55 protein-coding genes, 4 tRNA genes, 1 pseudogene and 1 riboswitch are annotated in these 57,671 nt (G+C 35.7%); of the genes and pseudogenes, 21 read left to right on the top strand and 39 right to left on the bottom strand.

The window, feature by feature from the left end:
* Positions 1–119: 119 nt before the first annotated feature.
* The 7 genes from HNR52_RS01695 to HNR52_RS01665 all read right to left on the bottom strand — a co-directional run bounded on the left by HNR52_RS01695 (position 120) and on the right by HNR52_RS01665 (position 5,461).
* A tRNA-Glu gene (locus tag HNR52_RS01695) sits at positions 120–194 on the bottom strand.
* Positions 195–254: 60 nt separating this feature from the next.
* On the bottom strand, positions 255–803 hold the full coding sequence (locus tag HNR52_RS01690) for a class I SAM-dependent methyltransferase (RefSeq protein WP_435619509.1): 549 nt from the start codon (positions 801–803) through the stop codon (positions 255–257).
* An 11-nt stretch (positions 804–814) separates the two neighbouring features.
* On the bottom strand, positions 815–1,198 hold the full coding sequence (locus tag HNR52_RS01685; RefSeq protein WP_435619508.1) for a DUF302 domain-containing protein: 384 nt from the start codon (positions 1,196–1,198) through the stop codon (positions 815–817).
* Positions 1,188–1,934, bottom strand: a complete 747-nt coding sequence (locus HNR52_RS01680; protein ID WP_435619507.1) for a DUF5714 domain-containing protein — start codon at positions 1,932–1,934, stop codon at positions 1,188–1,190. Before HNR52_RS01680 ends, HNR52_RS01685 begins: the two co-directional genes overlap by 11 nt.
* Before the next feature lie 37 nt (positions 1,935–1,971).
* Entirely contained in the window at positions 1,972–3,240 is a 1,269-nt protein-coding gene (trxB, locus tag HNR52_RS01675) for a thioredoxin-disulfide reductase (protein WP_013787066.1), read from the bottom strand.
* Positions 3,241–3,262: 22 nt separating this feature from the next.
* On the bottom strand, positions 3,263–4,630 hold the full coding sequence (locus HNR52_RS01670) for a radical SAM protein (RefSeq protein ID WP_435619506.1): 1,368 nt from the start codon (positions 4,628–4,630) through the stop codon (positions 3,263–3,265).
* Between the two features lie 174 nt (positions 4,631–4,804).
* Complete coding sequence (locus tag HNR52_RS01665) at positions 4,805–5,461, bottom strand: methyltransferase domain-containing protein (RefSeq protein ID WP_230197615.1); 657 nt, start codon at positions 5,459–5,461, stop codon at positions 4,805–4,807.
* Between the two features lie 140 nt (positions 5,462–5,601).
* On the opposite strand from HNR52_RS01665, the gene HNR52_RS01660 reads away from it, so the two are divergent.
* From HNR52_RS01660 to HNR52_RS01650, 3 genes are all read left to right on the top strand, one after another.
* A complete protein-coding gene (locus HNR52_RS01660) occupies positions 5,602–5,922 on the top strand; it encodes a hypothetical protein (protein ID WP_013787063.1) in 321 nt (106 codons plus the stop codon).
* A 122-nt stretch (positions 5,923–6,044) separates the two neighbouring features.
* Positions 6,045–6,323: an ACT domain-containing protein gene (locus HNR52_RS01655; RefSeq protein WP_085112773.1), complete on the top strand. Its 279-nt coding sequence runs from the start codon at positions 6,045–6,047 to the stop codon at positions 6,321–6,323.
* Positions 6,324–6,354: 31 nt separating this feature from the next.
* The gene (locus HNR52_RS01650) at positions 6,355–7,719 is read left to right on the top strand and encodes a PFL family protein (RefSeq protein WP_435619544.1); all 1,365 of its coding nucleotides are present in this window, start codon (positions 6,355–6,357) and stop codon (positions 7,717–7,719) included.
* Between the two features lie 120 nt (positions 7,720–7,839).
* On the opposite strand, the gene menA is transcribed toward HNR52_RS01650, so the two are convergent.
* Together menA and HNR52_RS01640 are read right to left on the bottom strand one after the other, a co-directional pair.
* Complete coding sequence (menA, locus tag HNR52_RS01645) at positions 7,840–8,784, bottom strand: 1,4-dihydroxy-2-naphthoate polyprenyltransferase (protein ID WP_435619505.1); 945 nt, start codon at positions 8,782–8,784, stop codon at positions 7,840–7,842.
* Between the two features lie 80 nt (positions 8,785–8,864).
* A complete protein-coding gene (locus HNR52_RS01640; RefSeq protein ID WP_435619504.1) occupies positions 8,865–9,263 on the bottom strand; it encodes a DUF1284 domain-containing protein in 399 nt (132 codons plus the stop codon).
* Between the two features lie 72 nt (positions 9,264–9,335).
* Between HNR52_RS01640 and HNR52_RS01635 the strand changes: the two genes are divergently transcribed.
* On the top strand, positions 9,336–9,497 hold the full coding sequence (locus tag HNR52_RS01635; RefSeq protein ID WP_013787058.1) for a CDIF630_02480 family spore surface protein: 162 nt from the start codon (positions 9,336–9,338) through the stop codon (positions 9,495–9,497).
* 32 nt (positions 9,498–9,529) lie between these two features.
* Here HNR52_RS01635 and nifJ read toward each other — a convergent pair whose 3' ends face one another.
* Positions 9,530–13,048, bottom strand: a complete 3,519-nt coding sequence (nifJ, locus tag HNR52_RS01630; protein ID WP_435619503.1) for a pyruvate:ferredoxin (flavodoxin) oxidoreductase — start codon at positions 13,046–13,048, stop codon at positions 9,530–9,532.
* Positions 13,049–13,165: 117 nt separating this feature from the next.
* Between nifJ and HNR52_RS01625 the strand changes: the two genes are divergently transcribed.
* Positions 13,166–13,336 (top strand): biotin/lipoyl-binding protein, encoded by a 171-nt coding sequence (locus HNR52_RS01625; protein WP_435619502.1) that lies wholly within the window; start codon positions 13,166–13,168, stop codon positions 13,334–13,336.
* Positions 13,337–13,366: 30 nt separating this feature from the next.
* A complete protein-coding gene (locus HNR52_RS01620) occupies positions 13,367–13,906 on the top strand; it encodes an ABC transporter permease (protein ID WP_435619501.1) in 540 nt (179 codons plus the stop codon).
* 182 nt (positions 13,907–14,088) lie between these two features.
* On the opposite strand, the gene HNR52_RS01615 is transcribed toward HNR52_RS01620, so the two are convergent.
* Positions 14,089–15,072, bottom strand: a complete 984-nt coding sequence (locus HNR52_RS01615; RefSeq protein ID WP_435619500.1) for a Rieske 2Fe-2S domain-containing protein — start codon at positions 15,070–15,072, stop codon at positions 14,089–14,091.
* A 395-nt stretch (positions 15,073–15,467) separates the two neighbouring features.
* On the opposite strand from HNR52_RS01615, the gene HNR52_RS01610 reads away from it, so the two are divergent.
* On the top strand, positions 15,468–16,745 hold the full coding sequence (locus HNR52_RS01610; RefSeq protein ID WP_435619499.1) for a solute carrier family 23 protein: 1,278 nt from the start codon (positions 15,468–15,470) through the stop codon (positions 16,743–16,745).
* Between the two features lie 56 nt (positions 16,746–16,801).
* On the opposite strand, the gene HNR52_RS01605 is transcribed toward HNR52_RS01610, so the two are convergent.
* The 5 genes from HNR52_RS01605 to HNR52_RS01585 all read right to left on the bottom strand — a co-directional run bounded on the left by HNR52_RS01605 (position 16,802) and on the right by HNR52_RS01585 (position 21,691).
* Positions 16,802–17,137: a phage holin gene (locus HNR52_RS01605; protein WP_435619498.1), complete on the bottom strand. Its 336-nt coding sequence runs from the start codon at positions 17,135–17,137 to the stop codon at positions 16,802–16,804.
* A gap of 5 nt (positions 17,138–17,142) precedes the next feature.
* Positions 17,143–17,796 carry an N-acetylmuramoyl-L-alanine amidase family protein gene (locus HNR52_RS01600; RefSeq protein ID WP_013787053.1) on the bottom strand — a complete coding sequence of 218 codons (654 nt, stop codon included), beginning with the start codon at positions 17,794–17,796 and terminating at the stop codon, positions 17,143–17,145.
* A 123-nt stretch (positions 17,797–17,919) separates the two neighbouring features.
* Positions 17,920–19,572, bottom strand: a complete 1,653-nt coding sequence (locus HNR52_RS01595) for a cobalamin B12-binding domain-containing protein (protein ID WP_435619497.1) — start codon at positions 19,570–19,572, stop codon at positions 17,920–17,922.
* Entirely contained in the window at positions 19,569–20,669 is a 1,101-nt protein-coding gene (locus HNR52_RS01590) for an NAD/NADP octopine/nopaline dehydrogenase family protein (RefSeq protein ID WP_435619496.1), read from the bottom strand. The genes HNR52_RS01595 and HNR52_RS01590 overlap by 4 nt, the downstream gene beginning before the upstream one ends.
* 108 nt (positions 20,670–20,777) lie before the next feature.
* Positions 20,778–20,901: riboswitch (cyclic di-AMP (ydaO/yuaA leader) on the bottom strand.
* A 271-nt stretch (positions 20,902–21,172) separates the two neighbouring features.
* Entirely contained in the window at positions 21,173–21,691 is a 519-nt protein-coding gene (locus HNR52_RS01585; RefSeq protein WP_435619543.1) for a methyl-accepting chemotaxis protein, read from the bottom strand.
* Between the two features lie 834 nt (positions 21,692–22,525).
* Between HNR52_RS01585 and HNR52_RS01580 the strand changes: the two genes are divergently transcribed.
* The 4 genes from HNR52_RS01580 (at position 22,526) to HNR52_RS01565 (ending at position 23,437) form a co-directional block, all read left to right on the top strand.
* Positions 22,526–22,615 (top strand) — tRNA-Leu (locus tag HNR52_RS01580).
* Positions 22,616–22,629: 14 nt separating this feature from the next.
* Positions 22,630–22,705: transfer RNA gene (locus tag HNR52_RS01575), tRNA-Met, on the top strand.
* A 5-nt stretch (positions 22,706–22,710) separates the two neighbouring features.
* Positions 22,711–22,784 (top strand) — tRNA-Met (locus HNR52_RS01570).
* Between the two features lie 251 nt (positions 22,785–23,035).
* A complete protein-coding gene (locus tag HNR52_RS01565) occupies positions 23,036–23,437 on the top strand; it encodes a hypothetical protein (protein WP_435619495.1) in 402 nt (133 codons plus the stop codon).
* Positions 23,438–23,558: 121 nt separating this feature from the next.
* On the opposite strand, the gene HNR52_RS01560 is transcribed toward HNR52_RS01565, so the two are convergent.
* The 4 genes from HNR52_RS01560 to yabQ all read right to left on the bottom strand — a co-directional run bounded on the left by HNR52_RS01560 (position 23,559) and on the right by yabQ (position 25,889).
* Positions 23,559–24,482, bottom strand: a complete 924-nt coding sequence (locus tag HNR52_RS01560; RefSeq protein ID WP_435619494.1) for a Ppx/GppA phosphatase family protein — start codon at positions 24,480–24,482, stop codon at positions 23,559–23,561.
* A gap of 41 nt (positions 24,483–24,523) precedes the next feature.
* Entirely contained in the window at positions 24,524–24,946 is a 423-nt protein-coding gene (locus tag HNR52_RS01555; RefSeq protein WP_013787048.1) for a S1 domain-containing RNA-binding protein, read from the bottom strand.
* A gap of 95 nt (positions 24,947–25,041) precedes the next feature.
* Entirely contained in the window at positions 25,042–25,341 is a 300-nt protein-coding gene (locus tag HNR52_RS01550) for an FtsB family cell division protein (protein ID WP_013787047.1), read from the bottom strand.
* Positions 25,342–25,412: 71 nt separating this feature from the next.
* Complete coding sequence (yabQ, locus tag HNR52_RS01545; protein ID WP_435619493.1) at positions 25,413–25,889, bottom strand: spore cortex biosynthesis protein YabQ; 477 nt, start codon at positions 25,887–25,889, stop codon at positions 25,413–25,415.
* A gap of 152 nt (positions 25,890–26,041) precedes the next feature.
* Here yabQ and HNR52_RS01540 point away from each other — a divergent pair, with 152 nt between their 5' ends.
* Entirely contained in the window at positions 26,042–27,661 is a 1,620-nt protein-coding gene (locus tag HNR52_RS01540; protein WP_435619492.1) for a putative manganese-dependent inorganic diphosphatase, read from the top strand.
* Here the strand turns inward: HNR52_RS01540 and HNR52_RS01535 are convergent.
* The 6 genes from HNR52_RS01535 to yabN all read right to left on the bottom strand — a co-directional run bounded on the left by HNR52_RS01535 (position 27,653) and on the right by yabN (position 31,901).
* Positions 27,653–28,294, bottom strand: a complete 642-nt coding sequence (locus HNR52_RS01535) for an MtnX-like HAD-IB family phosphatase (RefSeq protein WP_013787044.1) — start codon at positions 28,292–28,294, stop codon at positions 27,653–27,655. The two genes, HNR52_RS01540 and HNR52_RS01535, sit on opposite strands and share 9 nt — an antisense overlap.
* A gap of 69 nt (positions 28,295–28,363) precedes the next feature.
* Complete coding sequence (gene yabP, locus HNR52_RS01530; protein WP_435619491.1) at positions 28,364–28,657, bottom strand: sporulation protein YabP; 294 nt, start codon at positions 28,655–28,657, stop codon at positions 28,364–28,366.
* 78 nt (positions 28,658–28,735) lie between these two features.
* Entirely contained in the window at positions 28,736–29,710 is a 975-nt protein-coding gene (locus tag HNR52_RS01525; protein ID WP_435619490.1) for a SpoIID/LytB domain-containing protein, read from the bottom strand.
* 69 nt (positions 29,711–29,779) lie between these two features.
* Entirely contained in the window at positions 29,780–30,019 is a 240-nt protein-coding gene (locus HNR52_RS01520) for an RNA-binding S4 domain-containing protein (protein ID WP_013787041.1), read from the bottom strand.
* Positions 30,020–30,063: 44 nt separating this feature from the next.
* Positions 30,064–30,339, bottom strand: coding sequence for an HU family DNA-binding protein (locus HNR52_RS01515; RefSeq protein WP_013296814.1), 276 nt, complete (start codon positions 30,337–30,339; stop codon positions 30,064–30,066).
* A gap of 74 nt (positions 30,340–30,413) precedes the next feature.
* The gene (gene yabN / locus HNR52_RS01510) at positions 30,414–31,901 is read right to left on the bottom strand and encodes a bifunctional methyltransferase/pyrophosphohydrolase YabN (RefSeq protein ID WP_435619489.1); all 1,488 of its coding nucleotides are present in this window, start codon (positions 31,899–31,901) and stop codon (positions 30,414–30,416) included.
* A 196-nt stretch (positions 31,902–32,097) separates the two neighbouring features.
* Between yabN and HNR52_RS01505 the strand changes: the two genes are divergently transcribed.
* On the top strand, positions 32,098–33,414 hold the full coding sequence (locus HNR52_RS01505; RefSeq protein ID WP_013787038.1) for a tetratricopeptide repeat protein: 1,317 nt from the start codon (positions 32,098–32,100) through the stop codon (positions 33,412–33,414).
* 12 nt (positions 33,415–33,426) lie between these two features.
* Positions 33,427–34,692 carry an MFS transporter gene (locus HNR52_RS01500; protein ID WP_435619488.1) on the top strand — a complete coding sequence of 422 codons (1,266 nt, stop codon included), beginning with the start codon at positions 33,427–33,429 and terminating at the stop codon, positions 34,690–34,692.
* 14 nt (positions 34,693–34,706) lie between these two features.
* Here HNR52_RS01500 and hydF read toward each other — a convergent pair whose 3' ends face one another.
* Positions 34,707–35,942 carry a [FeFe] hydrogenase H-cluster maturation GTPase HydF gene (gene hydF, locus HNR52_RS01495; RefSeq protein WP_013787036.1) on the bottom strand — a complete coding sequence of 412 codons (1,236 nt, stop codon included), beginning with the start codon at positions 35,940–35,942 and terminating at the stop codon, positions 34,707–34,709.
* Positions 35,939–37,354 (bottom strand): aspartate ammonia-lyase, encoded by a 1,416-nt coding sequence (locus HNR52_RS01490; protein ID WP_435619487.1) that lies wholly within the window; start codon positions 37,352–37,354, stop codon positions 35,939–35,941. The genes hydF and HNR52_RS01490 overlap by 4 nt, the downstream gene beginning before the upstream one ends.
* 191 nt (positions 37,355–37,545) lie before the next feature.
* Here HNR52_RS01490 and HNR52_RS01485 point away from each other — a divergent pair, with 191 nt between their 5' ends.
* Positions 37,546–37,926, top strand: a complete 381-nt coding sequence (locus tag HNR52_RS01485) for a desulfoferrodoxin (RefSeq protein WP_013787034.1) — start codon at positions 37,546–37,548, stop codon at positions 37,924–37,926.
* 71 nt (positions 37,927–37,997) lie between these two features.
* Here the strand turns inward: HNR52_RS01485 and HNR52_RS01480 are convergent, their stop codons facing one another.
* Complete coding sequence (locus HNR52_RS01480; RefSeq protein WP_013787033.1) at positions 37,998–39,287, bottom strand: Nramp family divalent metal transporter; 1,290 nt, start codon at positions 39,285–39,287, stop codon at positions 37,998–38,000.
* Positions 39,288–39,406: 119 nt separating this feature from the next.
* Here HNR52_RS01480 and HNR52_RS01475 point away from each other — a divergent pair, with 119 nt between their 5' ends.
* From HNR52_RS01475 to HNR52_RS01460, 4 genes are all read left to right on the top strand, one after another.
* Entirely contained in the window at positions 39,407–39,877 is a 471-nt protein-coding gene (locus tag HNR52_RS01475; RefSeq protein WP_013787032.1) for a metal-dependent transcriptional regulator, read from the top strand.
* Positions 39,878–39,973: 96 nt separating this feature from the next.
* Positions 39,974–40,603 carry a VTT domain-containing protein gene (locus HNR52_RS01470; RefSeq protein ID WP_435619542.1) on the top strand — a complete coding sequence of 210 codons (630 nt, stop codon included), beginning with the start codon at positions 39,974–39,976 and terminating at the stop codon, positions 40,601–40,603.
* Between the two features lie 152 nt (positions 40,604–40,755).
* Positions 40,756–43,224, top strand: a complete 2,469-nt coding sequence (locus tag HNR52_RS01465; protein WP_435619486.1) for a CoA-disulfide reductase — start codon at positions 40,756–40,758, stop codon at positions 43,222–43,224.
* A gap of 3 nt (positions 43,225–43,227) precedes the next feature.
* Entirely contained in the window at positions 43,228–43,542 is a 315-nt protein-coding gene (locus HNR52_RS01460) for an ArsR/SmtB family transcription factor (RefSeq protein ID WP_013787029.1), read from the top strand.
* Positions 43,543–43,585: 43 nt separating this feature from the next.
* On the opposite strand, the gene argH is transcribed toward HNR52_RS01460, so the two are convergent.
* The 8 genes from argH to argC are packed head-to-tail and all read right to left on the bottom strand — an operon-like array spanning position 43,586 to position 54,784.
* The gene (gene argH, locus HNR52_RS01455; protein WP_435619485.1) at positions 43,586–44,914 is read right to left on the bottom strand and encodes an argininosuccinate lyase; all 1,329 of its coding nucleotides are present in this window, start codon (positions 44,912–44,914) and stop codon (positions 43,586–43,588) included.
* Positions 44,895–46,133 carry an argininosuccinate synthase gene (locus tag HNR52_RS01450; protein WP_013787027.1) on the bottom strand — a complete coding sequence of 413 codons (1,239 nt, stop codon included), beginning with the start codon at positions 46,131–46,133 and terminating at the stop codon, positions 44,895–44,897. The genes argH and HNR52_RS01450 overlap by 20 nt, the downstream gene beginning before the upstream one ends.
* A 23-nt stretch (positions 46,134–46,156) precedes the next feature.
* Complete coding sequence (gene carB / locus HNR52_RS01445) at positions 46,157–49,378, bottom strand: carbamoyl-phosphate synthase (glutamine-hydrolyzing) large subunit (protein WP_435619484.1); 3,222 nt, start codon at positions 49,376–49,378, stop codon at positions 46,157–46,159.
* On the bottom strand, positions 49,365–50,453 hold the full coding sequence (carA, locus tag HNR52_RS01440; RefSeq protein WP_435619483.1) for a glutamine-hydrolyzing carbamoyl-phosphate synthase small subunit: 1,089 nt from the start codon (positions 50,451–50,453) through the stop codon (positions 49,365–49,367). Before carA ends, carB begins: the two co-directional genes overlap by 14 nt.
* The gene (locus tag HNR52_RS01435; protein ID WP_435619482.1) at positions 50,437–51,621 is read right to left on the bottom strand and encodes an acetylornithine transaminase; all 1,185 of its coding nucleotides are present in this window, start codon (positions 51,619–51,621) and stop codon (positions 50,437–50,439) included. The genes carA and HNR52_RS01435 overlap by 17 nt, the downstream gene beginning before the upstream one ends.
* Positions 51,608–52,507 carry an acetylglutamate kinase gene (gene argB, locus HNR52_RS01430; protein WP_435619481.1) on the bottom strand — a complete coding sequence of 300 codons (900 nt, stop codon included), beginning with the start codon at positions 52,505–52,507 and terminating at the stop codon, positions 51,608–51,610. Before argB ends, HNR52_RS01435 begins: the two co-directional genes overlap by 14 nt.
* Entirely contained in the window at positions 52,504–53,724 is a 1,221-nt protein-coding gene (gene argJ / locus HNR52_RS01425) for a bifunctional ornithine acetyltransferase/N-acetylglutamate synthase (protein ID WP_435619480.1), read from the bottom strand. The genes argB and argJ overlap by 4 nt, the downstream gene beginning before the upstream one ends.
* Positions 53,725–53,749: 25 nt before the next feature.
* A complete protein-coding gene (gene argC / locus HNR52_RS01420; protein WP_435619479.1) occupies positions 53,750–54,784 on the bottom strand; it encodes an N-acetyl-gamma-glutamyl-phosphate reductase in 1,035 nt (344 codons plus the stop codon).
* 241 nt (positions 54,785–55,025) lie between these two features.
* Between argC and HNR52_RS01415 the strand changes: the two genes are divergently transcribed.
* Positions 55,026–55,526: a LiaF transmembrane domain-containing protein gene (locus HNR52_RS01415; protein ID WP_435619478.1), complete on the top strand. Its 501-nt coding sequence runs from the start codon at positions 55,026–55,028 to the stop codon at positions 55,524–55,526.
* A 130-nt stretch (positions 55,527–55,656) separates the two neighbouring features.
* Positions 55,657–55,859, top strand: a pseudogene (locus HNR52_RS01410) (ISLre2-like element ISTxy1 family transposase); the annotation flags it as partial.
* Between the two features lie 211 nt (positions 55,860–56,070).
* Here the strand turns inward: HNR52_RS01410 and HNR52_RS01405 are convergent.
* Both HNR52_RS01405 and HNR52_RS01400 read right to left on the bottom strand, forming a co-directional pair.
* Positions 56,071–56,406 carry a hypothetical protein gene (locus HNR52_RS01405; protein WP_435619477.1) on the bottom strand — a complete coding sequence of 112 codons (336 nt, stop codon included), beginning with the start codon at positions 56,404–56,406 and terminating at the stop codon, positions 56,071–56,073.
* A 13-nt stretch (positions 56,407–56,419) separates the two neighbouring features.
* Positions 56,420–57,568 carry a C39 family peptidase gene (locus HNR52_RS01400; protein ID WP_435619476.1) on the bottom strand — a complete coding sequence of 383 codons (1,149 nt, stop codon included), beginning with the start codon at positions 57,566–57,568 and terminating at the stop codon, positions 56,420–56,422.
* Between the last annotated feature and the right edge of the window lie 103 nt (positions 57,569–57,671).

Here is a 57,671-nt window from a genome sequence, read left to right as displayed (position 1 = left end):
TCCAATATAAGGTAAAATTTGTAAATATATGGTGGTAGCTTAAATTTTTTTGACGACATTTTATATAAATAAAATAAAAAAAGCTACAATTTTGTAGCTTCCTTCGTAATATTCAAATTTGGTGACCCCGACGGGATTCGAACCCATGTTACCGCCGTGAAAGGGCGATGTCTTAACCACTTGACCACGGGGCCTAAGACATATCATATTTTATCATATTTTGTAGATTTGTCAACAACCAAATTTATCCTGATTTATTTTACTCCGTAAAATATGTCGATAAATTCTCCTTTAGAAATCTCACCTACAATATTGTGCTTATCTTTAAGGTAATTTACTACATCGTAAATGTCTATCTTTGCTTCATGATGGCTTCCTCTTTGCCTGTGAGATTCGGCAACTCTTTCCTTGCCTACATCGTTAAGCTCTGTTATCAATATCTTGCCGCCTTTTCTCAGTACTCTCACCATCTCGTCAATGGCAATATTATAGTCGCTCATGTGGTGCATTGCATTGTAAGATGCGACAACCTCAAAAGATTCATCAATAAACGGCATACTATGTGCATCACCATGTACAAACAAGATTTTGCCTTCCACATCTTCATTGCTTATGATTTCTTTAGCTTTTTTTAGCGTATCAATATTGTACTCTAATGACACCACATCATAACCGTACCTGGCCAATGCGTAAGCCATACGGGCTCTACCAGTACCTACATCTAATGCAAACACACGTCCTTCACCCAATAGTTCTAAAGCCCGTTTCAAATCTGATTCAATATCAATTGCCAATTGTATCACCTCTATTTATTCTACAGCATATTTATGGCTTTTTTCAACTTATCAGCAACTTCTTCTGCAATTTTAGATAATTTTTCATCATTAGAAGGTAATGCTTTTAAAGGATCAATTGCAGATACCACTACACCGCCATCACTCTTTTCGTACACAATCACATTGCAAGGCAGCAAAAGCCCTACTTCAGGGTCAATGTTTAATACTTCGTAAGCATAAGTGGGATTGCAGGCACCAAGTATGACGTAATTCATCATATCTTTACCTATTTTCTTTTTTATCGTATCTTTCATATCAAGCTCAACTAATATTCCAAATCCTACGCCTTTCAAAACTTCTTTAACCTTTTCCACAGCTTCAGCAAATGAATAAGCCACTTCTTTAGTGATGTCAAGACCCATATTTCACACTCCTTTCTGACTTTTCCAATTTTCTGTACTTGCACATATAATAGCATTCCCTGTTTCTCTTTGAGTAATTACAATCATCTGTCCTTTCAAAAGTTGTAGGAAATTTGACATTCAATTCTTTTTCAAAAAATTCTACTGCTTCTTCTATTGATATCCTTGTACATTTCTTACAACATCTGGCACCACCAGCTTCACCGATGCTTTTAAGGGCACTTGCAACAGCTAAATGTGCCTTAGTCCTTTTAAGAGGTGTAAGAGGTGTAGCTTTGTAAATGACGGAAATAGCAACACCGATTCCAATACCCGCACCACAGGCACCATAATAACCACATGCTCCGCCAGGAATCTCTTTCCCACGGTTTACTGCCTCTAAGATATCGTCGTCAGAAACTTTTCCTGTCAAATTTTTGTAAGCCGTGACTATTGCTGCAGGAACCAATGCATGATGTTCTGGTCCATGCATTGGTATCCTGCTGTCTGACATGATATTTTCCACAATCTCCATAGGGTCTTTAGAATCTGTAGACAGACAATAATCCTTTATGACCTCAATGCCGTCCTTTGCGTGACATTTGTCGCAAACGTAGTGCCCATCCGTACAGTGGGCAAGAGTTAATTCTTCTATACCACAGTATTCGCATCTTTTCAATACTGGCTTTTCTAAATAGATGAGCGGCTTCCCACATATCATGCAATTTTCCATGTACTTTGTCTCGCAGCACTCCATCATTATCTCCTTTCATACTTTTTAAAAGTATGCAAAATCACAGCTCCTGTATATACCTTTCTGCGCTTACAGCAGCAACGGCTCCATCTCCTGCTGCAGTGACAACTTGCCTTATCTTTTTATCTCTTATATCACCAGCAACAAATACGCCTTTCACATTTGTCATTAGATCCTCATCTGCTTTGATGTAGCCATATTGATTTAACTCAAGTATTCCCTTAAATATGTCTGTCTTAGGTGTAAGACCAATGTAGACAAATACGCCATCAACTTCTATATCTTTAAGTTCACCTGTCTTTAAGTTCTTATACGTCAGAGATTTAAGCATTCCATCTCCATTTGCCTTTACAACGTGAGACTCCCAAATAAAGTTTATCTTAGGATTGGTAAAGGCTTTTTCTTGCAGCACATTTGAAGCCTGCAAATTATCGAATTCGTGTATAACCGTTACCTTGTCAGCGATGTTTGCAAGGTACAATGCTTCCTGAATGGCAGAATTGCCTCCACCTATTACAGCCACGTGTTTTCCTTCATACATTGCACCATCGCATATTGCACAATAGTGAATGCCTTTTCCTCTGAATTCAGCTTCTCCTTCTGCAGGAAGCTTTCTTGGCTGCGCTCCCATAGCTATTATAACAGCTTTAGGATAGTATATCTTGTCCTCTGTTCTTACAAATTTCTCATCGTCAGTAAGCTTAATCTCAAATACTTCTTTTAAATCATCAATGATTGCACCAAAGCTTTCTGCCTGTTTTCTCATGTTTTCCGTCAATTTCTTTCCTTCGATCTGACCTTCTGTTCCAGGATAATTTTCTATATAATATGTGTTTGCTGCTTGACCGCCTGTAGTTGCTTCATCTATGACAACCGTCTTCAAGTTTGCCCTTGCTGAGTACAAAGCAGCCGTAAGACCTGCAGGTCCTCCGCCCATTATTAGAACATCGCACTCAACCTTCTCTGGCTCTTTGTCCAAAAGTGAAAAACCTATCACCTTTTCTACTGCCTTGCGAAGATCTGGCTTTGAAATATATCCATTTAATCTCTCACCAGTTTCTTTACCGTCTCTAAAGAACAAAAGTGTAGGGCTTCCTTTTACGCCAAGGCTTAATGCTAAATCTTTATTGCCTTGTCTGTATATTTCAACAAATTCCATGTGATCTTTATATACATCGGCTAATCTATGAAATATCGGTTTTAGTTGGGCACACGGTGGACAATCAGTAGAATAAAAATCTACTACAACTGGCTTTTTAGAATTTAAAACAACCTCTTCAAATTCATTAGCATTGATTTCTCTTACCATAAATACATCCTCCTTAAAATTTTTAATCTTGAATTAATACTTCATCTCTATAATACTCAACACCTAATTCATATAATTTTTTTATGTCTCTACAATCAGGAGATAATATACTGCCATTTCTTTCATTCGCGACGACTCCACAGCCACCGCCGCAAACTAAACTTACAGGGCATTCTTTGCACTGTGGTATATTTAAGACGTTTCTCTCTTTCCACGGCAAAACTTTATCATCAAAAATCCTTCTCTCAGGATAAAAAGTACCTAAGCGATAATCTTTCCTACCGCAGCTTGCAGTACATCCATATATATCGCCGTACAAATCGTAAAGCCATTCTTTTTTGCCAGCAGGACATGTATCAAATGTAGGAGAATACATAGTACCTGAAACAAGCACATTTCTCATGCCTTTAAAATCTGGTTTATGAAATTTTTTAAGTATTGAATACTTTTTAGATAGCTCTACAAATGTAGCCCACTGCTCCACTTGTGACATAAGGCTTTGATGGTTTAAGGAACATTCGAAAAGCTCATAATTCCTGCCTATCTGCGTCTTAAATTTAGTACCATCCAGATCGAGATACCCTTTTTTATCAAGAATTTCTGCCAATTCCGGCAGATAAGAATAATTGTCTTTATCAACCACAACCCTTAAATTCACAGGCATGTCATTCTCGATTAGGCTGTCAATTCCCAATAGAATCTTTTCAAAACTATCTCCACCGCCTAATAGCTTTCTTCGCCTGTTGTGGACTTCCTTAGGCCCATCAAGAGTTACCTGTATTTCTTTCACATTCCCTTTTTTAAGGATGTCTATATACTCTAATACATTGTAACCATTAGTAACTGCAGCTATCTCATAACCGTACAGCTTGCTCTTTTCTACAATGTAATTAATAATGTCTTTTTGAACATCTGTGTCTATAAAAGGCTCTCCACCAAAGAGCGTAATGTACGGCCTTACCTTCTCCAACTTAAACCTATCATTTATATCATCAAAAAAGGCATCTACAGCCTCTTTCGTTATTAAATCTTTCTTTGTTGGTATTCCTCTTTCGTAGCAATAGATGCAAGAAAAATTGCATCCATACGTTGGCACCAGCAATATCTGTGTTGGCGATTCATCCATTATCTCCTTAAATTCTTCATACGCTTCTTTTATCCTTATATCCTCATGCTCTTTTTCTTCATATACATATCCTCTGTCAATGACGTAATCGAGAAAGTCGATGTCGTAAACATCCTTACCTGATTTTATATCATAAAGCTTATCTACCTCATCTTTTGAAGCAATATCTGAACTACCTGATAGCAAATTTAAAATAATAAAGTCATTTTTCTCTTCACTAAAAGGTAGAATCATGTTATACTTACTAAAGTACAATAAAATCACTCCTTAATTTATGCGGTAGAAATTCTACCGCATTTTTTTAGTCATGGCAGCCTACAACAAGCTTCGATGACTTTGAGCAGCATTGTGCAACACTGCTGTTTTGTGTTGTGCAGCAATTTGAATTCTTATTTGTTACAGCTTTCACCTAAATCACCTCCTTTTAATGCAAGATATCTACCTTTTAATACCTTTGATTGTTATACTTGCAACTGGATATCCATTTTTCATGTATTCACGCTTTTTAAGATATTCTATTTCTTTAAAACCTGCATTGTTTATGGCTTTTATATAATCTTCCTCCGGAATAGCTCCGCCGAAGCAGTCAGCCCAAGCTTCAGGGTCATTTACAATCTCATCTGGAAGTCTATCTTTTGACACCACGTCTGAAACAATAAATCTTCCACCAGCTTTAAGAACCCTGTAAATTTCTTTATAAACTCTCTCTTTGTCTTTTGCATGATTTATCACACAATCGCTTATGACAACGTCAAACTTTTCACTTTCAAGTGGTATGCTTTCAACATCTCCTACAACAAACTCAGCATTCTTTATATTAAGCTTCTTTCTGTTTTTTTCAGCTTCTTCGATCATTTTTTCAGTAAGATCGAGACCTACTGCAATTCCTCTTTCACCTATTATCTTTGCAGCATTTAAAACGTCATTTCCTCTGCCACATCCTAAATCAAGCACATTTTCTCCTTCTTTTAAATCTGCCAAAACGATATTCTTGCCGCCACAGCTTAAATTGTCATCTTCTTCAGCTAATTTTTCGTATCTATTTATTATGTTTTCTTTCGCTTCCATCTCGTCACCACCTTTTATTAAATGCATCATATATCCCCTAGATAGGGGGTGGTACTAAATGATAGTATACCACAATAATTTAACAAAGTAAATACAAAACAAAAGAAAGAAAACGCATTTTATAATTAAATCTATTATGTGGAATATTAGAATGTGGAGGTGTTTTTATGAAAATAACGGCCGTATTCCCTACTCAAGGTATGGCAAGCGCATTAGTCGACAGTTTAAAAAAGATGGGTTTCGATCGAAAAGACATGATCATAACAAATATGAAAAAATCTGTGCAGGATATGGATTTTATGGTTGACAATGCTATAGATATAAAGTCAGAAAGAGAAGGCTTAGGTGAAAAAAGACCTTATACGGACTTCTATATTGATGACGCTGACTCCGGAATACTCATTACAGTCGAAGCACCTAAGAAAGAAGTGTCTAAAATAAGAGAGACAATGGAACAATGCGGTGCAACAAACATAATTCAAAAGTGATATAAGGTGGGGATATGCTTCATTTCCCCACTTCATTTCTTTGAGATTTTATTATCATATATGTATTGCACGAAAATTCATCATATAGTATACTATGTACAAATATGGAGGGAGTGTTTATCATGAGTGAACAAAAAGCCATTATATCCGTAATCGGTGTCGACAGAGTAGGAATAATTTATAATGTTTCAAAGTTGTTAGCTGAAAACAACATCAATATCTTAGACATCAGCCAGACGATATTAAAGGACATCTTTACAATGATCATGATAGTTGATATAAAAAATTCTTCAAATGACTTTAACATATTAAAAGAAGAACTTAAAAATTTAGGCGAAAATTTAGGAGTCAAAATCGACATTCAGAAAGAAGACATATTTAGAGCAATGCACAGATTATAGACATGATGTTTTATTGAAAGGAATGATTAAAATGGGCTTTGCTTTTGAAGAAATAGAAGAAACTATAAGGATGGTTCAATCGGAAAAGCTTGATATAAGGACAATAACTATGGGCATAAGTTTAAGAGATTGCTCAGGAGACAATGCAGACACAATTGCTGAAAAGATCTACGATAAAATCACAAAAAAAGCCGAAAATCTCGTAAAGATAGCCGAAGAATTAGAATCTGAATTTGGCATTCCTATTGTCAATAAGCGCATATCTGTGACGCCTATCGCCATCGTTGCAGACAATATTGAAAAAGATGAGTTTATTAAAATAGCTTCGTCACTTGATAGAGCTGCAAAAAATGTAGGGGTAAACTTTATAGGCGGATATTCTGCTTTAGTACATAAAGGATTTACAGATGGAGACCTAAACCTTATAAATTCAATCCCTCAAGTTCTCAGTGAAACAGAAAGAGTTTGTTCATCTGTAAATGTAGCAACGACTAAAGCAGGTATAAACATGGATGCAGTAGCTTTGATGGGAAAAATCATAAAAGATACAGCGTATCGAACAAAAGAAAACGACGGCATAGGTGCTGCAAAGCTTGTAGTATTTTGCAACGCACCAGAAGACAACCCATTCATGGCAGGGGCTTTTCACGGCGTCGGTGAAGGTGAATGCGTCATAAACGTAGGTGTAAGCGGACCAGGTGTGGTATTGGCAGCACTTTCAAAGCTTCCAAAAACCGCCGATTTCGGCCAAATTTCAGAGACAATAAAAAAGACGTCATTTAAGATTACCAGAGCTGGTGAACTCATAGGGCGTCTTGCGGCACAAAGGCTAAACACTTCGTTTGGAATACTCGATCTATCTTTGGCTCCAACGCCAGAAATAGGTGATAGCATAGCAAACATACTTGAATCAATGGGACTTTCAAAATGCGGTTCTCATGGTACAACGGCTGCACTGGCTCTTTTGAACGACGCCGTAAAAAAAGGCGGTGTGATGGCATCATCATACGTTGGAGGTTTAAGTGGTGCATTTATACCTGTAAGTGAAGACGCTGGAATGATAGAAGCTGTTGAAGCAGGCGCCTTATCATTAGAAAAACTTGAAGCCATGACATGTGTATGCTCAGTTGGCCTTGATATGATAGCAATTCCAGGTGACACACCTTATGAGACCATATCAGCCATAATAGCAGACGAAATGGCAATAGGCATGATAAACAAAAAGACAACTGCCGTAAGAATCATCCCAGCACCAGGCAAAAAAGAAGGTGACCATGTAGAATTTGGCGGACTTTTAGGCCATGCACCTGTTATGAAAGTAAACAGCTTTTCACCAAAAGATTTCATAGAAAGAGGCGGAAGAATCCCTGCACCACTTCACAGTTTAAACAATTAGTGATAAGCATGAAATAAATTTTCATCCTTTTTGTGCCACAGTTGTTTATACATTGCCTTTTACATTTGCTTTTTGCTGTATTACGGAGCAAAAAAATTTGAAAAAAGAGATTTGTGATAGTTATAAAATCAATCCCAGCCCTAATGCGATTATCTCAGCTATATTCATCATCAAAAAGTTTTTGACAGACAGTGGAAACGTATCTTTCTTTGTCTGGACTTTGTAAAATTTTCTTATATTTTTATTTACAGGCACAAATGTCAACAATACAATAAGTACCAATAAAGGCAGCACCTTTAAAATCACAAGAGCCACTATGTCGATGTATGAAATATAGTATAAAGCCTTAAATAATTTTAGGGCTTTTTCTTTTCCTATGTATATAGGCAGTGTATAGCGCCTGTTTTCTAAATCGTCCTCAATATCGCATATGTTGTTTGCCAACATGATATTGGCAATCCCCATCACTGCCGGTAACGACATGAAGAAAATTTTTAGTACAACAAGCACATTAAACCATATATTTAAAATGCCATCGCTGTATGTAACATAAGCTATATTTTTGTCGTATACATGGATAAAAACAGATAAAAATACAATTACAAAGCCCATAAAAAATCCCGAAAAAATCTCTCCCAGTGGCATCCTGGATATAGGTATAGGTCCAAATGAATACAAAATACCAACTGCAAATGACATCATGCCGATTAGAAGCACCACTAAGTTTGTACGCAAATACAGTGCAAATCCTGACACAGATGCTACAAGAAGAAGTACAACTATAGTTATTACAACAGTTGTCTCAGATAGATTGTCCCTTACAATTGCATTGTGCTTCTCATAATTATACCCGTAAGTTTTATTTGCCTTTTTATAATCCATATAATTATTAATTGCGGTAGTAACCATGTCAAACGATATTAGGGAAATAAACATAATTAAAAAATTAACAACTTTGATTTCATGAAAAGCATACAATGCATACACAGTCCCCAGCATAAACGGTGTCACGCTGGCAGCCTTCGTCTGTATCTCAACTAATTTTAAAAAGCTCCTTACTGTCATATTATTTCCACTTCCTCCTTTTTCCCTTTTGATTTTATTTTAACATCAAATCACAATTAAAAAAATACCAATATTTCTAATCATCTCAAATTTTTCAATCCATCAACACAATACCCATATCCTTTCCAACTACAATTACGGCATATATCATTCATAATATCTTCAGTCATAAATAACTTTATATTAGTCGCAATCTCGCTATATTTCATGGATTCTCCGGGTCTTATTTGAATGACTTTGAGTACAGCATCATCCATCTCTTTAATGCTATCTCTATGATGTTCATTTTTGCACACGCCAGATAAATTATTGGGACATTTCTCGCAAATGTTATCCACACTATCCACAAGCTTTATCAACACATCATCATCATTTTTAAGCTTTTCAACGACTTTATCCATGTTTTTGATAAATTCCTCATCATATCCCAATCCTTTAAAACCTAACATGCACAAAAGATGATGACCTCTTATAATCATGTAAAAACCCCCTAAAATTTGCATAATAAAATAGTACACAATGATTATACTACATTTTAAGGAGTTGATATTATGATAAGAAAAAGCAAAAAATATTATAAAGAACCTATTGAAAAGCATGAAACAGCCTCATGGGCGAATATTAAAGAAAATGCCAGCAAGGCAAAAGTACCTATCCCAAATGAGATAGAAGTCATAAACGCAAAAGAATGGGTAGATGAAAACGAAAAGTAAAAGTATGGCCTCAGCAACCGAGGCCATACTTTTTAAAGTTGTGAAAGAGACTTGTAGATTTCAAATCTTTCTTTTGCGTCTTTTGAAGACTCATCATACAGCTTTTGCGCCAAATCCGGGAAAAGTGTCTCCAATGATGAATACCTTATTTCGCCTTTTAAGAAGTCTATGTAAGACTCTGTCGGTTCTTTCGAATCCAATGTAAATGGATTTTTCCCTTCGGCTTTAAGCTCCGGATTGTACCTATAAAGGTGCCAATATCCCGCATCAACTGCCTTTTTCTCTTCTTTAATGCTTGTACCCATTCCTGATTTTATACCGTGATTTATACATGGAGAGTAGGCGATTATAAGTGAAGGGCCTTTATACTTTTCAGCTTCAGCAATTGCCCTTATCGTATGATTCATATTTGCACCCAAGGCAATCTGAGCCACATAGACGTATCCATAGCTCATAGCCATCAAACCTAAATCCTTTTTCTTTATTTTTTTGCCGGATGCTGCGAATTTTGCAATAGCCGCTGTAGGTGTAGATTTTGACGACTGACCTCCTGTATTTGAGTAAACTTCAGTATCCAGCACAAGCACATTTACATCTTCTCCAGATGCTAACACATGATCCAGCCCTCCAAAACCTATATCATATGCCCATCCATCACCACCTATTATCCAATGGGACTTCTTGACAAGGTAATCTTTCAGTCTGTATATCTCCTGTACTATTTTATTAGATTTTAAATTTTCACGGCTAATTATATTTATTATTTTGCTTGATGCAAGTTGAGATGCTTCACCATCATCCTTATTGTTTAGCCATTCTACAAAAGCATTTTTCAATTCATCAGGTATCTGTGTTTTAAGCGCTTCAGAGATTAATTCCCCAAGCCTCTGCCTTATCTTATTGTTTGCGAGATATATGCCATATCCGTACTCTGCATTGTCCTCAAAAAGAGAATTTGCCCACGCAGGTCCTTTGCCTAAATCATTAGTTGTATATGGTATTGATGGTGCACTTCCGCCGTATATTGAAGAACACCCTGTAGCATTTGCTATTATCATCCTATCCCCAAACAACTGAGTCAATAGCTTTATGTAAGGAGTCTCTCCGCATCCAGGACACGCTCCATTAAATTCAAAGAGAGGCTTAGAAAACTGGCTGCCTTTCAATGTAGTCTTTTCCATCACATTATCTTTTGGCTTAATCTTTACAGCAAACTCCCAATTGTCAGCTTGATTTTCTATTTCTCCCTCTGCTGGCATCATCACAAGTGCCTTTCCAGGTGCTGGGCACACATCCGCACAGTTGCCACATCCTGTACAGTCTAAGGGACTTACCTGAATGCGATACTGAAACGCTTCAAGCCCTCTACCTACCGCTTTTTTGGTCTCAAAAGTAGGTGGTGCGTTTTTCACCTCTTCATCGTTTAGTAAAAACGGTCTTATAACAGCATGAGGACATACCAATGAACATTGGTTGCACTGTATGCATTTTTCTATCTGCCACTGCGGAATCATTACCGCTATGCCACGTTTCTCGTATGCTGTTGTTCCCAATGGAAATGTACCATCTTCCATGCCTGAAAAAGCACTTACAGGCAGATCATCGCCTTCATTTTTTGCCATAGGTTTTTGTATTTTGGTCAAAAATTCCGGTTCATCCTTGACAAAATCTTCATTTTCGATGGCATTTTCCCATGAAGCAGGAACATTAACTTTTCTTAATGATTCTAAACTTCTGTCAACAGCTTTAATATTCATATCGACTATGTTTTGCCCTTTGCTGCCGTAAGTCTTTTGTATAGATTCTTTTAAGTACCTAATGGCATCTTCAAATGGTATTATATTGATAAGCCTAAAAAACACAGTCTGCATTATCATGTTTATCCTACCGCCTAAGCCTACTTCTCTTGCAATAGATATTGCGTCAATTGTATAGAAATTTATCTTATTTCTTGCAATGTACCTTCTCATAGATGCTGGAAGTTTTTCGTCAAGTTCTGATTCACTCCAAGGGCAGTTTAAGACAAAGGTTCCACCGTTTTTTAGTCCTTTTAAAATGTCGTAGTTGTAAATAAAAGACTTGTTATGGCATGCTATATAATCGGCATGATACACAAGATAGCTGGATTTTATAGGTTTTTGGCCAAATCTCAAATGGGATATGGTAGTTCCTCCAGATTTTTTGCTGTCATACTGAAAATAACCTTGCACATAAAGATTTGTATTATTACCTATTATCTTTATGGCAGATTTATTTGCGCCAACAGTTCCATCTGAGCCCAAGCCATAAAATTTGCAGCTTACAGTTCCCTGCGGCACAGTCTCTATTAATCTACCTGTATCTAAAGATGTCATAGTCACATCATCTTTTATACCTATTGTAAACCTATCTACCGGATTGTATTTTTTAAGGTTCTCATACACTGCTATGATTTGCGACGGCGTCGTATCTTTTGAACCTAAACCGTATCTGCCTCCTACGATTATAGGTTTATCTTGTTTATCAAAAAATGCTTTTACCACATCAAGATATAAAGGCTCACCGATAGAACCAGGCTCTTTTGTCCTGTCTAACACTGCTATTCTTTTGACTGTGCTTGGAATAACATTTAAAAAGTGTTTTTCTGAGAATGGCCTGTAAAGCCTAACTTTTACAAGACCAACTTTCTCGCCTAATCCTGAGAGGTAATCAATCGTTTCCTCAATTGTCTCACATACAGAGCCCATTGCTACTATTACGTATTCAGCATCTTTTGCACCGTAGTAATCAAACAAATGATACTCTCTACCTGTCAGCTCTTTTATTTTTTCCATGTACTCCGCAACTATATCTGGTACCTTTTCATAAAACTTATTTGATGCTTCCCTTCCTTGAAAGTATATATCGGGATTCTGAGCAGTTCCTCTTATCACAGGATGTTCTGAGTTTAACGCTCTATTTCTGAATTCATTTACTGCATTGTAATCTACAAGTTTTTTTAGATCCTCGTAATCAATCACTTCAATCTTTTTTATTTCGTGGGATGTCCTAAAACCGTCAAAGAAGTGCAAAAATGGCACTCTCGACTTAATTGCGCTAAGATGTGCAATACACCCTAAGTCCATCACTTCTTGAACGCTGTTTGATGCAAGAAGAGCAAAACCTGTTTGCCTACATGCCATCACATCCTGATGGTCTCCAAAAATTGATAGAGCGTGTGCGGCAACTGCTCGGGCACTTACGTGAAAAACACCAGGCAAAAGCTCTCCTGCAATTTTGTACATATTTGGTATCATAAGGAGAAGTCCCTGTGATGCTGTGTATGTAGTCGTCAGTGCACCTCCTTGCAGCGATCCATGTACTGCACCTGCAGCACCCGCTTCTGATTGCATCTCTACCACTTTGACAGTATCTCCAAAGATATTTTTTTTGCCATGTGCAGCCCATTCATCTACACTCTCCGCCATTGGAGATGATGGAGTGATGGGATATATAGCGGCAACCTCTGTAAAAGCGTATGATGCGTACGCTGCAGCAGTATTTCCATCCATAGATTTCATTTCGACAGTCATAAATGTTTAATCCTCCTCGTTCAAATAAAATAATATTAAATTTTGCTAAAATTAGTATTTCATAAAAAATGATTATCATACACATTACTCTGGTTTGCTTTTATAGCCACATACACTTTGTCGAATATAGCTTTAAATGAAAATAAATATTCTGGGACAATTGAAATAACAGCAGTAAACGTTCAATCAGAAATTTCTGAACGTATCTTAGATTTATACGTTAGTACAGGTGAACAAGTTAAAAAGGGAGACAAGATAGCTTTGCTTGATGTCAACCAATATGAATAGCAAGCAAAAGAAGCAAAAGCAGCTCTTGATATGGCAAAACTAAATTATGATCAAATCAAAAACGGACCTAAGGAACAAACAGACATTGCAAATCTCAAGGTAGAACAATCTCAAGCAACTTACGATTTGTCTAATCTGATGGTAAAAATAGGATATACAGATTTTATGATGGTTTTTGCCTTAAGCATTTATTGGTTCCGCATACCTGTAAATGGCAGCATTATTTTACTGCTCCTTTTAGGTTTTGACTTCATAATTTGTGCTCTCGCTATAGGTATGCTTATATCGACAGCAGCAAAGACTCAGACACATGCAATGCAAGGAGCTTTTATGTTGCTGTTGCCCACAATAATTTTATCAGGTTTCATATTTTCAAGAGAACAAATGCCTTCTGTCATAAGAGCAATAAGTGACGTCATTCCACTCACATATTTCCTGGACATATTGAGGGGAATAATAATAAAAGGAGTAAGCGCAAACATATTATTAAACCAAATCATAATTATGACATCAATGGGATTTGCGTTGCTTTTAATCGCTGTACTAAGATTCAGAAAGAGGCTTGATTAAGCCTCTTTATCCATTATTTGGTATCAACAAACTTAGATGAAATATCATTCATAACTTCGTATATTTTTGATGCGCTTTCAAGTCTTGAATATTTCAAATTTATAAAGTTTGATTCATTAATAAATATAAATAAGGTTTCATCTCCCACTTATAAAGGATGGGAGACTTCTTTCAAGCCTTCGTTATGATTCTTTTTCTATTTCTTGTTTTTTTAGTTCTTCTCTTTTTCTTCTAAACTCAATTATTGGCAAATCACCAGGGATTAAATTCTCATCCATTTTAAGTTCACTTTTTTTTGGTAGCTGGGTTAAAACAACTCTTCTATCTTGATGTAAAATAATTTTATTAGGTATACTACTAAGATTGTTTATAATTTGTTTCAAAACCGGCAGTTTCATAAAACTCTGATAAAATCTTAAATATATTTTAGTATTTTCTTCATCTATCGGTGCAAAAGCTGCTACAATTCTAACCTTATCAGATATTATATTTTGCCACAGATTAGGCATTTGAAGCTGCAAACTAAAAAGTTTTTCATAGTTTTCTATTTCATTGGGCTTTTGAGGTGTTTGTCCATTATCCTCTTCATTTTTAACATAAAATGTCATTAAATCCTCATTCCACTTTACCACAGGACCATTGACAAGAGTTTTATTACCTCTGCCAATAGTTGTATTGTGAACAAAAGGTAAATGAACTACATCTAATTGATTTTCTATAGCCCTTGTATAATGGACTCTCCAAATTTCTGAAAAACCACCATAAGAAAAACCTTCTTTTAATTCCTCAAAAAATTTTATTTTAGGCAAATTTTCTCTTGGCTCACCATACCAAACCCATATAAAACCATAGGCTTCTTTAGCTATATAAGAATTCACTTTAAAATTACTAAGTACTGGCCTGTCTTTCCCATTTGCAGGTATACTAGTAACTTTTCCAGATGAGTCATATTTAAAACCATGGAAAGGACATTGTATATGATTATTTGCAACTTTCCCAAGAGCTAAACTAGCTCCTCTATGACAACACTTATCAAAAATGCAACTTATATTATCTAACTCATCTCTCCAAAACACTAATTTTTGAGAAAATCTTGTTACACCTATAGGTTTATTTTTCTTTAGCTCTTTAGAGTCTAAAACTGCATACCACTGATTTTTAACCATGTTATTCTCCTCCAAATATCTAATTGGATATTTAAAAAAAATAAATATAGTAACTTTCTATTTTTTAATTTAACTATCATTAAATATCCACATCCCAAAAGAAATCTCTACACTTTTATTATAAAACTTTTTGCAAACCATTTCAATAAAAAAGATTTTTGTAAGCCTTGGCATTTAATACGCTTTTGTTTTAACAGCACAAATTGCAATATCAATTATCTTTAAAATATCATGTAGACAATCTTATTTTTATATGTTATAATTTGTGTAGTTTAATAAGACCCTTTAAAATTAGTCCAGTGAGGCTAAAAAGGAGGAACGATATTTCTGCATATCTATATGTTTATCCTCCTTGAGAGGGTTTTTTTATGCCAAAAATTAAAGGAGGAATCGTCATGAAGAACAAATTTTACGGTATACAAGATGTACCGCCTATCAACGAAGCTGTTCCGCTGTCCTTTCAGCATGTATTTGCAATGTTTGGTGCAACAATACTTGTACCGCTTTTGACAGGATTAGACCCTGCCGTAACATTGTTTACATCAGGACTTGGCACATTAATATTTCACCTAATGACAAAAGGAAAAGTACCTGCATACTTAGGTTCATCATTTGCATTTATCGCTCCTATAATCGCAGCAACCAAAGCTTACGGCGTAAGAGGAGCTTTCACAGGTATGATAGCCGCGGGACTTGTGTACGTGGCAGTTTTCATACTAATAAGCTTAACCGGCATAGACTGGATTGAAAAGATTCTTCCATCTGTAGTAGTGGGTCCTGTCGTAATGATCATTGGCTTAAGCTTAGCACCTACAGCGATACAAGAAGCACAAAAAGATTTGCCTACGGCTTTAGTTACAGCCGCTCTCGTAATAATATTCAGCATGTTTGGAAAAGGATTCATGAAAGTTATACCAATTCTATTAGGCACTATCGGAGGTTATATCTTCGCCATATTCAGAGGTCTTGTAGATTTTTCTCCCGTCGCTAAAGCATCGTGGATTGCTATACCGAAATTTTCATTCCTTATTGGTCATTCACCTGTGCTTGCATGGGGTGCTGTGACATTGATTGCACCTTTAGCATTAGTTGCAATAATCGAAGATTTAGGTCACGTTCTTGTAATAGGAAATATAGTCGATAAAGATTTAATAAAAGATCCAGGTTTTCATAGAGTGATGCTGGGAAACGGCCTAGCAACGTCAATAGCCGCACTGTTTGGTGGTCCACCAAGCACGACGTATGGTGAAAATATAGGTGTTTTAGCCATGACAAAAGTATACAGCTCAAGAGTCATAGAAGGTGCCGCTGTCATAGCGATACTTTTAAGCTTTATTCAAAAGATAGGAGCACTTATACAGGTTATACCACAAGCAGTAATGGGTGGTGTCACCATAATCCTATTTGGAATGATTGCAGCCGCAGGTATCAGAACATTAGTAGAAAATAAGGTTGATTTTTCTGACAGTCGAAATTTGATAATAGCATCAGTAATCTTAACTCTCGGTGTTGGCGGCATCAAAATAGGATCAGGAAATTTCGTGTTTGAAGGCGTCGGTCCTGCAACATTAGCAGGCATAATCCTAAATTTAGTTCTCCCTAAAATTAAACTTACAAAACCAGAAGGCGAAAAATCGAAAGTAAAAGATGACAGTGTCATCACACAAGCGTAAAAAATGACTGTTGCAAGCTATTTTATGTAGCCTTCCAACAGTCATTTCTTCTTTTTTTAAACTTTTTTGCTTGTGGTGCTAAGCCCCTTTAGATTTAATACGTAGTTCATCTCAAACACAGCAGCTTCAATTAATTTGTCTATTTCTTCATCCGTCAGCTTGTTTCCCACTATTTTCTTTATTAGGTTTACCGCTTCTGCTTTTTTATCAGCACCATTTCCCGCACCAAATTCCTGCTCTACTCCTCTTACAATCATTTTCGCTATATCGAAATACCTTTTTGTCTTTTCAGTGCCTATCTTTGAATACAAATAATTTATGACATAGCCTAATGTAGCAAGTATCACCAATTGCAGCCCTGCTGTCAATATAGTCATGATTAGGTCTTTCATTTCCTTTAACCCCCTATAATTTTTAATAATGCACCTGCAATATCTTTCCACTTTACATAACTTTCAGGATCGTAATAATCAGAGATTATGCCCATTTGATGAAGTTTTTCTATATCATTGGAATCATTTGTCTGCTTTAAACCTATAGTATTTAATATTCCATTTGAAATAGATGCAGCATATAGATTTTGTTTATTCAAAAGAAGCTCTAAATCATCCTTATTTGTTATAAATCCTAATTCAACTAATATTGATGGCATATTTGTATAATGTAATACATAGAAGTTAGCTGTTTTTACACCTCTATCTGCTGTTTTTAAATTTGTCACAATAGCTTGCTGCACGCTTTTTGCCAATTTTGCTCCAGAAGTGCTTCCAGGATATGAATAAGTTTCTGTCCCCTTCGCAGAAGAATCTTTAAAGCTGTTACAGTGAATTGAAACAAAGTAATCTGCATTGTTTTTATTGGCAATATCGCACCTTTCGCTAAGCCCCAATGTTACATCTTTATCTCTTGTCAAAATTACATCTACATTGTTTGCTTCTAAGACGTTCCTCAATTTAAGAGATACGCTTAAGTTTATATCTTTTTCAAAATAGCCATATCCTATAGCGCCACTGTCAGAACCACCATGGCCAGGATCTACAACTATTAACAATTATTCATCACCTCCTATTGTATTTGCCTCTCCTTATAATATGTTTTTCACAAAAAAAATTTATATAGAAAACATAAAAAATCGGATGTATATTTTGTGTATACACCCGATAATAACTATTTTTTAAGCTACGATTATGAGTTTTTGGTAATTTTGAATTATGTTATATATTCTTTCTTCTTCTTTAATAATCCTATTGTTTTCATAGTCATAGGCATAGCATGCACCATTTATAACCTTTGTAGTCAGCAAACCACTTGCGCTTTTATTTCCTTTTAAATGCGGTGCGTCTAAAATGCCCAATTTTATCGCCAACGATAGTGTATGTGGATCTGACAGCGGATCACTGCATAGTGTATTAAGATCATTTATGGCATTGATTATTACCATCGCATCATTTATTAGTTCCTCTTTCCTCTTTAAAATATCAAGATCTTTAGTGAAATCCGCCATACCACGCAAAGTGTTGTTTATCACGGCTTTTGTGATTTTCACACTTTCTATTATATCATCTGGCGTTGCTGCATGATGTGCTTCACAAAAACCTACAACATGATATATGTGAGGTTTTATAGCCATTGAAAGATATGCACTTGAAGCAAGCTGCCCTTTTGCTTCAAAAAGATCCTGCGGCATACTTGCAAGCCCTGCCCTTGCCTGTCTATATACTCTAAAGTTATCATCCTGCAAACTCTCCACAAGCTCTATAGATGCCAGCATTTTTGCAAGATCCATTTTGGGCGATGTAGCTGGCGGCACATTGAACATAAACTGAGCTATATAGTTTTTTACACCCATCTTCTTTGCATTGTATGCTGCAATGTAGCTTGCCGCCACATATATGGCATCATGTGCATCTCTAAGCCCCCAATGGTGTGCTTCATTTACCTCAACAGGTATATTTCTGTCAGCATGCCACTTCATCAGCATCTGGTTCTCTCTAATGGATTCTTCTACTTCTCTTGGCCCCCTGCCATCTAGTACATTGTACCAGCAAAGGGGTATAGCTGCCCATGCATTGTTTATTGTGTTTTTAAGCATTTGAGCCATTTTAAAGACATCATTCGTCCCACTGTAACATCTAAGCAGCGGATAATTTCCACGCCTTGACTCATCGTAAAGTTTTTTGAATTCTTCTTCAGTCCTTATAGGCACGCCACCTGCCCCATCAAGTGATGCTTTATATTTTTTGTCAAAAAAATGCTCTTGTGTATTTTGGTCAGGCGCTATTGATATCACATCGAGAATTTTTTCTTCCGCAATCCTCCTTACACCTTCAAGTGTATCATCATACGAAGGCAATCCAAAGTGATGCCTTATTATAGGATACGGATAGCTTTTCTCAATCCTTTCAATCACATCTCTACCATATTCTTTTTCACTATATGAAGCTTTCTTTCCTCTTAGGTATGAAATTGTGTACTCATCGCCAAAAGTTCCATCAAAAATTTCCTCAAATATTCCTGACTCTTTTGCAACTAAGCAATTGGGCTCTGTGCCTCCAAATATCCATCTAATATTGCTCAAACCATATTTTCGTATTTTATCTTTAAGCTCATTCAATATGGTTTTCAGTGTTTCTGGAGTCAGTCTATAACTTACACCTACTATATCAGGTTTCTTTAAACGCACTGTATCTACCAACTTATCAATAGATGTAGCAGGACCTAAAAAATCCACTTTATACCCTTCCTGCTCTGCAATCTTCAAAAATCTATATGCTCCCGCAACATGGACATCATTTTCTATAGAAGCTGCAATAATATATTTTTTCATGCGACAGTGATCTCCTCCTTTAACCCCTCTATCATTACCTTTATCTCCGCTGCGCTTTTTCCTTCCAATCCTAATTTTCCTGCTGTGCGCCCGATTTTCCAATAGTTCACTTCATGCATGCATGATGCCAAATGAATTATAGAATCTATAGTATAAGTAGGAATGCCTAATTGTTTGCCAATCGATGAAATAGGCACCAAACTCATTGGCACATCTTCAAAAATGTACCTGCAATCAAGATTTTTTGGTGCAAGCAAGCCTCTATAAGCATCTGTCTTTTGAATCGCATCATACAGATTGTCTGCAATAACGCCGTATGCATCTTTAAGCCAATCAAGCGCTGTAACAGCATTGACACCTAAAGCGTGGGCAACTGCTATTCTCTCCCTGTCCATTCTCTCCAATATTTTAGCCACCGACGGTGATATGCCTTCCAAATAATATTGAAAATCACCTTCTGTAGTCTCTATTCTTGCAGAGTTCAAAAGTGTAGGCGCTGGATGAAAGATAGAACCTATATTATTTAAACTAGTCTCTAAAACATTTTCAGCAGGTACTATCTGCGAATAAGCTAATCTCAACAAATCAACAACATAATCAGCCTTCCAAGCCGGTATAGATGCCAGTGAGACCACATCTTTTATCCTGAAAATCTTTGAAACGCCATTATTCGATCTGCAAGCATATATAAACGTATCAGTCTCTGCTACTACCACATTTATATCGTCTCTAATTTTAACAATGTTATAAAACTCTATAGCGCCAAAAGTTCTTCCCGGATTCAAAACTATTATCTGATCATTTCTTAAGTGTGGTAACATTTCATAAGCTATGTCACTGTGTCCAGACGCAGGAACAGTCACCATGATTATGTCTGCATCTTTTATAGCGTCTTCCATATCGTCAGTGACCATATTAAGCTTTGCAAATCCATCTACAACGCCTTCAAGATGAATACCACCATTATTTAAAATAGGAACTAATTTCTCACGAGATCTGTTGTACAAATTGACTATAAAACCCATCAACGAAAGATGTGCCGCCATCGCCTGACCGCCGTTGCCAGCACCAATGACAGAAAAAATAGGTAATCTCATTTAAAAACCTCCTTCTATTTTAGGGTATTAAAAAAGCCATAGAGAAAATCTATAGCTGAAACCCGGCAACTAATAGAAGGTAGTTGTACCGAATATATTCATGCTATTTCCTCCTCTTTCAACGCTTACGAGGTTAGCTGACGGGTTAGGATCGAAAGATAACCCCTCCATACAAATGGATTCACCCCAAAATTGGTTTCCCCGCTTCATACGAATTCAGCGTTATAGCATATTATTAAATTAATTAAATTATACCATATCAAAATTCCATTTGCAAATATATTAAAAATATGTAAATTTTGTAACAAAAATGTGTCTTTAAAATATGCAAATCATAAAAATATGGATTGAAATTCATGAAATATTTGTTTGAAATTAAACTATATAGAAGCAAATTATTGCCTCTATAAAAATAAAGCACTTCTGCAAATATATACAGAGGTGCTTTATAAATACGGATTTTCGATTTGAGCAAATCGAAAATCCGTACTGCTTTTATAGTCCTATAAATTCCTTGCTAATTCTTCTAAAAGTTGAGAAGTAGCGCTTAATTCCTCTATGGAAGAACTAATTTCTTCAAATGCGGTAGCTTGTGTCTCAAAAAATGAGCTTGATTCATTTATTTTGTCAGAAATACTTTTTATAGATTCCTGTATTTTCTCTAATACTGAGTCTATTTTACTTATAGATTCACTGCTGGTATTAGATAACTTTCGTATTTCTTCAGCAACCACACTAAAGCCTTTGCCTTTTTCACCAGCTCTTGCGGCCTCAATGGCTGCGTTTAATCCCAATAAATTTGTTTGTTTAGAAATATTTTGAACAAATTTTAAAATATCATCAGTGCCCTTTGTATTTTCAATAGCTTTATTTACTTCTTCTAATATCTTAGTATTTGAATTAACTACAATTTCGACTCCAGAGGAAACCTCTTGGATAGCTGAAGATATTTGCTCAAGTGATGCTGCCAGATTTTCGGATAGTGACAATACTTTATGTCTTTTTTCTAAACTTTTCCCCATAAGTAAAACCCCAATTACAGAATTATCATAATCTTTTATAGGGATAGCATATGATTTAAACGGTACTCCATATACTTCTTTTGGTACATCTTTTATGATGTAGTTTCCAGTTCTAAGGGCTTCAAAAGCTGCACCACCTTCTGGAATTGCATCACCTACTTTTGCATTAATAGGAAGTTCATCACAATTTTTTATCTCTAAATATTTTTCATTATCTACAATGGCAAAAGATACACTATCCTCAAAAAGTAATGGTAAAAAAGTTGTTAATTTATGAAAAAAGTCAAGCATCTCATCTTTAGATATGGTTATCAATTTTAGTCCTCCTTAATTCGTTAATTTTTTAACTTCTCATAAAGCGCTATAATAAATTATATAGAATTAACGACTTTTGTCAAATTTAGTTAACATTCTTCGATCCCTTATAGGTAATCTAAAAACATTCGTTCACATCTTTTGTAAAACCACCTTTTTTATAAAAATTAAACCAATGACAAGCCATCATTTTTTATAATTTCACACATACCCCTCCCTCCTGATAAAACTTAAAAGTTAAATCCCTAAAACGTCGTCGATATCCTGTGTTTTTTGTACTATCCAATGTAGACGACAAATTACTACCTTATGCAACAACTTTATATAAATATATTCTGCATAATTCCTCTAATTCCTTCTTTATAAATTGAATAAAAAAACAATTGATTACCATTGGCCACTTTCATTATCAAATATGTCAAAATTTTATTGTAATCTACACCGAATAATATGGCATAAAGGTATTGACTAATAGTCCTTTATGTAATATAATTAATGATGTCGCTGGTTGATGTGATTGCCGGAGTGGCGGAACTGGCAGACGCACAGGACTTAAAATCCTGCGGGCCTTTAAAGCCCGTACCGGTTCGATTCCGGTCTCCGGCACCAATTGAATAGTACATCGCGGGGTGGAGCAGTTGGCAGCTCGTCGGGCTCATAACCCGGAGGTCGCAGGTTCAAGTCCTGCCCCCGCAACCAAATATGGCGGCGTAGCTCAGTTGGCTAGAGCATGCGGTTCATACCCGCAGTGTCGGTGGTTCGACTCCACTCGCCGCTACTAAACCAATAAAATCAGGGTTTTGATGATTTTAAAAAAACATATAGTCAAAACGAATAAGTATAATTACTCGCCTAAAAAGGTGGGTGATTTTTTTATATATTTTTTAATATAAGATGAGCATATTAAATACATTAAATCAACATGACAAAAATCTTTAAAATGAGTCTTAAATACTATTGAATTTATAAAATTTATAAATTAGAATGAATCTATGGGAAAAATTTTGGACTAAAGAGAGGTTTTTGTTGATGGAGGAAGAAAAAATTCTTTTTTTGTTAGAAAAAATTAGCAATAATATAGGGAACTTAAATAAATCAATAACTGATTTAAAGTCAGATGTAGATAGTATAAAAGTAGAAATGTATGATTTAAGATCAGAAGTGTATAGTGTGAAAGAAGAATTCACCAATTTAAAATCAGAAATGTTTAATGCAAAAGAAGAGATAAAAAAACTTGGCACTAAGATTAATAATGAAATAACTGATAAAATAAGCGCTTTATTTGATGATAGGCAAATTGTGCACGAAAAAATTGATGAAATAAGCGAAAAGATCGATAGAGTACAAATAGATGTGAACAACATGACGATTAAAAAGTTATATCATGACAATAAAATATTGGAATTAGGACAAAAGCTGAGCAATAGGTAATCTCAGCTTTTATGTTTTTTCTTTTTATACAACAAAAAGCATCGGTTATTTCTTTAAAAGCTTGCAATCCATCTTTTCTGACATTGTTATGAATACATTATTCGCATACATCGACATAAATCTAATTGTCTGCTTTATCATTCACGTTTTTTATATATTTTTCTACTAAGGCGCCTTCTAAATTGTCCCACTCGCTTACGGTAATTGAAGTACAGTTCAAAAGCTTTAAAATTGTATAGACTATTATTGTGCCTGCAACGATAATATCAGCTCTTTCAGGCTGCAAACCATTCAAAAGTCTTCTCTCGTTCAAGCTCAACGACATCATTAAGTCCAGCAACCTTTTTATTTCGCTTTTACTAAGCACATATCCATGAACTAATTCTCTCGAGTAGATTTCTAAACCCTGTGACATGGCAGCAAGTGTTGTTATTGTACCACCTATGCCAACTACATCTGTAGGTATTTCTTGATTTTCACTTATAAATGGCATAAGCATGTCTGTTATATAGAGGCTTATATTATTGTACTCATCGAGCGTAATAGGATCATTCTTTATAAATTTCTCTGTAAGCCTTAAAGCACCTATATCAAAGCTTTTTTTCACAAGGTTTCCGTTAAGATAAGAAAATTCTGTACTCCCTCCACCAACATCCAAAACCAATACACTTTCTCTTTTTATTCCGTATGAGGCACCAATATATCCATAAAGACTTTCAGTTTCACCATCTATTATATCAACGTTTATGCCAAATTTTGAAAGTTCATTTATAAAGCTGTCAGCATTTTTAGCATCTCTCACTGCAGATGTAGCAAAAGCATATATATCTTGTACCTTGAGATTTTCAGCATCGTCTAAAAAAGCTTGTATTGCACTTGCTGTTCGCTCAATAGCATCACTGGCCAATTTCCCACTTTTCGATACAGAATCACCAAGTCTCGTTACTTTAACATCCTTCTTTATGTGTTTAATTTCTTTCCCATCTACATCACACACAAGATGGCGGACAGAATTTGTTCCTATATCGATAACAGAACACCTCATAATAATCCTCCCATAAAAAATCTTCGGGCTTGCCCGAAGTTTTAATAACTAGCGTTTCTTTTATAGCCACCGCCTCTTCTTTTTGAATCAAAATTCTTTTTAAGCTGCTGCTGCCTTTCATCAGAATCCTTTAAAAATTTTGATATTCTCTCTTCAAAAGATATATTATTATTCCGATTGCTATAATTATCACTGTCGTAGCCTTTGTTGCTTTTTACCTGTTTTGGTTTTGGCAAAGCCTTTTTTATTGATAGGCTTATTCTTCCGCCCTTATCCATAGAAAGAATCTTTACCTTCACCTTGTCGTTTTCTTTCAAAAATTCGTTTATGTCTTTTACATACGTGTTAGCAACTTCTGATATGTGGACTAGCCCTGTTTTGCCTTCTGGTAATTGAACAAACGCTCCAAAATCTGTGATATTTAGAACAGTTCCTTCAACTACCTCTCCTACCTGAAATGGCATATAAATGTTTATCCTCCCTCTTCTTATTTGATTACTAATATGTTTAATTATATATTAAAAAGTCATTTCTATCAAGCATATTAAAAAAATTCGCCTTAATTCGAGGAATTTTGTGCATCCTTAGCAGTATCTATAAACATAATCTCTCCTTTTTTGATAAGCCCTAATTTTTGCCTAGCTTCATTTTCGATAAATTCATCTGTCTTTATATATTTTATCTGATTGTTTAATTTTTTATTCTCCTCTTCAGCAGCATTTACTTGTGTAGTAGCTGCATTCAATTTTTTATCCAACACATTTAATGTTATTTGTTGCTTTACAAGAGTAAATAATATGTACACGACAAAAAGAATTAAAAGCACCGGTTTTAGCTTAATCTTTCTACTTTGTTTCATGTCCAATATACCTCTCACACATTTTTATTCATTCGGATATAAATATATTCGACATTTATTAGAAAAATCCTTTATTTTTTTCTCTTAAAAATATTAAAATGTGATATTGTGTTATTGATTAACTTGCCAGGAATGCCCAGTACATTTGAAATATATCTTACCGGTACTGATATAATTTTATAAATAGCAACAAATGGATATGATGCAATCTTATATACCCATATCACTGTATTTCTTATGACCTTATAAAAAAATAGAAGTAGTTTCATCACAATGGGACTTAGAAATATGTTGTACAAAAGTATTCCAATCAAAAGGCCGAGGAATGAGTAAAACCTTATTTCAGCGTAATTACTCACATATAAAAAAAATATAAATACGAACGTTGCCAATATCCAATAGATGATATCACCTATGTCAGTAGCTATTCGCTTTGGCCTTAATATAAGTCTAAACAATTTATATACATCGTATAAAATAGCGATTATTATGCCACCATATAACATGACAAAAAAAGAATAAAGCTGACTTTCAACATTCATTACCATTTACATTATACCTCCTCATATTATATTATATTTATGTGGGAATTTGATATGATTCATTTAATGCGCCAACCGATATTCATGACAATATTACATAATCTTCAGTTTTAAACTATTTGCAAAGTTCGAAAATCTAAACAAAGGAGAAATTGAATATGGGTGTTGTATTTGTTTCAGGACATAAAAATCCAGATACTGATTCCATTTGTTCAGCAATTGCATACGCTAATTTAAAGAGAATAGCCGACAAAATAAATGCGGTTCCAGTAAGGCTTGGTCCTATTAACAGAGAAACGCAATTTGTTTTAGACTATTTTAATGTAAATGAACCACTATTGATAGACAATGTATATACTCAGGTTGGCGATATTGCTTATGATAAGCCACTTACTATAAGTGAAAAAGCACCAATGTATGAAGCTTGGAATATTTTATTAAACAACAATTCCAAGACAATTGTTGTAGTAGACGATGAAAATAAATTAAAAGGCATCGCTACTATGGGCGACCTTGCAAAGGCATACCTGACATCATCACATGAGCTTTCAAATTACACTATTCCAGTTGAAAACATCATAAAGACATTAAACGGAAAGCTAATCTTAAAAAATGAGGAATTTGTAAGAGGTGACATAATTGTTGCCGCAATGCAAACACAAAGTGTAGTAAGTAGAATAGAATCCGGCATGACATTAATCGTAGGAAACAGAGAAAACATACAATTAGAATCAATAAAAAAAGGCGCAAAGACTATAATAATCACCGGCGGAGAAGACCCATCGAATGCAGTCATAGAAGAAGCAAAAAAGTTTGGCTCCACCTTGATAGTAGTGCCTTGTGACACTTTTGATACCATAAAGCTTATAAATCAGTGCTTGCCTGTATCATTGATAATGATCAAAGATGACATTGTCACATTTAAAGACAGTGATTACATAGATGATGTCAGACAGACGATGTTAAAATACAGATATAGAAATTTTCCTGTGGTTGATGATGAAGGAAAAGTATTGGGGTTATTGGCAAGACGCCATATATTGGACTATGAAAGAAAGAAAATAATACTTGTAGATCACAACGAATTATCTCAAGCCGTTGACGGGATAGAAGATGCTACTATCCTTGAAATCATCGACCACCATCGAGTTGGCGGCATTGAAACAAATCAACCTATACTGTTTAGAAATCAGCCCGTAGGCTGTTCTTCTACAATAATCAATAAAATCTATGAAGAGAGAGGTATAACGCCAGATAAGCGTATTGCAGGACTCATGTGTGCGGCCATATTGTCAGACACACTTGTATTCAAATCGCCAACATGCACACCAGAAGATATAAGAGCAGCAAAAAAATTGGCTGAAATAGCTGGGATAGACATAGAGTCTTTTGGCAAAAAGATGTTTGAAGCTGGCACATCTTTAAAAGGCAAGACAGTTGAAGAGATATTTTACACCGACTTTAAAGAATTTCTAATCGGCAACTTAAGAGTTGGCATAGGACAAGTCAACACATTGTCGAGCATCGGAAATCTTAAAGATGATCTTCTTAAATTCATGGAGGAAGAAAGAAAAAACAAAAACTTTGATATGCTTTTGCTAATGCTAACAGATATAATAAATGAAGGATCATTGTTCTTGTTTGCAGGCAATCACAAAGAGCTGTTGGAAAGAGCATTTAACATAAACATCGACAACAACCATTTTTACCTTCCATACATCATATCAAGAAAAAAGCAAGTTGTACCTCCAATAGCAAAAGCGATAAACTTAAAATAGTTTATCGCTTTTTTCTAAATATTCTATGATATCTTTAAAATCTTCAAATGGAATGGATGGAATGCCATTGTCTTCACAGTATTTTAATAGCACACCTTTCGCAAAAAGCAAATCGGCATATTTTGAAACGCAAATATCGGAGTAACCATCGCCAATATAGATAATCCGCGTGTTTTCCTTTTTATATTTTTTTAAGATATCCAACTTGCAAGAACCACATTTATCGCAATCATCAGATGTATTAAATGACGCCACAATTTTGCCGTCTCGAAAATCAAGCTTATTGCTAAAATACTCCATGTCAATATTGTATTTATCTAGGACAGTCCTTATGTTGAAGTCATAACCATCGCTGGCTATTATAACTTTATAGCCTCTATCTTTGCAAAACTCCATGAAATCTTTAAAATATAAATCTATTTCCATCGTCAAAAGCAATGATTTCAATTTTTCTTCATCCATGTCCATAATCTTAAATGTCTCTAATGCACATTCTTCTGTAGTTATCTTCCCTTCTTCCCAATCTTTCTCTATCTCTTGCCAGCCGTCTTTAGCAAAAGCCTTTACCATCGCATAGCACGTATCTTCTTTTGTTATTGTTCCATCAAAGTCTACAAGTACATAAGTATCCATAAAGCATATCCCCTTTAAATCATCTATTATTATAATACACGATTTAAAGGGACACATCAATTCTCAAATTCACCTAAACATCCTGCTTAAAAAACCGCCAGATTTACCCATTAATCCACCTCTATCGCTGTAAACAATACTTATAACTTCTCCATCTATTGATACATTTCCATCGTCCAAATTCAGCTTATTTATGTGAAGTTCTTGACCTTTAATCGTGAGAATCCCCATTGATGTTTCCAGCACAACAGTTTCATCATCAAAACTTACAACGTTGTCTACGCCTGTTATTTGCATCTTTTCCCTATTTTGCACAGAGATATTTTGCGGTTTATTGATGTTTGTCCCTTTTCTATCATCCATCATAACACCTCCTCTTTTAGAATAATTTTATGTCCACATCAATTTTTTAGAACAAAAAAAGAGAGCTTTTGGCTCTCTTTAATCCCAGAGTTTCACAATATTTATATTTTTGAAATAATGCATTATTATGTCACTGGCTTTAGCTCCATTTTTAGCCATCTGATATGCACCCCATTGAGACATGCCGACACCGTGCCCAAATCCCCTGCCCTTTATTGTAAGATTATTTCCATCGTATTTGACGCTGTCTAACATTGTAGACTTCATCTTTTCACTTCCAATGGCAATCCTGAAATCTGGCGCATTTACAGGTATTTTATCAAAGTTCAGAAGTACCGTCCTGCCAGATATTCCTTTTGCTCCTATCTTCACTGTTTTAAAATCGCTTATTTCTATACCCATCTTGTTTAATGCACTTAAAACTTCCTGTTTTGTAAAAGTATATGACCAATTTCTTATATTAGGAGGAGCTACTTTAATATCATCTGATTTTACACTTTCTGTATACGGTGGCTCACTTTTTTTATAATTAAGCCCTTCTTTAGCCAATGCCGTTCTACCGGCAGCATCTGAATGAAACCATGCTTCGATGTATTTTCCATCGTATACGGCTACTAAGCCCCTCGTATCATTTACTGCTTTTTTTATATTCGAATTGATATTTGATGGATTCCACGCCTGCGCTTCTTCGAAATCAGTAGATATATCAGCATCTGTGTATTTTGATTTTTCATTATTGACAAAGTTTAAAACATAGCTTCTCGCCAATATTGCCTGTGCCTTTAAAGCCTCAAGTGGCCAATCATTTTTTATCTCACCTGCGACTGTCCCCATGACATATTGTTCCAAAAGCATTGTCTCTATTTTCCCTGTCTGCGCAATGTAGACTTTCAAGACAGGCTCTTTATTGTATCCACGACTTATTTTATCGGGTATTTTTGGAAGCATTGCTTTTTCCTTTGTTGGCTGCATAGGTTTTTTGGCTGGAGTGCCACATGAGGTCGAAACAAACATAAATATAAGAAAAACTAAAATCCACTTCATTTTAACCATAAAAAATCCCTCCCATTCAAAATTCATTCCTTTCTTAGTATGGGAAGGATTGTCGTATTTAATTCTTTTTTATAGTAACCTGTACATTTTGTCAGCATCATCTTTAAGGGCATGATCTTTTATATCTAAAACTTCTGCTTTTATTACTCTACTCCCAAAATTAATCTCTACAATATCTCCTACTTTTAAAATATCGCCTGCTTTTGCAACTTTTCCATTTACAAATACCATTCCCTTGTCACAAGCTTCTTTTGCCACTGTCCTTCTTTTTATAAGCCTGGACACTTTCAAAAACTTATCAAGCCTCATGTCCATCGTCCTCCAAAAAAACAATCAGGTCATACGACCTGATCTTATGCATTTACTAAATCTTTTAATGCCTTTCCTGCTTTAAACACTGGTGCTTTTGAAGCAGGAATCGTAATTTCCTCTTTTGTCTGTGGATTTCTACCCTTTCTTTCTGCTCTTTCCCTTACTTCGAATGTTCCAAAACCTACTAATTGAACTTTGTCTCCTTGTTTTAACGCTTCTTGAACTGCATCAACAAATGCATTTAATGCCTTTTCTGCATCCTTTTTTGTTAACTCACTTTTTTCTGCAATCTTAGTAACAAGATCTGCCTTATTCACCATAATACCTCCTTAGTAATTTATACTACACTTATTTATTCTTCACAAATCTTAAAAATCCTGCTAGTTTAAGCTTATTTTTGTGCTTTTTTATTAAATTTATTCATTTTTGCCTCGTTCCAAAGGCTATCCATCTCAGATAATGTCATGTCTTCCAATTTATGTCCAGATTTCTCTGCTGCATCTTCTATGTAATTAAACCTTTGGATGAATTTTTCAATGGTCTTATGGACAGCAATTTCGGGGTCAATTTTCAAAAATCTAGCAACATTTACGACAGCAAAAATCAAATCACCTAATTCTTCTATTTTATCATTTTCGTCTTCCCCTTTATACACCTCCTTAAATTCATTTAATTCTTCATAGACTTTTGCCATTGCGTCGTCTACATTGTCCCAGTCAAAGCCTACTTTAGCTGCTTTTTCTTGAACTTTATAACCCCTAATCAATGCTGGCATAGACCTTGGAACACTTTTTAACTCATTTGTGTGGGATTTAAAGCCTTTTTCATCTTTCTTTATTTCATCCCACCTTTTTAGAACATCTGCTGAAGTAGCTATTTCCTCCACTCCAAACACATGAGGATGCCTGTAAATCATCTTTTTGCACTCGGCATCACATACATCATGAAAGTCGAATGCCTTTCTCTCATCAGCTATTTGAGAGTGAAAAACCACTTGCAGCAAAACGTCTCCAAGCTCTTCCAATAAACTTTCGTCTGAATTGTTCTCTATTGCATCGATTACTTCATAGCATTCTTCAATCAAATATCTTTTTAATGTGCTGTGATCCTGCTCTTTATCCCAAGGACATCCATTTTCACCCCTGAGCTTTGCCATTATGTCCAGCAAGTCATCTATATCGTACCTTGATTTAAAAGTGCCTTTGGCAGGCGGTATAAATATAGATGTAAGGTAATCGATCCAATCTATCATGTCAATTTCATACAAAGGCATGGTTTCGATTCGCTGTTCACCTTTTACACCTGCACTTTTTACAACCGTTACCAGAAATTCGTCGCCGTAAATGTCCATAAGCTTAAGCTTTACTTCTGAAGCTACTCTTTTATTGTAAACCTGTGTTACTAAATTATTGCACCTTTTGTCAGGTTTTATACTATCAAGAGACAGTCCATCGATGATTTTCAATCCATAAATAGGATCTATTTTTAATTCATTTACGACAACATCCACAAAGCTCATGGCAGGAACAACTTCTACCTTTATATCGTCACTGTCATTTAAAAACTTTAACAGATACTCAACAGTTTTTTCTGCAACTAAAGGATTGCCTGGAACAGCATAGACTACATTATCGCATTTTTCGGCAATTTCTATTATTTCCCGAGTAATATTATCATAAACTTCCTCAAATGTCGAGCCCATTTCATAAATTTTATCGAAAGTTTCAAAAGACAATCCCATATCCTTTAAATATTTTACAACAGGATGCTTTTCCGTCCTTAAATACAACTTGTCTGCATTTTTCATCTTTTCAATAGTTTCAATTGTCATGTGTTCAAACTCTCCAGGTCCAAGCCCTACTATGGTTAATTTGCCCATTTTTACACCTCCGACTATTTAATTAATATTATACCATTGAATTCACACAAAAAAACAAATTTCTACAATGTTAAATCAGCAAAAATTTCACTTTGCTTAAAATATATTAATAGCACAAATAAAAGCGATTGAAAATTTCAACTAGTTAAATTATAATATATTTTATAATAAAAAGGGGGAGGGAGGCCAATTTCTGATGGATGTAGTTAAGTTAGGAAAGAAAATCAGAGATGAAAGAAAAAAACTCCTTTTAAAACAGGGTGATATTTCAGGTGATGAATTTTCAAAAGGTTATATAAGTTTGATAGAAAAGGGCAAAATAAATCCTTCATTAAAAGCTTTAGATTTTATTGCAAAGAAATTGAACAAACCGCTGGTGTACTTTCTTGATGACGATTACAAAGACAAAGCAGAACTTATAGATGAGATAAATACTTACAAAAAAGTATTGAAATCAGTAATCGAAGGAAGAAAGTCGCTTGACAGTGGAAATTTAACTGAAGCTATATCTTACTATCAAAAAGCTTTAGAGCTTAATGTAGATGAATATACTTTAAATATTATAAGTTTTTATTTAGGTCGAACGTACATCAAAACTGAAGATTACAAATCAGCTTTGGACTCACTTAACAAATGCTTAAATTACTTTTCTCAAAATTCTTTACACGAAATCCTCGTTGAAATATACTACAACATAGGTTTGTGTCATGAAAAATTACAAATTCCTGATACTTCGCTGATTTTTTATTTGAAAGCTATCGACGAATTCGAAAAAAGCAGTATAATAAATTATGAAGTTAAATGCAAGATACTTTATAGCATCGGCGATCTTTACAACAAGCTGGGAGAACTCATAAAATCGAGGGATTACTACTTAAACTGTTTAAACTATGCCACAATGACAAACACTGTTGACTACATTGCAAAGTGCAACAATGGCCTCGGACTTATAAGTTACAAATTAAAAGAATACAATGATGCACTAAATTACATAAGAAAGTCTTTAGTAATAAGTAAGGCATTAAACATAAAAGGCGACATTGCCAGCGAATATAACTTATTGGGATTTGTCTATACAGACCTTAAGAAATACGATATAGCAAAAAGATATTTCCTTAAAAGTTACGCTATGTACAAGGATTTAGGCAATAAAACAGGTATGGCATGTAATCTGACTGAATTAGGCAGAATAGAATTTTACTTAGAAAATTATGATAAAGCTCTTGAACACATAAATTCATCCATGAATATATTAAAAGAGCTGAATGCGGAAGAAGAGATTGGCAGGTTGTACACTTTGCTGGGCACTATACATTTAAAACTCAAGGATTTTAAACAATCTGCATCAGAACTAAATAAATCATTGGAAATATTAAAAAAGCTGGGGCTTAAAAGAGAACTTTCAGATGCTTACAAAGCTTTAGGAAACTTGTATATATCGATTGGCAAGCCTGATTTAGCCAGTGAAAATTTTAATAAATCCATTGAGCTTTTATGTGACTATTACAAATAGGAGGCATTTTAATTGAACTCATTCTATATTTTTCTTGATAAACTGACCGACAGTGTTTTCCCTGCATTAAGGCATAGAAATTTCAGATTGTTTTGGTTTGGACAAATGATATCCCTCATAGGCACATGGATGCAAAATATTGGTCAAGATTGGTTAGTCCTTAAATTGACCAATTCTGCATTCTTGTTGGGTGTCGTCAGCGCCCTTCAATTTTTGCCTATGCTTTTTTTATCTCTGTTTGCTGGTGTCGTAATAGATAGATTTCCAAAGAGGAAAATCCTTATATTTACTCAGACAAGCCTAATGATGACAGCTTTGGCTCTTGCAACGCTAACTGCACTAAACGCAATAAACTACTGGGAAATACTCGTTTTAGCAACCATCGTCGGTTTCATAAACACCATAGACAATCCTGCAAGGCAATCATTTATAATCGATTTAGTTGGCAAAGAAGACTTGATGAATGCAATATCACTTAATTCTTCCATATTCAATGCAGCCAGAATCATAGGACCTGGCATAGCAGGCGTGCTTATAGGTCTTTTAGGTTATGCACTGTGCTTTTACCTCAATGCATTAAGCTTTATTGCAGTAATCACCGGGTTAATCTTTATTGACGTAAAAATGAACAAATCAAAAGTAATGCTAAAAAAGGAAGATGTGATAGCCGACATAAAAGAAGGGCTTCTCTACATCAAAAATACACCGATAATTTTCGCTACTATACTCATGATGGCGGTTTTAAGCACATTCGCCATAAATTTCAATGTTTTAGTGCCTGTGTTTGCAAAAAACATCTTAAATCAAAATTCCACAGGATACGGCTTTCTCATGTCATCAATGGGTGTTGGCGCATTAATAGGCGCTCTAATACTGGCATCATTAAGCAAGAAAGGCGCAAAACCATTCTATCTCATATTAGGTGGATGTGGCTTATGTGTCTTCCAAATCTTAATCGGTTTTCAAAGCTACTATTGGCTTACAACGATTCTCCTCGCTTTATCTGGATTTTCTATGATTACTTTCTCTGCATCGGCAAATACCACCGTACAGCTTAATTCCAGCAACAGATTTAGAGGAAGAGTCATGAGCGTATACTCTTTAGTATTTGGAGGCGTCACACCTATAGGTGCCATTTACGCAGGAAGCCTTGCAGAAAAAGTAGGCGCACACATGACATTTATAATAAGCGGCATTATAGGCATCGCATATATACTGTATGTAGTATTATTTAAGTATAAAAAGAGCTTTTCTTCAAATATTGCCGAAGACGACTAAAATGATGACCAGCTTCAATATTGCTGGTCATCATCGTAAATAAGCTTTGCAGACGGAAACATCTCAATTGCCCGAGGCAAAATCCCTTGCACGTACGCAATCAAAAGCCCATAATTTACAATCGGTATTTCTTTGCCTTTTGCGTAAGATATTCTGTACATCATTTCTCTCTTATTAAGCATACAGCCACCGCAATGAACAATAAGCTTGTACTGTTCAAGATTGTCTGGAAATGTCATGCCACTTGAAAAATCAAATTGAATATCACCTCCGACAATTTGACGTATCCACCTGGGTATTTTTACTTTTCCTATATCATCCGACTGCCTGTGGTGTGTACATCCTTCTGCTATAAGAACCTTATCGCCAGGTTTAAGCCTTTCTAATGCTTTAAGCCCTTTTGTCAATTCGTCAAGGTCCCCTTTGTACCTTGCAAAGAGAATTGAAAAAGATGTTAAAGGTATGTCTCGAGGTGTATCTGCACTTACTTTTAAGAAAACCTGCGAGTCAGTAATAACTAATGCCGGTTTCTTCCCTAAATTCTCCAATGTTTCTTTCAGCTCGTATTCCTTTGTGACAATAGCTATAGCATCACTTTCAATCACTTCTCTTATCACCTGCTGCTGCGGTAGTATAAGCCTCCCTTTAGGTGCAGCCTTATCTATAGGAACTACAAGTACGACAAAATCACCAGGATTTATCAAATCAGACACCAAAGAAAGCTCTTTATCATCGTAAGGGGCCTTTTTAATTATTTGCCTTTTAAGCTCTTCTATGCCATAACCGCTATTGGCAGACGTCTCAACAAGCTCTAATTTTAATCTCTTTTCCCAATCAGCTTTTTGAATGAAATTAAATTGAGCCAGATCAGCTTTGTTTAAAACACCTACAACTGGAATGTTTTTTTCTCTGATCTTATCTAAAATTTCCTCCTCAAACTTCGACGGTCCAACCATGCCATCTATTACAAGCAAAGCAAGATCCGTCCTATTTAGTACTTCATACGTTTTTTTGACCCTTAGTTCCCCCAGCTCTCCTGTATCATCAAGTCCTGCAGTATCTATTATCACTACAGGGCCTATTGGCAGTATCTCCATCGCTTTATGCACAGGATCTGTTGTAGTACCTGCTACATCGGAAACAATAGCGATGTTTTGATTTGTAAGTGCATTTATTATGCTTGATTTTCCCGCGTTTCTTCTGCCAAATATTGATATATGCAATCTCGATGCATTTGGCGTCGTATTCATCTATTTTCCCCTCTCAATCTTTTTAATCCCGGTATACCCGGTTTTGTCATTTCATATTCATTAAGTATGACATCAAGCTGTTCTTCTTTTAAATATTTTTTAGCAACTTCTCTTATCGTCTTTCCTTCCTCTTTAGCCTCTTTTGCTATCATAGATGCTTTTTCGTATCCCAAATGAGGGCTTAACACAATCGCATATGATAAGCTGTTTTCCACCATTTCTTCAAGGTGATGTCGATTAGCCTCTATACCTTTTATGCATTTATATATAAACATGTCTACTGCATTTTTAAGAAGATCAATTTCGTTGAAAAGATTATAGGCAATAAGCGGCAATGTGAAATTAAGCTCAAATTCACCAGATTGTACTCCTAATGTGATAGCATAATCGCAGGACAATACTTGATATGCTGCCTGTTTTACTGCCTCAGGTATTACTGGATTTATCTTGCCTGGCATTATAGACGAACCAGCTTGTACTTCCGGTATGGTTATCTCCATAAGTCCACATCTTGGACCTGATGACATAAGTCTAATATCATTAGATATCTTGATAAGGTTTGTAGCAGCAGCTTTCAACATACCTGATACTTCCACAAAAACATCGTTATTTTGAGTAGGATCCATCATGTACTCAGCTCTGGCAAGTCCAATTCCTGTTATGTCTCTTAAAATCTCAATGACGCTATAGATATACCTTATGTCAGCATTTAGCCCTGTACCGACAGCAGTCCCTCCTATATTCACCTGCCTTAGCCTTTCCTCCACTTTGTATATCCTCCACCTATCCCTTGCGATTGCCTGTGCATATGCTCCAAACTCCTGACCCAGCATCACAGGCACAGCATCTTGCAGTTCCGTCCTGCCCATCTTAATTACGTCTTTAAACTCATCTTCCTTTTCTTGAAGCGCTACTTGTAGATTAGCAAAGCTTTCACTTAAAGGCTTTAAAAGTTTAATAGCAGCTATTCTTACAGCAGTAGGAAAAACATCGTTTGTGGATTGGCTTAAGTTTACATGATCAACGGGATTTACTAAATCGTAATTCCCTTTTTCGCCGCCAAGCAGCTCTATCGCCCTGTTTGCTATGACTTCATTCATATTCATATTTGCAGATGTACCTGCTCCACCCTGAAGTGCATCAACGATGAATTGGTCGTGAAATTTACCTTCGATTATTTCATCACATGCAATAATTATAGCATCTGCAATTTTTTTATCAAGCAATTTTATGTTTCTATTGGCTATAGCAGCCGCCTTTTTTACTTGCGCCAGTGCTATTATAAGCTCTCTGTGAATTGGTTCACCTGACAAATTGAAATTTTCATGAGCTCTTAAACTGTGAATGCCATAATAAGCATCATTAGGCACTTCCATATATCCTAAAATATCGTGTTCTATCCTGTAGCTCATCTTTTTTCACCTTCTTAACATGTATTCCAAAAACATCAAAGCTTTCATACAATATATTAGCATATTTTTATCAAAAATATATTATTATAATACTACTTGATTTTAATTTATACGAGGTGTATAATATTTACAAAAGATAATTTTTATCAAAAGAAATAAATTATCTTTAAATTAAAAGGAGGTTTTTTCTTATGACAAATTTATTTGGAGTTTACAAATGCAAGGAATGCGGAAATGTTGTAGAAGTTTTAAATGCCGGTGATGGAACATTGACATGCTGTGAAAAGCCAATGGAAGAGCAAATAGTAAATACAGTTGATGCCAGCAAAGAAAAACACGTTCCTGTGATACTAAAAGACGGCGATACAGTAACAGTAAAAGTTGGCAGCGTAGAACATCCTATGGAGGAAAAACACTACATAGAGTGGATTTCAATTTTAGCTGACGGAATTTACATGAGAAAGATGTTAAAACCAGGCGATAAACCTGAGGCCACATTCAAGACAGATGCAGCGAAGATTCAAGCTTGGGCATATTGCAATTTGCACGGCTTGTGGACTGCAGAGCTTTAAGATTTTCTCCTCCTATTTTTGCATTTGTTTAGTATAAAAGATGTCCCTATGCGGACATCTTTTTGCTTTGTTCAAAACATTCCTTGAAAGGTAGTATACAAAAGTATTCCGTTTAAAAGTATTATAAAAATCGAAATTATCCATCCTACAATTGTGGCAGCCAAATTGTTTACTAATTCCCCCATGTATTCTCTTTTAGAAGTTATTAACAACAGTGGTATTATAGCAAATGGAAGGGCAAAACTTAAAACGACTTGGCTTAATATGAGGGCATTCATTGGATTTACACCTAAGAAAAGCACTGCCATTGACGGTATTATCGTAATAATCCTTTTTAAAAGTGGAGGAAAAGTTTTATTTAAAAATCCATCCATAACCGTCTCACCTGCCATAGTCCCAACTGCAGACGATGAAAATCCCGATGATAAAAGGGCTAATGCAAAAGCTATACCTGAAAAAGAGCCCAATAAAGGTTCTAATGATCTGTGAGCATCTTCTATAGAATCAACATAAATACCATTTTTAAAGAAAACTGCCGCTGACACAATTACCATGGCCGCATTGACAATAAAAGCAATGTTCATGGCTATCACAATGTCCAGCCTTTCCATTGATAAGTGGTGCCTTTTCTCTTTTAAGCTTAACCCCTTGTTTCTACTTTGAACTAATTGAGAATGCAAAAATATTACGTGAGGCATTACTGTAGCTCCCAGCATACCAACTGCTATATACAAGGCATCTTCATTGACAATCGTTGGCATCAAGGTACTAAGTCCAACCTTCAGCCATTCTGGCTTTGCTAAAAACATTTCAAATCCATACGATAAGCATATTACACCTATCAATATTTCAATTATTAGCTCAACTGCCTTCTGTCCAAATCTCTGTAGATAAGTTATGAAAAGCGTCACAATTCCAGTTATGACACCTGCATAGGCCAATGGAATCTTAAAAAGAAGGTATATGCCAACAGCACCGCCTAAAAATTCTGCCATCGTGGTTGCAATGGCTGCAATCTCAGAAACGATAAATAGAAATACATTAATCTTTTTTGAGAATACGGCTCCACACATTTGAGATAGATTTTTTTCAGTAGCTATTCCTAACTTAGCCGATAAATATTGTAGAAAGATTGCAATCATATTGCTCCACAAGATGACCCACAAAAGGCTGTAATTGTATTTAGCACCTCCAGTTATATTTGTAGCAAAATTGCCAGGATCTATATAAGCGACGCTTACTACAAACGCTGGACCTACATACTTTAAAAAATCAGCGATCTTCTTTACAATTAGATTTCCTAAAGCCTTTTTGCTTCTTTCAGCAAAATCTGTCACAGCCACACTATTTAAATCTTTCATAATATGTCACATCCTTTTTCACATTGGCAACATTTTTAGCCAATCCTAAAATTTAAAATTCTAACATAGAATATGTTAAAAGGATGTATTTCGTTACATTTAAAAAGAAGGTGAATAAATTGCAGGACAAATTTCGCACTTTCAGCGAATACATGAAGAAAGAGAATAACTCATTGACAGCATCTATGGAAGATTATCTCGAAATGATATGTAGATTATCAGCCAAATCAGGCTATGTAAGGCTGCACGAAGTGGCAAATGCATTGAATGTCCAGCCACCATCCGCCACAAAGATGGTTCAAAAACTTTCTGAGCTTAATCTTATAGACTATGAAAAGTACGGCGTCATAACTTTAAGCAATGAAGGCAAATCAATCGGAGAAGCTCTTATAAAAAGGCATAACACAATCTTAGAACTTCTAAAGACACTTGGAATAGAAGAAAACAATCTTCTTGAAGAAACAGAAAAAATAGAACACACTGTAAGCACAGAAACGCTCAATTGTTTCTTACGTTTTATGGACTTTTTAGAACAAAATAACGACATTAAAGAAAAATTAACTCAGTACATGAAATCAAAAAGAGATTAAAAGTGGATTAAAATTTACAATTCCGTAATAATTGCAATTTTTAATATGCTATAATTATAAATGTACAATATTTTGCAAAAAGGAATGGGGATTTTAATGTCATTATTGAAACTGGGAATTGATGTAGTTCTTCATCTTGACAAGTATTTAGGCACCATAATACAAGCGTATGGTACCGCCACATATTTACTTATATTCCTCATATTGTTTTTTGAGACAGGCATCGTCATAACGCCATTTTTGCCTGGTGATTCGCTAATATTTGCTGCAGGTGCTTTCGCTGCCATAGGTTCACTAAATGTATTCAGCTTATTTATAGTAGTCGCGTTGGCTGCAATATTAGGTGACACTGTAAACTACCACATAGGAAGATTTATAGGCGAAAAAATATACGAAGCTGAAAACTTAAAATTGATAAAGAAAGAACACCTTTTAGAAGCCAGAAACTTCTATGATAAATACGGTAGTATGACAATAGTATTAGGAAGGTTCATACCTATCATAAGGACGTTTGTACCGTTTGTAGCAGGCATAGGTGAGATGAATTACATCCACTTCCTCACCTACAATGCATTAGGCGGCGTAGCCTGGGCAGCATTGTTTTCATTTGGTGGTTACTACTTTGGAAACCTTGAAGTTGTCAAAACACATTTTGGATTTGTCACAATAGCCATAATCGTGATTTCTTTGATACCTGCTTTAGTAACTTTCTTGAGAAAGAAGTAAGCGAGATATAATCTCGCTTTTTTTATACCTTTATTTGATAAGGCTTTATCATAATTCTTTAATTAAAAAACATTTTTAGTTAAATTATTGACAATAAAATTAATATATTGTAATATTAAGATATAATAATGCTTTTAATAGGAGGAAGAGTTATGAAAGTTGTAATTGTCGGGGGCGTTGCTGGCGGCGCATCTGCTGCAGCAAGGTTAAGAAGACTTGATGAAGACGCTGAAATAATACTCTTTGAAAAGGGAGAATATATATCTTATGCCAACTGCGGTCTGCCGTATTATATAGGCGAAGTCATAAAAGAACGTGAAAAATTAGTCGTTCAAACACCAGAAGCTATGTCAAAGCGCTTCAACATCGACATAAGGACTCTATCAGAAGTCACAAAGATAAATCCTGATGAAAAAACCGTAGTCGTTCATGATATAAAAAATGACAGAACCTATACAGAAAGCTACGACAAACTGATACTGTCACCTGGCGCAGAACCTATAAAGCCACCGATGCCAGGCATAGATGGCAAAAATATTTTTACACTTAGAACTATTCCAGATACTTACAGGATAAAAGACTTTGTCGACAACAACAAACCTAAAAAGGCCGTTGTAGTAGGAGGAGGCTTTATTGGTCTTGAAGTAGCAGAAAATTTAAAAGAAGCAGGACTCGATGTGACAATCGTAGAATTAGCTGACCATGTAATGGCACCTCTTGATTACGAAATGGCTGCAATTGTACATCAACGCCTTAAAGATAAAGGTGTAAATCTCATATTAAAAGATGGTGTAAAAGAGTTTCACCACAAAGAAGGCATAACGACTGTCGCATTGAATAGCGGCAATACGTTAATCACTGACATGGTCGTATTAGGCATAGGCGTAAGGCCAGACACAAAATTAGCAAAAGACGCAGGCCTCGCAATCGGCGAAAGAGGCGGCATAAAAGTCAATGAATACATGCAGACATCAAATCCTGATATATACGCTGTAGGCGATGCTATAGAGGTAAAAGACTATATAAACGGAAGCAATACTTTGATTCCATTAGCCGGACCTGCAAACAAACAAGGTCGTATCGCAGCAGACAATATTTGCGGAAGAAAAAGCAAATATGACGGTACGCAAGGCACTTCTGTTGCAAAAATTTTCGACTTGACTGTTGCAGCAACAGGAAACAATGAAACAATCTTAAAAAGGGCCGGGATAGATTACGAAAAAGTCATAATACATCCAAATTCACATGCCAGCTACTATCCTGATGCACTACCTATGACCATTAAACTCATATTCAGAAAAGACGATGGAAAAATCTTAGGCGCTCAAATAGTTGGATTTGACGGTGTTGATAAGAGAATAGATGTCATCGCTACTGCAATACGCAGCAATATGACAGTTTATGACTTAGAAGAACTTGAGTTGGCATACGCTCCACCATACTCATCAGCAAAAGACCCTGTAAACATGGCTGGTTTTGTAGCTTCCAATATATTAAAAGGTGATATAAGCGTATTCCACTGGGACGAAGTTAAAGATATAGATTTGTCTAAGTCTTTAATACTTGACGTAAGAACGGATCTTGAGTATCAACTTGGAAACATTAATGGTTCTATAAACATACCTGTAGATGAGCTAAGAGAAAATCTTCACAAAATTCCAAAAGATAAAGATCTATACGTATACTGTCAAGTAGGCTTAAGAGGATATATAGCTTGTAGGATACTGATGCAAAATAGCTTTAAATCTGTCAAAAATCTAAGTGGCGGTTATAAAATATACGAAACCGCAACATCAGATTTCACCGATATAACAGTGAGATACGACGATGAACAGACAGAGTGCGGCATCTGCGTAAAAGATAAAAAAAAATCAGATGACACAGTAGCAACGGCAACATTAGAGATCGATGCATGTGGACTTCAATGTCCGGGTCCTATAATGCAGACATTCAACGCAATAAAAAATCTAAAAGATGGAGACATACTAAGGATAAAGGCTTCAGACCCAGGATTTGAAAATGACATTAAGACATGGTGTCAAAGAACAGGAAATGCTCTTCTTAACTTATATCATGAAGGAAAAATCATTGTAGCAGATATAAGAAAAAATGCAGCTACAAAAGCAGTTGAAACAAAGACATCTTCTGATAAAAACGACAAGGCAATCATAGTATTCAGTGGAGACTTAGACAAAGCCATAGCCGCATTCATAATAGCAAATGGTGCTGCTGCAATGGGAAGAAAGGTAACTCTCTTCTTCACATTCTGGGGCCTTAATATACTGAGAAAGCCAGAAAAAGTGTCAATCAAGAAAGACTTCTTCAGTAAGATGTTTGGCATGATGATGCCAAGGGGTTCTAAAAAGCTAAAGCTTTCAAAGATGAATATGTTTGGCATAGGACCTAAAATGATAAGGTACATCATGAACAAGAAAAACGTATCTTCACTGGAAGATTTAATACAGCAAGCACTTAAAAACGGTGTAAGGATTGTGGCATGTAACATGTCGTCTGACATAATGGGTATAACTAAAGATGAGCTTATAGATGGTGTTGAATTAGGCGGCGTAGCATCATTTATAGGTGCAGCAGAACAGTCAGACACTACACTCTTTATATAAAATTTGGAGGGATTTCCGCTGAAAAACAGTGCTATAGACATCGAAAAAGATTTTAAAAAGTATGAAACAATAGCAGAAAAATTAAAAGCCATAGCGCATCCGTACAGGCTTTGCATCGTAAGAGGACTTCTATCAGGAGAATGCAACGTGACTACGATACAAGAATGCTTAAACTTACCTCAATCAACCGTATCACAGCACATATCAAAGCTAAAATCTGCTGGCATAATAGAGGGAAAGCGAAACGGACTTGAAATCTGCTATCGAGTTGTAGACAATGACATAATAAATTTAGTCAAGCTTTTATTTAATGATTAAGAGATAGGAAAAAGATCCTATCTCTTTTTTACGCCTAACTGTACTATTCTTCATCAAACAGTTTTGGAGATCCTATAGTTTTCTTATTTTTTATGCTGTTCCTCAAATCAATTGCTTTATAAACATCTACATCTATCACATCGCAAAACGATTTTAAATCTTTAATTGATAGCTCTTCTATGGCACAATTTTTATCTATTGCGTACAACACGACTTTCCCGGTTATCTCATGTGCTTTTCTAAATGGAATTCCCTTAGATACAAGGTAATCTGCAAAATCTGTAGCATTCATATACCCGTATTTTGCTGCATTTGCCATATTATCACTTTTTACCTTCATCGTTTTTACCATGCCATTAAAAACCGCAATCGACATTTTCAAAGTGTCTATTGCATCAAAAAGCGCTTCTTTGTCCTCTTGCATATCTTTGTTATAAGCGAGAGGAAGTCCCTTCATGACTGTAAGCAAAGTCATTAAATCTCCATACACCCTTCCTGTTTTACCTCGTATAAGCTCCGCAGCATCTGGATTTTTTTTCTGAGGCATCATGCTGCTTCCTGTAGAATACCTATCATCTAACTCTATAAAATCAAATTCCTTGCTGGACCAAAGGACTATTTCCTCACAAAATCGGCTTAGGTGCATCATTAAAATTGAAGAAAAGCTTAAAAACTCTATCACAAAATCCCTATCGCTAACTGCATCGAGGCTATTTTTAGTTATATCGTCAAATCCAAGAAGCTTTGCCACGTACATTCTATCTATATTGTACGATGTACCTGCTAATGCACCTGATCCCAATGGCATTATATTTACCCTTTTTACCATATCATTAAGCCTTGATAAGTCTCTTTTAAACATCTCCACATACGCCATCATGTGATGTCCAAAAGTGACAGGCTGAGCCCTTTGCAAATGGGTATATCCAGGCATGATTGCATTCTTGTATTCATCTGCTTTTCTTTTAAGAATGTCAATTAAAATTTCAATGCCGCTTTCAATTTCATTTATAACATCTCTTAAATAAAGCCTCACATCTGTTGCTACTTGGTCATTGCGGCTTCTTCCTGTATGCAGTTTTTTACCTACATCACCTATCTTCTCAGTTAAAAGTCTTTCAACATAAGTATGCACATCTTCATCATCAGGTATAAATTCTGTCTCAGTTTCCTTTAAAATCTCATTTAGCCCATCTACAATGAGCTTTGTCTCATCGTCCTTTAATACACCCGCTTTATTTAAACCTTTTGCATGGGCTATAGAACCTTCTACATCGTATTTAAAAAGGCGCATATCGAAAGAAATGGAGGAATTAAAATCCTCCATAAGTTTGTCTGTATCTCCTTTAAACCTACCGCCCCACAGCTTCATTAAAATCTTCCTTTCTGCTTATATCCATAAGCGCTTTTATTTTAAGCGGCAATCCGAATAAGTTTATAAACCCTTCTGCATCCTTTTGATTGTAAACTTCATCTTCGCCAAATGTAGCAAACTCTTCACTGTATAGTGAATATGGGGACTTTGAACCTGCATTTATCAAGTTTCCTTTGTAAAGTTTAAGCCTTACAGTACCAGTCACATTCTGCTGTGTCACATCAACAAACGCATCTAAAGACTCTCTAAGCGGAGAAAACCATAATCCATTGTAGACAATGTCTGCATACTTTTGCGCTACCAAATCTTTAAACCTCATGGTTTCCTTATCCAAAACCAAATACTCCAACTCTTTGTGGGCTGCATAAAGAACCGTTCCTGCAGGCGTTTCATATACACCGCGAGACTTAATGCCTACAAGCCTATTTTCTACAATATCAGCTATGCCTATACCATTTCTTCCGGCTATCAAATTAAGATCTTCTATCATCTTTGAAGGACTTGCGTATGACTTTCCATTTACTTTTACAGGTATCCCCTTTTCAAACTCTAAAACAACGTACTCTGGCTCATCCGGCGCATTCTCTGGTGGAACAACCATATCGTACAAACTGTTTTTAGGCTCATTCCACGGATCTTCCAAATCACCGCCTTCATGGCTTACGTGCCATAAATTGTTATCAACACTGTATATCTTTTCCTTTGTTACAGGCACAGGAATGCCTTTTTTCTTAGCATAGTCTATTTCCTGTTCCCTTGACTTAAAGTCCCATATCCTCCACGGTGCTATTATCTCTATTGATGGATCAAGGGCCTTTATTGACACTTCAAACCTTACTTGGTCATTTCCTTTTCCAGTAGCGCCGTGCACTATCGCCTTTGCACCTTCCTTGTGAGCTATCTCCACAAGCTTTTTAGCAATAAGGGGCCTTGCAAATGAAGTGCCTAATAGATACTTGCCCTCATACACAGCTCCTGCTTTTAATGTAGGAAAAATATAATCCTCCACAAATTCATCTTTTACATCTTCCACGTATATCTTGCTGGCACCGCTTAATAATGCCTTTTCTTTTATGCTGCTAAGCTCGCTTCCCTGGCCTACATCTATACACGCAGCTATTATCTCACATTCGTAATTTTCTTTAAGCCATGGTATTATGACAGACGTATCTAAACCGCCTGAATACGCCAAAACCACTTTTTCTCCTTTTAACATATAAATCTTCCTTTCTAACTTAATTACAAAGCAGATTTCTTTAAGTTTTTAGACTGCAGCTCATGATACTCATTTAACGATAGGTAGTTAAGTCCGCTTATTTTCACCTTCTGCACCGCTTGAAGCGCTGCCTTCGCCGTATCAAGGGATGTAAACAGCGGAACTCTGTATTCACATGCAGTTCTCCTAAGTATAAATCCATCATTGTCTACTTTCTTGCCGCGATTCGGTATATTGATGACTAATGAAAAATACCCTTCTTTTAATAGCCTTATGGCATCTTTTATATTTACATGTTTCACACTAATTCCAGCAGAATTAAAATGTCTGGCTGTACCGGATGTGCCAAATAACTCATATCCAGCATCATGATACTTTTTTACCGTACTCATTGAATCGCTTATACTTCTACTTGCTATAGAAATTAAAACCCTTCCACTGACAGGTATATCTAAGTTGGCTCCTGCCATAGCTTTGTAAAGAGCCCCTTCGTAGCTTAAATCTATGCCCATTATTTCTCCAGTAGACTTCATCTCCGGTCCCAGCATCACTTCCACATTAGTAAGCTTCTCTGTTGAAAATACAGGTGCCTTTACGATTGTATGGGTCGTCTTTGGCCATAAAACATCATGATATCCTAAGCTCTTTAGTGTATCGCCTAATGCGATTTTTACGGCTATGTCTATCATAGGTACTCCTGTTGCTTTGCTTATTACAGGAACTGTCCTTGAAGCCCTCGGATTTACCTCCAAGACGTAGACAACACCATCTTTAACTACAAATTGAATATTGATAAGCCCTTTTACTTTTAAGGTACACGATATTTTCTTTGTGTACTCTACAATTGTAGATATTTCATGATCCGATAAATTTCTCGCAGGGTACATTGAGAAGCTGTCACCAGAATGGACACCTGCTCTTTCTATATGCTCCATTATCCCAGGAATCAATACATCCGTGCCATCGGATATAGCATCTACTTCAACTTCTCTTCCTTCAATGTACTTATCAATCAAGACAGGCTTCCCTGGAGATACCTTCATGGCATTTGATACATAGTCTATTATCTCTTGAAGTGTGTTTACTTTTTCCATTGATTGGCCACCTATTACGTATGAAGGTCTCACTAAAAGAGGAAATCCTATTGTCAGTGCTACATCTTTTGCATCGCCTACTGATAGCGCATATCCGCCTTTTGGCTGGTTTATATTTAGCTTCTTAAGAAGCTTAGAAAACTTTTCTCTGTCTTCACTGTCATCGATGCTTTCAAATGAAGTGCCCAATATATTTACACCATTATCAGACAGTCCTTGTGCCAAGTTTATAGCTGTTTGGCCTCCAAACATCACCAAAACACCAAGAGGTTTTTCCTTTTCGATGATATTCAATACATCTTCCAGCGTCAGTGGTTCGAAGTACAGCCTATCGCCTGTATCAAAATCTGTGCTTACCGTCTCAGGATTGTTATTTATTATGATTGATTTGATTCCCTTGCTTTTAATGGCCCAAAGTGCTTTTACTGAACAATAATCAAATTCTACGCCCTGCCCTATTCTAATAGGACCTGAGCCTAAAACTATGACTTTCTTTATGTCGTGATGAATAGGAACTTCATCGTATTCTCCGTACGTTGAATAAATATACTGCGTAACAGATTCAAACTCCGCTGCACATGTGTCAACCATCTTATAAGCTGGGAATATGCCGTAGCTTTTCCTCAATTCCCTGACAGCTTTTTCATCTATCCCTTTGATATTGGCAATTTCCTTATCTGAAAAGCCCATTCGCTTTGCTTTTTCTAAAACCTCTTTTGTCAAATCGTTTATAAATATCTCTTTTTCCATATTTACTATATCTAAGAGTTTATTTATAAACCACTTATCTATGTTGGATATTTCATTTATATGATTCACAGTGACACCGCGACGAAGTGCCTCAGCTATATAAAATAGCCTCATGTCATTTGGCTTTTTAATGTTGTCGATGATCTCCTCATCTCTTAATTTTTTTATGCTTTCATTTGTAAGTCCATATGCTTTTATCTCTAAAGACCTTACAGCCTTTAAGAGGGATGTTTCAAAGCATCTGTCTATTGCCATCGTCTCTCCTGTAGCTTTCATCTGAGTACCAATCTTTCTGTCTGTCTCATAGAATTTGTCAAATGGCCACCTTGGAATCTTTGTAACAACGTAGTCAAGCGATGGCTCAAACAAAGCTGTAGTCTTTTCCGTGACAGGGTTTTTTATCTCATCAAGTGTATAGCCAACAGCTATTTTAGCAGCTATCTTGGCTATAGGATAACCTGTAGCTTTTGATGCCAAAGCACTTGAGCGGCTAACCCTTGGATTTACCTCTATAACGTAATACTGATGGCTATTAGGGTCCAATGCAAACTGAACATTGCAACCGCCTTCAATCTTCAATGCCTTTATGATTTTCAAACTAGCAGTCCTCAACATCTGATACTCGTAATCTGTCAGTGTCTGTGACGGCGCTACGACGATGCTGTCACCTGTGTGGACACCAACCGGATCAAAGTTTTCCATATTGCATATAGTTATGCAATTGTCGTTGCTGTCCCTCATAACTTCGTATTCTATCTCTTTGTAACCGTAAAGGGATTTTTCTATCAGCACTTCATGTGCCATGCTTTTCTTTAAGCCTAAATCAACTATAACCTTAAGCTCATCTTCATTGTTTGCTATACCGCCTCCAGTTCCACCTAATGTAAAGGCAGGCCTGACTATAAGTGGATAGCCGCACTTTTCTGCAAATTTAATCGCATCATCTACATTATTTACGGTCGCGCTTTCTGCTATAGGTTCTCCTATCTCTTCCATCTTCTTTTTAAACAATTCCCTGTCTTCAGCAGTCTTTATTGATTCAATAGAAGTTCCCAATACCTTTAGATTGTACTTATCGATTATTCCGCTTTCCTTAAGTTTTACAACCACATTAAGCCCTGTCTGTCCACCGATTGTCCCTAATATTCCATCTGGCCTTTCTTTGTCTATTATAGCTTCCAATACGTCAACTTCCGGATTTTCTATATAAACCACATCGGCGATCTCTGTATCTGTCATTATTGTAGCAGGATTGTTATTCACTAAGATAACTTTTAATCCTTCTTCTTTCAATGATTTGCATGCTTGTGTTCCGGAATAGTCAAACTCTGCAGCTTGACCTATTACGATAGGCCCTGAGCCTATAACAAGCACTTTATTCACTCCTTCATATTTCGGCAAGATAAGACCTCCTTCTATAAACACAAGTTATATCCATGAACTTATCAAAAATATACATTGAATCATGTGGACCAGGACACGCTTCTGGGTGATATTGGACGGAAAATACCGGCAAGTACTTATGCCTTATTCCTTCCACCGTATTATCATTTAAGTTCATATGAGTGACTACTATCTCGTCGCTATTTATAGAGCTTTCTTCTACAGCGTATCCATGGTTTTGCGATGTTACAAATGACTTTCCTATCATCAAATCTTTTACAGGTTGGTTTGAGCCTCTGTGACCAAATTTCATCTTTATGGTATTGCAACCCATAGCAAGGGCGATTATCTGATGTCCTAAGCATATACCTAAAACTGGTATCTTGCCTATAAAAAACTTCGCCAGCTCTATGGCAGAAGTTGCATCTTTTGGATCCCCTGGGCCATTTGAAAAGAATACGGCTTCAGGTTCAATCGCCATTACATCTTCTATGCAAACATCGTAAGGAAATACGTATATATCAAATCCTACATTGTTTAACATATTTAAAATGTTCTTTTTGGTGCCAAGATCTATAAACGCCAATTTTGGGCCTTCTCCTTGTATGTGATACGGCTTTCTTGTGGATACTTCTTTAAGCAAATCCACTTTGATATCAGGTACTATTGCATTGACATCATTTGTAATAATGCCTCTCATAGTTCCATTTGATCTCAATTTTTTAGTCAATTCCCTCGTATCAACACCTATCAAAACCGGTATGTTATTTCTGTCTAGATAATCAAGTAATGAAGAATCTGAGAGAAAATTGCTGGGACTATCACAGTACTCTCTTACAACATACCCTCTAATATGTGGCTTTTCTGATTGAAAATCGTACTTATTGATGCCGTAATTTCCAATAAGCGGATATGTCATGACGACGATCTGCCCCGCATAAGATGGATCCGTGATAATTTCTTGATATCCAGTCATGCCTGTATTAAAGACAACTTCCCCAAAACCTTGGAAATTCTTGCTTATAATATTGCCTTCAAAAATACTGCCATCTTCCAACTTCAAGTACCCTTTCATCTTAAAACCCCATTTCATGTAATACATCGTCAAGAATTATCGTAGCAGTGTCAAGTTCATCTTTAGTAACAATGAGTGGCGGTACAAACCGCAAAACATTGTGGTTTACACAGTTTATGAGAAGTCCTTTTTCCAAGGCTTTTAGCACTATCTCACCTGCATCATCCAAATCAACTTCGCATCCTATCATGAGACCTTTTCCTCTTACCTCTTTTATAACTTTATATCTATCTTTTAATCCATTAAGCTTTTCCTTAAAATACTCTCCTTTTTTCACCACATCATCAAGAAAACCTTCCTTTGTAACCTCCTTCATGACTGCTATTCCAGCAGCACATGCAAGAGGGTTTCCTCCAAACGTTGATGCGTGATCGCCAGGTTTAAATACTGCCACATTTTCTTTTGCCACAATCGCACCTATTGGCACACCACCACCTAATGCCTTAGCCAATGTCATAATGTCTGGTTCTATGCCAATGTGTTGATATGCAAAAAGCTTTCCTGTCCGTCCAATGCCTGTCTGGACTTCATCCACAATCAATAGAATGTCATTTTCATCGCATATTTCTCTAATCTTTTTTAAATACTCAAGACTTCCCTCATGTATGCCGCCTTCCCCTTGTATGATTTCTATCATGATTGCGCATACATCATCATCTAAAGCACTGTAAATATCGTCAATGTCGTTGTACTTTACGTACTTAAACCCCTCCAATAGCGGTCCAAAACCTTCATGGTATTTCATCTGACCTGTTGCTGTAAGAGCACCAAATGTCCTTCCATGAAATGAATTTTTCGCGCTGATGATTTTATACCTTTTGTCACCGTATTTAATCGATGCGTATTTTCTTGCAAGCTTAATTGCTCCCTCATTGGCTTCTGCACCGCTGTTGGCAAAAAACACTTTATCGCCAAACGAGTTTTCCGCAATCAGTTTAGCCAGTTTAATCTGATTTTCATTCCAGTAAAGATTTGAACAGTGTATCAAAGTCTCCGCTTGACTCTTGATGGCATCTACTATTGGTGGATAACAGTGACCAAATGCGTTTACAGCGATGCCTGCCACAAAATCAAGGTACATATTTCCATCTGTATCCCAAACCTTTGTGCCGTTGCCTTTTGATAGTGTAATGGGATAGCGTCCATAAGTATTCATCACATACTTTTTGTCATCAGAGATTGTCATCGTCAAAGCACTCCTTTCCTATCATAGTTCCAATCCCTTCGTCAGTGAATATTTCTAAGAGAAGCGAATGTGTCAATCTTCCATCGATTATGTGTGCCCTCTTAACACCATTTTCTACTGCTTGAATGCAGCATCTTAATTTAGGTATCATGCCACCTGTAATCTTTCCTGTCGTCATAAGCTCTTTAGCCGCATCTAAATCAATTCTCGATATAACGCTACTTTTATCATTCACATCCGACAGTATGCCTTCCACATCTGTTAAAAGTATGAATTTCTCAGCCTTTAAAGCTTCCGCTATTCTACCTGCTGCTGTATCAGCATTTACATTGTAAGTCTTCCCATCCTTACCAACAGCACACGGAGCAATAACCGGTATAAATCCCTTCTCAAGCATCATCTTTATAACATCAATATTGACTTCTTCAATTTTCCCAACAAAACCTATGTCTCCATTTGCAGTATCTTTCTCGGCTACGAGAAGCTTCCCATCTTTTCCGCTTATCCCTATAGCTTTGCCACCTATCTCATTTAAAATTGAAACTATTTCTTTGTTTATCTTGCCTGTAAGAACCATCTCAACTACTTCCATTGTCTTTTCATCTGTAACCCTCAAACCGTTTATAAATTTTGACTCAATATTGAGGCTTTCAAGCATCTTGTTTATGTCTGGGCCGCCTCCATGTACGACGACTGGATTCAGTCCAACGTATTTTAGCAAAACTATATCCTGCATTACCATTTTCTTTATATCGGAATCTATCATGGCATTGCCACCGTACTTTATCACAACAGTAGCACCGGAAAACTTTTTAATATAAGGTAGGGCCTCTATTAATATTTTAGCTTTTGCGATTTCATCGCCGTATTTTTGCCTCTTTATCATGTCCTGTAGCTCCCGTTTATTTTTACATAATCGTAGCTTAAATCACAGCCCCACGCTAAAGCTTCATGTTTTCCGGCATTTAAATCAACTACTATCGAAATCTCTTTTTCACTTAATATCTCTTTCGCTTTGTCTTCGCTAAAAGGAACATAACCGCCATTTTCACAAACTTTTATAATTCCCTTGTTGCTTTTCAAATATATATCAACGCTGTCTTGCGAAAAATTAGCTCCTGAATAACCCAAAGCCGCAATGATTCTCCCCCAATTGGCGTCTTCTCCAAATATAGCCGTCTTAACCAAATTTGAATTGACAATAGATTTAGAAGCTAAAATCGCATCATCTTCCGTAGGTGCATTGACTACACTTACCTCCACGAACTTAGTAGCACCTTCGCCATCTTTGGCTATTTGCTTTGCCAAATGCTTATTTACATATAAAAGGGCGTTGTAAAAAATCTCATACTCATGTGTATCTTCCTCTATCGTAGGATTGCCTGCCATACCGTTAGCCAGCATTATGGCAGTATCATTTGTGCTCATATCTCCATCGACAGATATCATGTTGTAGGACCTCTTTACACTCTCTTTCAATGCCTTATCTAAAGCCTTTTTCGATATGTCTGCATCTGTAGTAATAAAAGACAGCATTGTAGCCATATTTGGAGAAATCATGCCAGACCCTTTAGCAATACCACCTATATAAACTTCATAGCCTTTTATGTTAAACTTTACGGCAACTTCTTTTGTAAATGTATCTGTGGTAAGAATCGCTTCTGCAGCCTCTTTTCCGCCATCTTTCGACAGTCCTTGAGAAGCCAATTCTATTCCTTTGGCAATTTTGTCCATAGGAAGTGTCACACCGATAACACCTGTTGAGCAGACAAGCACATCGCTGCTATCTATATTTAGATACTTGGCCGCCATATTAGCCGTAGATGAAGCATCTTCATATCCTTTCTGTCCTGTGCACGCATTGGCATTGCCACTATTTACGACTATTGCCTGCGCTTCACCATTTTTTATTTTCTCCATGTCTAAAATCACTGGAGCCGCTTTCACCTTATTTGTAGTAAATGCTGCAGCAGCATTGGCCTTTTTCTCAGAGTATATCATGGCAAAATCCTTTTTCGCTTTCTTTATGCCTGCAAACACACCTGAGGCTAAAAATCCCTTAGGAGATGTGACATTTCCTTCAATCACCTCAAAATCCTCCATTATCATATCCTCCTTAAGCTTATCATTATGGAAAAACTGGCACCATCTTTAATCCTTTAGCTTCATTGATGCCAAACATTATATTCATGTTTTGGACAGCCTGCCCAGATGCACCTTTCACCAAATTATCAATGACAGACATGATTATCAATGTATTAGAATGTCTATCAATTTCTAATCCAATATGGCAAAAATTTGATCCATATACGCTTTTTGTAGATGGATATTCACCGATATCCAATATTTTCACAAAGTATTCATCTTTATAGAACTCACTGTAAATCTCGTGAATGCTTTCTATCGAAATATCTTTTTTCAATCGGCAGTACATAGTGCTTAATATTCCTCTTGTCATAGGCATCAAATGGGGAGTAAAAACGACTTTTGTATCTTCGTGATTTAACTTTGAAAGCTCTTGTTCTATTTCTGGTATGTGTCTGTGCTTTGCCACGTTGTAAGGCTTTATGCTTTCATTGCACTCTGCATACATATTTCCCTGCTTTGGACTGTGGCCTGCGCCAGATACACCAGATTTGGAATCAATTATTATATGATTTTCTATTATTCCGCTTTTTAGAGCTGGCGCCAAACCAAGAATTGCAGATGTAGGATAACATCCCGGATTCCCAACAATCATCGCATTTTTAATCTCATGCCTATGAATCTCTGGAAGCCCATAAACTCTGCTTACGCTGCCGTAAACATCGCTACTTACCCCATACCACTCCTTGTAAGTTTTGAAATCATCAAATCTAAAATCCGCACCAAGGTCAATTAGCTTTACTCCACTTTTGCATAATTTTTCAGCCATATTCATTGCATATCCAGATGGAAGTGCTGTAAATACCACATCACAGCTTTCAACAATATCGTCAATATTCAGTTCATGAAGCTCTACTTTACAAAATCCTTTTAAAGAGTGATACACATCTTCAATTTTTTTACCATTGAAATTTTGAGATGATAAGTATTTTATCTGGACATCTTCGTGATTTGATAAGATTCTAATGAGCTCTACGCCTGTATAGCCTGTAGCTCCTAATATGCCGACCCTCACCATTGAGATCCCACCTTCAATATTTTATATATATTAATTTTGACTTATATTTATGCATTAAACATTAAAAAAATAATGTGAAATATGTATAAATAGTATTTATTTTTTATATTTATTCGTTGTTTTTATTATTATATCACCTTCTGAAATTTTTTCAAGTATTTTTTCGCAAAAATATAGTTAAATTTTCATCCATTTATAGTAAAATATAAATGAAAGCCAAAACTTTTCAGGAGGTTTAATCATGGGAAAGAAAATAGTCGGAATTGTACTTATATTGTTAGGACTTATCTATCTAAATGACAACCTGGGCTTACTATCAAGATACGGAATAACATTGGATATGTCTAATATATGGCCTCTTTTCATATTGATACCAGGAATCATGATGGAAGTAAGCTACTTAAAGCAAAGAAAAAATCCTGAAATCTTAGTTCCAGGCGGAATACTTACATCAATGGGCATCATTTTTTACTTTGACATCTTCACAAACTGGATTTACTCTGAATACACATGGCCTCTTTACATTCTATCTGTAGCAATAGGCCTTCTGCAGCTTTACATCGTAAGCAGAGATTTTGTGCTTATAGGCTTAGTCATGGTAATTACCTCTGCTGTAATATTAAGCTATACGTCAATTTTGTACAACCAATTTTCCATCATATGGCTAAATCCAAACTTGATAATCTCAATCATGATAATCTTATTGGGACTTGCTTTAGTCATAAGGGGCCGGAAAAAATAGCATTGAAAAAGACTGAAATAGATTCAGCCTTCTTAATCCGGATCAAGATAAGACAACTTTGTATATATTTTTATAGCTGTAAAAATATATAACGTTCGAGTTTATAGCATCAAAAATCAATTAAGGTTATATGAAAATAATTCAACATATAATGCAAGAATTACTGCTTGTCGTAGAAAAAATAATCGAATTATTGAATGGTAAATTCACCAATCCAGAATTTGAAGAATCGGAACTAAAAAACTTTTTAATTCTTTTGGGAGAGAAATCTGCACAGAAGTACTTCATAAACTTGATCAAAACATATATGAAGACAAATATCAAAAGAAATGTTAAGTGATAATTCAAAAAGATTGTCAAAAGATAGTAACAATAGCATTTCGAGATATAACATAAAGAAACAGAGAAATAGCATATCTTATAAACAAAATGAAATGAATTTCAAGGATTATGAAACGAAAGTTATGAAATAAAAAGTCATGGTAAACGCCATGACAAATACAACAACTAGACAGAGTTCCGCTCCATCCCTTGTCTATCTAGTCTATTTTTCATTTTTAATATAATAAATGTCGGGTTTTTTATAATTTACATATACAGTTAAGGACTTTCCTTCTTTGTCAATACCCTTTATTATCCAGTAAACTGGACAAGGAGATTTTTCAATAAGTTTTGGATCATCAAAAAATTTATCTAGATCAACTTCTAAATTTTTAAGCTCTTCTGATTTTACTTTAGTAATTTCCGCTTTTTCTTTAGCCACTTTCAAAGCTTCATTATCAGATATTCCACCAACCACATCTCCTTGTTTTTTTAGATTTGAACATCCTGTGAGAGCCAAAATAAGTAACATTGTCATTGTCCATTTTTTTGATATCATAAATATCACCTTTTTATGGAATAAATATATGTGCATATTTGAAAGTCCCATCAAATGCAATATACACATCTGTAGGAGTTTCACTCCATGTATCATGTACTATTACATATTCTTCTGTTATTTCTCCAAGTTCTGTTACGTATTCATATCCAACACATGCCATTGTATGATTTTCATAAGTTGGATGTCCTATTACCGATAATAATAAGGGTCTTGAATTATTTATTTCATTCCTTATATCATAATAGCTAGGAGGATTTAAATCATAACCATCAAAATTTGTATATCCTTTTGATTTTATATATTGAATAGTACCAGACATAATAAATAAAACATTAGTAGAACCATTACTATCTGTTCCCATATTCATTGCCAATTTTTCTATTACTTGATTAGTAGTTTCATTAATAACAAGGTTAGGATATCCATGAGCATCCCAATAATAAATCAAATTAGCTGCTGATGTAGGAGCACAGCCTTTATACCAAGCCAAATCTGGAACACCACTTATTTTCTTCGTAGTTATTGTTCCACTATTCATTGGATTAAAATCAAATAATTTGTTCCATGTTTTTACATTATTAACATCTAAGTTAATATCTGAGGAATTTATTGTACTTTGATTTATGTCTTTATAAATAATTTTTTTATAATTTCTAATATCAAATAATTCTTCCTCTTGATCATAATTGTTTCTATTTATAATAAATTTTATCATATATGTATTAGGGAAAAAATATACATAAATCGTTTTTTTAAGTGTTTCATTTCTTTGAAGATTTTGTTTTATCTTGGATAAGCCAATACTATATGGTGAACTAGCTCGGGAATATTCTAAAATAGGCGGCATATTTTTATTAGCGCTTACTATAATATAGCCTAATAATGCAGTCTTGTCATATACATTAAAAAGATAAGCAATAACATTATTATTAAAATCGACTAATTCTGTTCCATCGTCTACTTCGCCATTAATCCAGTCTTTAAATTCAGCATTATGCTTTTCTCTAATAACATGATTTGCTGCAATCTTTTTCGCATCATTTTTATTCACAATTGCAGAAACACTATTCAGTTTATTATCACCAACATTTGCAAAGCCAATAGTTGATGAAAAAACCAAAATAGTGCACATTATAATAGTAACTAAAATTCTTTTCATTCAGATCTCTCCTCGTATAATATGATTTGTAATCAACTAAAAAGATCGATCTTTAAAAAGATTACAAAATTTAATTGAACCTTGATAATTGAATATTGTTTTT

The organism is Thermoanaerobacterium thermosulfurigenes (assembly GCF_051201035.1).
In the GTDB taxonomy this organism is placed as follows: Bacteria; Bacillota; Thermoanaerobacteria; order Thermoanaerobacterales; family Thermoanaerobacteraceae; genus Thermoanaerobacterium; species Thermoanaerobacterium thermosulfurigenes.
This window is presented reverse-complemented; position numbering and strand designations above follow the sequence as displayed.

Coding starts and splice junctions, on each gene's coding strand:
- HNR52_RS01505 (WP_013787038.1), top strand. CDS start 32,098: ATGGATGTAGTTAAGTTAGGAAAGAAAATCAGAGATGAAAGAAAAAAA.
- HNR52_RS01465 (WP_435619486.1), top strand. CDS start 40,756: ATGAAAGTTGTAATTGTCGGGGGCGTTGCTGGCGGCGCATCTGCTGCA.
- HNR52_RS01555 (WP_013787048.1), bottom strand. CDS start 24,946: ATGCCATTTCAGGTAGGAGAGGTAGTTGAAGGAACTGTTCTAAATATC.
- HNR52_RS01520 (WP_013787041.1), bottom strand. CDS start 30,019: ATGAGGCTTGATAAGTTTTTGAAAGTGTCCAGGCTTATAAAAAGAAGG.
- HNR52_RS01620 (WP_435619501.1), top strand. CDS start 13,367: ATGGCAAAACTAAATTATGATCAAATCAAAAACGGACCTAAGGAACAA.
- HNR52_RS01660 (WP_013787063.1), top strand. CDS start 5,602: ATGAAAATAACGGCCGTATTCCCTACTCAAGGTATGGCAAGCGCATTA.
- HNR52_RS01450 (WP_013787027.1), bottom strand. CDS start 46,133: ATGTTAAAAGGAGAAAAAGTGGTTTTGGCGTATTCAGGCGGTTTAGAT.
- HNR52_RS01560 (WP_435619494.1), bottom strand. CDS start 24,482: ATGAGGTGTTCTGTTATCGATATAGGAACAAATTCTGTCCGCCATCTT.
- HNR52_RS01610 (WP_435619499.1), top strand. CDS start 15,468: ATGAAGAACAAATTTTACGGTATACAAGATGTACCGCCTATCAACGAA.
- HNR52_RS01655 (WP_085112773.1), top strand. CDS start 6,045: ATGAGTGAACAAAAAGCCATTATATCCGTAATCGGTGTCGACAGAGTA.
- HNR52_RS01525 (WP_435619490.1), bottom strand. CDS start 29,710: ATGGTTAAAATGAAGTGGATTTTAGTTTTTCTTATATTTATGTTTGTT.
- HNR52_RS01470 (WP_435619542.1), top strand. CDS start 39,974: ATGTCATTATTGAAACTGGGAATTGATGTAGTTCTTCATCTTGACAAG.
- argB (WP_435619481.1), bottom strand. CDS start 52,507: ATGATAAAGAGGCAAAAATACGGCGATGAAATCGCAAAAGCTAAAATA.
- HNR52_RS01680 (WP_435619507.1), bottom strand. CDS start 1,934: ATGGAGTGCTGCGAGACAAAGTACATGGAAAATTGCATGATATGTGGG.
- HNR52_RS01650 (WP_435619544.1), top strand. CDS start 6,355: ATGGGCTTTGCTTTTGAAGAAATAGAAGAAACTATAAGGATGGTTCAA.
- HNR52_RS01480 (WP_013787033.1), bottom strand. CDS start 39,287: ATGAAAGATTTAAATAGTGTGGCTGTGACAGATTTTGCTGAAAGAAGC.
- HNR52_RS01535 (WP_013787044.1), bottom strand. CDS start 28,294: ATGGATACTTATGTACTTGTAGACTTTGATGGAACAATAACAAAAGAA.
- HNR52_RS01490 (WP_435619487.1), bottom strand. CDS start 37,354: ATGAGCTACAGGATAGAACACGATATTTTAGGATATATGGAAGTGCCT.
- yabP (WP_435619491.1), bottom strand. CDS start 28,657: ATGGATGATAGAAAAGGGACAAACATCAATAAACCGCAAAATATCTCT.
- HNR52_RS01595 (WP_435619497.1), bottom strand. CDS start 19,572: ATGAAAAAATATATTATTGCAGCTTCTATAGAAAATGATGTCCATGTT.
- HNR52_RS01615 (WP_435619500.1), bottom strand. CDS start 15,072: ATGGTTAAAAATCAGTGGTATGCAGTTTTAGACTCTAAAGAGCTAAAG.
- yabN (WP_435619489.1), bottom strand. CDS start 31,901: ATGGGCAAATTAACCATAGTAGGGCTTGGACCTGGAGAGTTTGAACAC.
- menA (WP_435619505.1), bottom strand. CDS start 8,784: ATGACAGTAAGGAGCTTTTTAAAATTAGTTGAGATACAGACGAAGGCT.
- yabQ (WP_435619493.1), bottom strand. CDS start 25,889: ATGGTAATGAATGTTGAAAGTCAGCTTTATTCTTTTTTTGTCATGTTA.
- HNR52_RS01685 (WP_435619508.1), bottom strand. CDS start 1,198: ATGGGTCTTGACATCACTAAAGAAGTGGCTTATTCATTTGCTGAAGCT.
- HNR52_RS01585 (WP_435619543.1), bottom strand. CDS start 21,691: ATGGGGAAAAGTTTAGAAAAAAGACATAAAGTATTGTCACTATCCGAA.
- argH (WP_435619485.1), bottom strand. CDS start 44,914: ATGAAGCTGTGGGGCGGTAGGTTTAAAGGAGATACAGACAAACTTATG.
- HNR52_RS01665 (WP_230197615.1), bottom strand. CDS start 5,461: ATGCATTTAATAAAAGGTGGTGACGAGATGGAAGCGAAAGAAAACATA.
- carA (WP_435619483.1), bottom strand. CDS start 50,453: ATGAAATGGGGTTTTAAGATGAAAGGGTACTTGAAGTTGGAAGATGGC.
- HNR52_RS01640 (WP_435619504.1), bottom strand. CDS start 9,263: ATGATTATAAGAGGTCATCATCTTTTGTGCATGTTAGGTTTTAAAGGA.
- HNR52_RS01415 (WP_435619478.1), top strand. CDS start 55,026: ATGGGAAAGAAAATAGTCGGAATTGTACTTATATTGTTAGGACTTATC.
- HNR52_RS01405 (WP_435619477.1), bottom strand. CDS start 56,406: ATGATATCAAAAAAATGGACAATGACAATGTTACTTATTTTGGCTCTC.
- hydF (WP_013787036.1), bottom strand. CDS start 35,942: ATGAATACGACGCCAAATGCATCGAGATTGCATATATCAATATTTGGC.
- HNR52_RS01540 (WP_435619492.1), top strand. CDS start 26,042: ATGGGTGTTGTATTTGTTTCAGGACATAAAAATCCAGATACTGATTCC.
- argC (WP_435619479.1), bottom strand. CDS start 54,784: ATGGTGAGGGTCGGCATATTAGGAGCTACAGGCTATACAGGCGTAGAG.
- HNR52_RS01435 (WP_435619482.1), bottom strand. CDS start 51,621: ATGACAATCTCTGATGACAAAAAGTATGTGATGAATACTTATGGACGC.
- nifJ (WP_435619503.1), bottom strand. CDS start 13,048: ATGACTGTCGAAATGAAATCTATGGATGGAAATACTGCTGCAGCGTAC.
- HNR52_RS01590 (WP_435619496.1), bottom strand. CDS start 20,669: ATGAGATTACCTATTTTTTCTGTCATTGGTGCTGGCAACGGCGGTCAG.
- trxB (WP_013787066.1), bottom strand. CDS start 3,240: ATGGTAAGAGAAATCAATGCTAATGAATTTGAAGAGGTTGTTTTAAAT.
- HNR52_RS01635 (WP_013787058.1), top strand. CDS start 9,336: ATGATAAGAAAAAGCAAAAAATATTATAAAGAACCTATTGAAAAGCAT.
- HNR52_RS01605 (WP_435619498.1), bottom strand. CDS start 17,137: ATGAAAGACCTAATCATGACTATATTGACAGCAGGGCTGCAATTGGTG.
- HNR52_RS01485 (WP_013787034.1), top strand. CDS start 37,546: ATGACAAATTTATTTGGAGTTTACAAATGCAAGGAATGCGGAAATGTT.
- HNR52_RS01400 (WP_435619476.1), bottom strand. CDS start 57,568: ATGAAAAGAATTTTAGTTACTATTATAATGTGCACTATTTTGGTTTTT.
- argJ (WP_435619480.1), bottom strand. CDS start 53,724: ATGGAGGATTTTGAGGTGATTGAAGGAAATGTCACATCTCCTAAGGGA.
- HNR52_RS01565 (WP_435619495.1), top strand. CDS start 23,036: ATGGAGGAAGAAAAAATTCTTTTTTTGTTAGAAAAAATTAGCAATAAT.
- HNR52_RS01550 (WP_013787047.1), bottom strand. CDS start 25,341: ATGAAACAAAGTAGAAAGATTAAGCTAAAACCGGTGCTTTTAATTCTT.